Source organism: Rhizobium sp. TRM96647, assembly GCF_025780115.1.
Classification (GTDB): domain Bacteria; phylum Pseudomonadota; class Alphaproteobacteria; order Rhizobiales; family Rhizobiaceae; genus Mycoplana.
In genome coordinates this window covers 1-57,474 of record NZ_JAOXHF010000018.1, presented here as the reverse complement: position 1 = coordinate 57,474, position 57,474 = coordinate 1, and the positions used below count along the sequence as shown (strand labels likewise).

At 63.6% G+C, this 57,474-nt stretch carries 52 protein-coding genes and 1 pseudogene (1 of these 53 only partly in view); 16 read left to right on the top strand and 37 right to left on the bottom strand.

Annotated features, from left to right (window positions below):
- The 11 genes from OCK02_RS23695 to OCK02_RS23645 all read right to left on the bottom strand — a co-directional run.
- Positions 1–280 carry the 5' end (the start) of a nitrous oxide reductase accessory protein NosL gene (locus tag OCK02_RS23695; protein WP_263815157.1) on the bottom strand. Its footprint begins 302 nt before the window's first position, so only the first 280 of its 582 coding nucleotides appear in the window; it begins with the start codon at positions 278–280; its stop codon lies off the left edge, out of view.
- The gene (locus tag OCK02_RS23690; protein WP_263815156.1) at positions 277–1,098 is read right to left on the bottom strand and encodes an ABC transporter permease; all 822 of its coding nucleotides are present in this window, start codon (positions 1,096–1,098) and stop codon (positions 277–279) included. Before OCK02_RS23690 ends, OCK02_RS23695 begins: the two co-directional genes overlap by 4 nt.
- Positions 1,095–2,048, bottom strand: coding sequence for an ABC transporter ATP-binding protein (locus OCK02_RS23685; protein WP_263815155.1), 954 nt, complete (start codon positions 2,046–2,048; stop codon positions 1,095–1,097). Before OCK02_RS23685 ends, OCK02_RS23690 begins: the two co-directional genes overlap by 4 nt.
- The gene (locus OCK02_RS23680; protein ID WP_263815154.1) at positions 2,014–3,342 is read right to left on the bottom strand and encodes a nitrous oxide reductase family maturation protein NosD; all 1,329 of its coding nucleotides are present in this window, start codon (positions 3,340–3,342) and stop codon (positions 2,014–2,016) included. The genes OCK02_RS23685 and OCK02_RS23680 overlap by 35 nt, the downstream gene beginning before the upstream one ends.
- A gap of 3 nt (positions 3,343–3,345) precedes the next feature.
- Complete coding sequence (gene nosZ, locus OCK02_RS23675; RefSeq protein ID WP_263815153.1) at positions 3,346–5,271, bottom strand: TAT-dependent nitrous-oxide reductase; 1,926 nt, start codon at positions 5,269–5,271, stop codon at positions 3,346–3,348.
- A 20-nt stretch (positions 5,272–5,291) separates the two neighbouring features.
- A complete protein-coding gene (locus OCK02_RS23670; RefSeq protein ID WP_263815152.1) occupies positions 5,292–7,448 on the bottom strand; it encodes a NosR/NirI family protein in 2,157 nt (718 codons plus the stop codon).
- A 478-nt stretch (positions 7,449–7,926) separates the two neighbouring features.
- Positions 7,927–9,537, bottom strand: coding sequence for a copper resistance CopC/CopD family protein (locus OCK02_RS23665; protein ID WP_263815151.1), 1,611 nt, complete (start codon positions 9,535–9,537; stop codon positions 7,927–7,929).
- 58 nt (positions 9,538–9,595) lie between these two features.
- Entirely contained in the window at positions 9,596–10,126 is a 531-nt protein-coding gene (locus tag OCK02_RS23660) for a YcnI family protein (RefSeq protein WP_263815150.1), read from the bottom strand.
- Between the two features lie 219 nt (positions 10,127–10,345).
- Positions 10,346–10,696, bottom strand: coding sequence for a hypothetical protein (locus OCK02_RS23655; protein WP_263815149.1), 351 nt, complete (start codon positions 10,694–10,696; stop codon positions 10,346–10,348).
- A 313-nt stretch (positions 10,697–11,009) separates the two neighbouring features.
- Positions 11,010–11,768, bottom strand: coding sequence for an SDR family oxidoreductase (locus OCK02_RS23650; protein WP_263815148.1), 759 nt, complete (start codon positions 11,766–11,768; stop codon positions 11,010–11,012).
- 100 nt (positions 11,769–11,868) lie between these two features.
- A complete protein-coding gene (locus OCK02_RS23645; protein ID WP_263815147.1) occupies positions 11,869–12,279 on the bottom strand; it encodes a cupin domain-containing protein in 411 nt (136 codons plus the stop codon).
- A 321-nt stretch (positions 12,280–12,600) separates the two neighbouring features.
- On the opposite strand from OCK02_RS23645, the gene OCK02_RS23640 reads away from it, so the two are divergent.
- A complete protein-coding gene (locus OCK02_RS23640; RefSeq protein WP_263815146.1) occupies positions 12,601–12,960 on the top strand; it encodes a response regulator transcription factor in 360 nt (119 codons plus the stop codon).
- A 71-nt stretch (positions 12,961–13,031) separates the two neighbouring features.
- Here the strand turns inward: OCK02_RS23640 and OCK02_RS23635 are convergent, their stop codons facing one another.
- The 8 genes from OCK02_RS23635 to hlyD form a co-directional block, all read right to left on the bottom strand.
- Positions 13,032–13,670, bottom strand: coding sequence for a response regulator transcription factor (locus OCK02_RS23635; RefSeq protein WP_263815145.1), 639 nt, complete (start codon positions 13,668–13,670; stop codon positions 13,032–13,034).
- Between the two features lie 208 nt (positions 13,671–13,878).
- On the bottom strand, positions 13,879–14,517 hold the full coding sequence (locus OCK02_RS23630) for a response regulator transcription factor (RefSeq protein ID WP_263815144.1): 639 nt from the start codon (positions 14,515–14,517) through the stop codon (positions 13,879–13,881).
- A gap of 88 nt (positions 14,518–14,605) precedes the next feature.
- Positions 14,606–16,141 (bottom strand): mechanosensitive ion channel family protein, encoded by a 1,536-nt coding sequence (locus OCK02_RS23625; RefSeq protein ID WP_412178908.1) that lies wholly within the window; start codon positions 16,139–16,141, stop codon positions 14,606–14,608.
- Positions 16,142–16,295: 154 nt separating this feature from the next.
- A complete protein-coding gene (locus OCK02_RS23620) occupies positions 16,296–17,585 on the bottom strand; it encodes a sensor histidine kinase (RefSeq protein ID WP_263815143.1) in 1,290 nt (429 codons plus the stop codon).
- 84 nt (positions 17,586–17,669) lie between these two features.
- The gene (locus OCK02_RS23615) at positions 17,670–18,782 is read right to left on the bottom strand and encodes an ABC transporter permease (protein WP_263815142.1); all 1,113 of its coding nucleotides are present in this window, start codon (positions 18,780–18,782) and stop codon (positions 17,670–17,672) included.
- Position 18,783: 1 nt separating this feature from the next.
- Entirely contained in the window at positions 18,784–19,929 is a 1,146-nt protein-coding gene (locus tag OCK02_RS23610) for an ABC transporter permease (protein ID WP_263815141.1), read from the bottom strand.
- Positions 19,926–21,668: an ATP-binding cassette domain-containing protein gene (locus OCK02_RS23605; protein ID WP_263815140.1), complete on the bottom strand. Its 1,743-nt coding sequence runs from the start codon at positions 21,666–21,668 to the stop codon at positions 19,926–19,928. Before OCK02_RS23605 ends, OCK02_RS23610 begins: the two co-directional genes overlap by 4 nt.
- Complete coding sequence (gene hlyD, locus OCK02_RS23600) at positions 21,665–22,675, bottom strand: secretion protein HlyD (RefSeq protein WP_263815139.1); 1,011 nt, start codon at positions 22,673–22,675, stop codon at positions 21,665–21,667. Before hlyD ends, OCK02_RS23605 begins: the two co-directional genes overlap by 4 nt.
- Before the next feature lie 320 nt (positions 22,676–22,995).
- On the opposite strand from hlyD, the gene OCK02_RS23595 reads away from it, so the two are divergent.
- The gene (locus OCK02_RS23595; protein WP_263815138.1) at positions 22,996–23,430 is read left to right on the top strand and encodes an EF-hand domain-containing protein; all 435 of its coding nucleotides are present in this window, start codon (positions 22,996–22,998) and stop codon (positions 23,428–23,430) included.
- A gap of 91 nt (positions 23,431–23,521) precedes the next feature.
- On the opposite strand, the gene OCK02_RS23590 is transcribed toward OCK02_RS23595, so the two are convergent.
- From OCK02_RS23590 to OCK02_RS23580, 4 genes are all read right to left on the bottom strand, one after another.
- Entirely contained in the window at positions 23,522–25,141 is a 1,620-nt protein-coding gene (locus OCK02_RS23590; protein WP_263815173.1) for an MDR family MFS transporter, read from the bottom strand.
- Positions 25,142–25,219: 78 nt separating this feature from the next.
- Complete coding sequence (locus OCK02_RS23585; protein ID WP_263815172.1) at positions 25,220–26,377, bottom strand: HlyD family secretion protein; 1,158 nt, start codon at positions 26,375–26,377, stop codon at positions 25,220–25,222.
- 351 nt (positions 26,378–26,728) lie between these two features.
- Entirely contained in the window at positions 26,729–26,917 is a 189-nt protein-coding gene (locus OCK02_RS26280; RefSeq protein WP_412178911.1) for a hypothetical protein, read from the bottom strand.
- 216 nt (positions 26,918–27,133) lie between these two features.
- Entirely contained in the window at positions 27,134–27,709 is a 576-nt protein-coding gene (locus OCK02_RS23580) for a hypothetical protein (RefSeq protein WP_263815137.1), read from the bottom strand.
- A 197-nt stretch (positions 27,710–27,906) separates the two neighbouring features.
- Between OCK02_RS23580 and OCK02_RS23575 the strand changes: the two genes are divergently transcribed.
- A complete protein-coding gene (locus OCK02_RS23575) occupies positions 27,907–28,809 on the top strand; it encodes an MBL fold metallo-hydrolase (RefSeq protein WP_263815171.1) in 903 nt (300 codons plus the stop codon).
- 120 nt (positions 28,810–28,929) lie between these two features.
- On the opposite strand, the gene OCK02_RS23570 is transcribed toward OCK02_RS23575, so the two are convergent.
- From OCK02_RS23570 to OCK02_RS23525, 11 genes and pseudogenes are all read right to left on the bottom strand, one after another.
- The gene (locus OCK02_RS23570) at positions 28,930–31,350 is read right to left on the bottom strand and encodes an MASE1 domain-containing protein (RefSeq protein ID WP_263815136.1); all 2,421 of its coding nucleotides are present in this window, start codon (positions 31,348–31,350) and stop codon (positions 28,930–28,932) included.
- Between the two features lie 329 nt (positions 31,351–31,679).
- Positions 31,680–32,999: a glucoamylase family protein gene (locus OCK02_RS23565; protein WP_263815135.1), complete on the bottom strand. Its 1,320-nt coding sequence runs from the start codon at positions 32,997–32,999 to the stop codon at positions 31,680–31,682.
- Positions 33,000–33,001: 2 nt separating this feature from the next.
- The gene (locus OCK02_RS23560; protein ID WP_263815134.1) at positions 33,002–35,464 is read right to left on the bottom strand and encodes a phosphoketolase; all 2,463 of its coding nucleotides are present in this window, start codon (positions 35,462–35,464) and stop codon (positions 33,002–33,004) included.
- A gap of 61 nt (positions 35,465–35,525) precedes the next feature.
- A pseudogene (locus OCK02_RS26275) lies at positions 35,526–35,643 on the bottom strand (zinc-dependent alcohol dehydrogenase); the annotation flags it as partial.
- 156 nt (positions 35,644–35,799) lie between these two features.
- Entirely contained in the window at positions 35,800–36,471 is a 672-nt protein-coding gene (locus OCK02_RS23555; protein ID WP_263815133.1) for a CBS domain-containing protein, read from the bottom strand.
- A gap of 50 nt (positions 36,472–36,521) precedes the next feature.
- On the bottom strand, positions 36,522–36,659 hold the full coding sequence (locus tag OCK02_RS23550) for a hypothetical protein (RefSeq protein ID WP_263815132.1): 138 nt from the start codon (positions 36,657–36,659) through the stop codon (positions 36,522–36,524).
- Between the two features lie 171 nt (positions 36,660–36,830).
- Positions 36,831–37,961: a substrate-binding domain-containing protein gene (locus OCK02_RS23545; protein ID WP_263815131.1), complete on the bottom strand. Its 1,131-nt coding sequence runs from the start codon at positions 37,959–37,961 to the stop codon at positions 36,831–36,833.
- 54 nt (positions 37,962–38,015) lie between these two features.
- A complete protein-coding gene (locus tag OCK02_RS23540) occupies positions 38,016–38,999 on the bottom strand; it encodes an ABC transporter permease (RefSeq protein WP_263815130.1) in 984 nt (327 codons plus the stop codon).
- A complete protein-coding gene (locus OCK02_RS23535) occupies positions 38,996–39,964 on the bottom strand; it encodes an ABC transporter permease (RefSeq protein WP_263815129.1) in 969 nt (322 codons plus the stop codon). The genes OCK02_RS23540 and OCK02_RS23535 overlap by 4 nt, the downstream gene beginning before the upstream one ends.
- Positions 39,961–41,478: a sugar ABC transporter ATP-binding protein gene (locus tag OCK02_RS23530; RefSeq protein WP_263815128.1), complete on the bottom strand. Its 1,518-nt coding sequence runs from the start codon at positions 41,476–41,478 to the stop codon at positions 39,961–39,963. The genes OCK02_RS23535 and OCK02_RS23530 overlap by 4 nt, the downstream gene beginning before the upstream one ends.
- Entirely contained in the window at positions 41,475–42,335 is an 861-nt protein-coding gene (locus OCK02_RS23525) for a sugar phosphate isomerase/epimerase family protein (RefSeq protein ID WP_263815127.1), read from the bottom strand. Before OCK02_RS23525 ends, OCK02_RS23530 begins: the two co-directional genes overlap by 4 nt.
- Before the next feature lie 139 nt (positions 42,336–42,474).
- Here OCK02_RS23525 and OCK02_RS23520 point away from each other — a divergent pair, with 139 nt between their 5' ends.
- The 5 genes from OCK02_RS23520 to OCK02_RS23500 all read left to right on the top strand — a co-directional run bounded on the left by OCK02_RS23520 (position 42,475) and on the right by OCK02_RS23500 (position 47,604).
- Complete coding sequence (locus tag OCK02_RS23520) at positions 42,475–43,491, top strand: AraC family transcriptional regulator (protein WP_263815126.1); 1,017 nt, start codon at positions 42,475–42,477, stop codon at positions 43,489–43,491.
- A 386-nt stretch (positions 43,492–43,877) separates the two neighbouring features.
- On the top strand, positions 43,878–44,873 hold the full coding sequence (locus tag OCK02_RS23515) for a quinoprotein relay system zinc metallohydrolase 2 (RefSeq protein WP_263815125.1): 996 nt from the start codon (positions 43,878–43,880) through the stop codon (positions 44,871–44,873).
- Complete coding sequence (locus OCK02_RS23510) at positions 44,864–45,721, top strand: quinoprotein dehydrogenase-associated SoxYZ-like carrier (RefSeq protein WP_263815124.1); 858 nt, start codon at positions 44,864–44,866, stop codon at positions 45,719–45,721. The genes OCK02_RS23515 and OCK02_RS23510 overlap by 10 nt, the downstream gene beginning before the upstream one ends.
- A gap of 23 nt (positions 45,722–45,744) precedes the next feature.
- Positions 45,745–46,317, top strand: coding sequence for a rhodanese-like domain-containing protein (locus OCK02_RS23505; RefSeq protein ID WP_412178910.1), 573 nt, complete (start codon positions 45,745–45,747; stop codon positions 46,315–46,317).
- A 279-nt stretch (positions 46,318–46,596) separates the two neighbouring features.
- Complete coding sequence (locus OCK02_RS23500; protein ID WP_263815123.1) at positions 46,597–47,604, top strand: GGDEF domain-containing protein; 1,008 nt, start codon at positions 46,597–46,599, stop codon at positions 47,602–47,604.
- A 65-nt stretch (positions 47,605–47,669) separates the two neighbouring features.
- On the opposite strand, the gene OCK02_RS23495 is transcribed toward OCK02_RS23500, so the two are convergent.
- The gene (locus OCK02_RS23495) at positions 47,670–47,918 is read right to left on the bottom strand and encodes a hypothetical protein (RefSeq protein ID WP_263815122.1); all 249 of its coding nucleotides are present in this window, start codon (positions 47,916–47,918) and stop codon (positions 47,670–47,672) included.
- A 226-nt stretch (positions 47,919–48,144) separates the two neighbouring features.
- Between OCK02_RS23495 and OCK02_RS23490 the strand changes: the two genes are divergently transcribed.
- Positions 48,145–49,359, top strand: a complete 1,215-nt coding sequence (locus OCK02_RS23490; RefSeq protein WP_263815121.1) for a M24 family metallopeptidase — start codon at positions 48,145–48,147, stop codon at positions 49,357–49,359.
- Positions 49,360–49,445: 86 nt separating this feature from the next.
- Here the strand turns inward: OCK02_RS23490 and OCK02_RS23485 are convergent, their stop codons facing one another.
- Complete coding sequence (locus OCK02_RS23485; RefSeq protein WP_263815120.1) at positions 49,446–50,225, bottom strand: creatininase; 780 nt, start codon at positions 50,223–50,225, stop codon at positions 49,446–49,448.
- Positions 50,226–50,322: 97 nt separating this feature from the next.
- Here OCK02_RS23485 and OCK02_RS23480 point away from each other — a divergent pair, with 97 nt between their 5' ends.
- The 7 genes from OCK02_RS23480 to OCK02_RS23450 all read left to right on the top strand — a co-directional run bounded on the left by OCK02_RS23480 (position 50,323) and on the right by OCK02_RS23450 (position 56,922).
- The gene (locus OCK02_RS23480; protein WP_230808400.1) at positions 50,323–51,237 is read left to right on the top strand and encodes a LysR substrate-binding domain-containing protein; all 915 of its coding nucleotides are present in this window, start codon (positions 50,323–50,325) and stop codon (positions 51,235–51,237) included.
- Positions 51,238–51,328: 91 nt separating this feature from the next.
- Positions 51,329–52,465, top strand: coding sequence for a spermidine/putrescine ABC transporter substrate-binding protein (locus OCK02_RS23475; protein ID WP_263815119.1), 1,137 nt, complete (start codon positions 51,329–51,331; stop codon positions 52,463–52,465).
- Positions 52,466–52,593: 128 nt separating this feature from the next.
- Positions 52,594–53,439 carry an ABC transporter permease gene (locus OCK02_RS23470; protein ID WP_263815118.1) on the top strand — a complete coding sequence of 282 codons (846 nt, stop codon included), beginning with the start codon at positions 52,594–52,596 and terminating at the stop codon, positions 53,437–53,439.
- The gene (locus OCK02_RS23465; protein ID WP_263815117.1) at positions 53,436–54,266 is read left to right on the top strand and encodes an ABC transporter permease; all 831 of its coding nucleotides are present in this window, start codon (positions 53,436–53,438) and stop codon (positions 54,264–54,266) included. The genes OCK02_RS23470 and OCK02_RS23465 overlap by 4 nt, the downstream gene beginning before the upstream one ends.
- Position 54,267: 1 nt before the next feature.
- Entirely contained in the window at positions 54,268–55,371 is a 1,104-nt protein-coding gene (locus OCK02_RS23460; RefSeq protein WP_263815116.1) for an ABC transporter ATP-binding protein, read from the top strand.
- Between the two features lie 23 nt (positions 55,372–55,394).
- Positions 55,395–56,594: a GlxA family transcriptional regulator gene (locus OCK02_RS23455; protein ID WP_412178909.1), complete on the top strand. Its 1,200-nt coding sequence runs from the start codon at positions 55,395–55,397 to the stop codon at positions 56,592–56,594.
- A gap of 121 nt (positions 56,595–56,715) precedes the next feature.
- Positions 56,716–56,922, top strand: a complete 207-nt coding sequence (locus OCK02_RS23450) for a hypothetical protein (RefSeq protein WP_263815114.1) — start codon at positions 56,716–56,718, stop codon at positions 56,920–56,922.
- Positions 56,923–57,092: 170 nt separating this feature from the next.
- Here OCK02_RS23450 and OCK02_RS23445 read toward each other — a convergent pair.
- On the bottom strand, positions 57,093–57,474 hold a 382-nt coding region (locus tag OCK02_RS23445; RefSeq protein WP_263815113.1), incomplete at its 5' end, for a M10 family metallopeptidase C-terminal domain-containing protein.

Here is a 57,474-nt window from a genome sequence, read left to right as displayed (position 1 = left end):
TGTCGTTGACGTAGACGGCAAGGATCGGCGCGACCTGTTCGGGTGCGCGGGCATAGGCGATGACGTCGCGCACCTGGCTGAAGAACAGCGGGGCGGGATAGCCATCCAGAAAGACCTGGGCCTTGGGGCCGGGATGCTCCAGAAGGTTCATCTGGCAGTAGTGGCCAAGCGTGTCGGGCGTCATGTCCTGCGGCGTGAGGTTGCGGCTCACCTCCTCCTTGCAGGCGGAGATCAGCGCGAGCGCAGCTAGGAGCAGGGCGTGGCGAAGGCGTTTCCTCATGGCGTGACCCTCCGGAAGGCGGCGACGGCGAGCGCGATGGCGGCGAGCGGCCAGACGAGAAGCGAGGCGGCCGATTGCCAGAGCGGGATCGCCCCGGCCGCCCCGCCGATGCCGCCGGCCGCAGCGACCGCCTCGGCCGCAGAGAGATTGAAGACGCGGAAGGCATCGGCCGGATTGGCAAGCAGGGCCAGGGGCAGCGCCTGCGTGGTGAAGGCCCCGCCGCCATCGGAGACGATCAGCGCCAACAGGGCGAGATCGTAGAGAACCACCGCCACCAGCCAGAGGGCTATGGCGAGCCCCGCCGCCCCGGAGGGCCGCCGCGCCAGCGAGGAGAGCGCATAGCCGGCACCGAGGAAGGTCGCGCCCAGCAGGACCGAGGACCAGATCAGGCGCCAGAGCGAGCCCAGGCCCTGAAGCGCACCGGGATCGGACCAGACAGCGACGAGCGCTGCCGCGCCATAGCCGAGGGCCGCCGCAAGGCCGAGGATGGCGAGATGCGCAACGAGCTTGCCGAGCAGGATCTGCAGCCGCGAGACCGGATAGGTGAGCAGCAACGGCAGCGTGCCGCGCTCCACCTCGCCGGCCACCGCGTCGAAGCTCATCAGGAGTGCCAGGAGCGGCACCAGATAGACCGCGAGCGAGGTGAGCGAGGCGACGGTCACCGACAGCCGGTCCACGCCGACATCGCCGGTCGGCGCGGACCCGGCGGCGGCCAGCACCAGCGCGAAGAGCACCATCATGCCCGTGGCGATGGAGACCCAGCGGTTGCGGAGCGCGATGCGGAACTCGCAGATCGCCGTGGCGAGAACGCCGCTCATTGCCCATCCCTCCGGCTGAAATGGCTGTAGATGTCCTCGAGGCTCGGCGGGATCACGTCGAGGTCGGCGACCGCGGTCCCGAGCGTGGCGATGCGGGCGAGGAGCGGCAGCTTTTCCGCCTGCGTGCAGGCAAGGCGCAGGAGACCGTCCCCGTCCTGCGAGCTTTCGGGAAGGGCCATCGCCAGCCGTGCCGCATGCCCGGGCGCGGGGCGGACGAGAAGGCTGACGGGGAGTGCCGCGCGGGCGCGAAGCTCGGCGAGCGTGCCTTCCGCCACCAGTTCGCCGCCGGAAAGGATGAGGATGCGATCGGTTCGCGCCTCCACCTCGGTCAGCACGTGGGAGGAGAGCAGGATGGCGGTTCCCTCGGCGGCAAGCCCGTCGAGCAGGTCGTAGAAGTCGCGCCGCGACACCGGATCGAGGCCGGAGGTCGGCTCGTCCAGCACCAGGAGGCGGGGGCGGCCGATCAGCGTCTGGGCGAGACCCACCCGCTGGCGCATGCCCTTGGAATAGGTGCCGATCCGCCGCCGCGCGGCAGACGCAAGACCCACGCGCGCCAGGATCTCCATCGCCTGGCGCGGATCTTCGCCCCGCAGCGAAAGATAGTGGCGGACCTGCTCCTCGCCGGTGAGCGCCGGGTGGAAGGCGACGTTTTCCGGCAGGTAGGCGACGCTCGTCCGGGCGGCGGGCGAGCCGGGGCGCGCGCCGCAGACCGAAACCTCGCCGCTGTCGAACGGGATGAGCCCGAGGACGATCTTCATCATCGTCGATTTGCCCGCGCCGTTATGGCCGAGCAGGGCTGCGCGCTTTCCCGCCTCCAGCGTCAGCGAGACCTGCTTCAGCGCCTCGACGGCCTGAATGCGCTGCCTTCGTGCCTTTCCGAACGGAAAGCCGGCTTCGGCCCTCCCCGGAAAGGCTTTAGTGAGCCGAGAGATCGTCAGGGTCGGTGTCATCGTCATTTCCTTCGGTCCAGCGGCCGGCGGCCTCTGCCTCATGGGCGAGGATTTCGGGCGGGACGGATGTGGTCAGGGGGCGCATCAGCGGCGCGCTGTCGCGCACGCCTCCGGGCAGCGTGGCGGGAAAGTCCCGCTGGCTCCAGCGTACGAGTTGCACGGCGGGCGAGCCGATGAGCAGGCTCGCGGCCGGCTGCGACCAGAGGATCTGGTCCATCAGGTCGTTGGGTCGGTAGAAGCTGTCGGCGATACCGTCGCCGTTGAGGTCGAAGGCCGGGTGGTCGGACCAGAAATTGCCCTTGCCCTCATGGCTCCACTCCATGTTGCGGGTGCCGACATATCTCACCTGCTCGCGATTGGCGATGAAGGCGTTGCCGGTCAGCACGTTCTTCTCCGAGCCGGCGGTGAAATGAATGCCGATGCCGCAACCCTCGAAACGGTTGTCCCAGATGAGGTTCTTGTGGGCGTTGTAGATGAACAGGCATTTCTTCGTGCCCCCGCGCACCAGATTGCCGGTGACGTCGGCGTTGTTGGCATAGTTCAGCATCAGCCCGTGCTCGCGGTCGCCGAGGCTGAGATTGTTGAGGATCTTCGCCCGGTTGGAGAACATGATGGCGAAGCCGAGATGATTCCCGACCGAGACATTGCCGGAGACCTCGGTGTTGCGGGTGTACATGAAGTGCACGCCGAAACGCAGGTCGCGCATGACGTTGCCGCGATAGACGCTGTCGGCGCTGGCGTTGGAGAAGATGCCGTCGCGGCCGTAGCGGATGACGTTGCCCTCCAGCAGCGTGCCGGGGCTGTTCCAGACATAGATGCCGTTGCCGCGTTCGTTCATGTGCCGGCTGTTCAGGCCGACGATCTCGTTTTCCCGGACGACGGCGTCACGGCCGCCATGCACGTCGATGCCGTGCATGTTGCCGGTGACGAGCAGCCTCTCGATGCGGGCGCGGTCGGCGCCCTGGAGGATCTTCACCCCTGCGTCGAGGTCCTGGTTCACACGGCCCGACCCTGTGACGGCAAAGCCCGTCAAGGTCACGTCCGGCGCGGAGATCGTCACCACGCTGCCCTGGCCCTGCCCGTCCACCACCGCCCCGCGCGGGCCGGTGATGGTGAGCGGCCGGTCGATGGTGACGGGGCCGGAATAGGTCCCGTCCCCCAGTTTCAGCACATCGCCGGGCAGAGCCCCGGCGATGGCAGCCGCGAGGCTGCCCTCTCCCGGCACGACCTCGCGCTCCGCCGCGGCAAGCGGCGAGGCGAGAAGAAGGCCGACCAAGAGGGCGAGCAGGCGCATCGATCAGGCTTCCTTCGGTTCCACGAACATGCGGCCGCGCATTTCCATGTGCAGGGCATGGCAGAACCACTGGCAATAGTACCAGTAGACGCCGGGATTGGCCGCAACGAAGGTGACCGAACTCGTCTGCTGCGGCCCGATCTCCATCGCCACGCCATGGTTGCCCATGGTGAAGCCGTGCGTCAGGTCGTCGATCTCGTCGAGGTTGGTGACGATCACCGTGACCTCGTCGCCTTCCTTCACCGTGAAGCTCTCAAGGCTGAAGCTCGGTGCGACCGAGGTCATGTAGACGCGCACCTTGTTGCCGTCGCGGATCACGGCATCGGCCCATTCGTCGATATTGACGCCATCGGCGTCCGCCTGCTTGCGGGTTTCGGCCCAGAGCGGGTCGTTCCGGTCCCAGACCGAGCGGATGTTCGGCAGGATCGAAGGCGCGACGGCGATCGCGTCATGCGGCTCGGCGAAATTCGGGCCGTCATGCACCAGCACCATCTTGTCGCCCGAGATGTCGATAAGCTGATCGTTCTCCGGCTTCAGCGGACCGACGTTCAGGAACCGGTCCTTGGAGAACTTGCAAAGGCACACCAGCCAATCATTGGCGGCATCCAGCGTCTCGCCCATGACCGTCTTCAGGTGGCCCGGCTGGTACTGGACGTCGAGCTTGTCCTTGATCGGATCGATCTTCTCTCCGGCATAGGCGCGGATGGCCTCGTCAATATTCCACTTCACCACCTGGCTGTCGAGGAAGAGCGACGTATAGGCGTTGCCGCGCCCGTCGAAGGCGGTGTGCAACGGGCCGAGACCCAGTTCCGGCTCCGCTACCACGGCGCTGCGCGGTTCGGCATTGTCGTAGAACAGCGCGTCGAACTTCGTCACGTCCAGCACGGTGACGGTGGGCGAGAGCTTGCCGGCAACGCACAGGTGCTTCTTGTCCGGCGCCATGTTGCAACCGTGCGGGTTGTTCGCGATCGGGATATAGCGGGTGAAGAGCGACTTGGCTTCCTTGCGGCCGTCCAGCACCTTGACGCCGTTGATCTCCTCGTACTGGCCCGCTGCGATGGCCTTTTCGATCTCGGCGAGGTTGAAGACGACGACATGGTCCATCTCGGACTTCGTCATCTCCTCCAGCGTCATCCCCATTTCCGAGTTGTAGCTGGTCGAAAACGCCCACTTGCCCTCGTAGTCGGCTTCGCAATTGTCGAGGTTGCCCGAGACCTTCACCTGCCAGGCCACATCCCATTTGTCGGCGTCGACGGCGGTGAAGATATTCACGTAGGTCGAGACGTCCGTCATGGTCGAGCCGTCATTGACAAGCGGCGCCTCGTCCTCGCCGTTGCAGAACACGTAGTTCGAACGCGGCCATTTCTGCGGGCGCATGCCGTGGATCCCCTTGGCATTGGGAATTTCCAGGATGGCGTCGGTCTTCATCACGTCGCAGCGCACGCGCGCCACGCGGGTGTTGGCCTTGTCGTTCATGAACAGGAAGCGACCGTCGTACTTGCCCTCGGTGAAGGACATGTGGACATGGTGCAGGTCGCCGTTGTCGTGGATCTGCTTGCCGTTGGCGGCGAGCTGCTTCTTCGTCTTCTCCGACATCGTGCGCTGGTGGATGCGGATCGATTCGTTGGTCTGCCCCCAGCCGGTAGCCGAGCAACGGTTGAACACCGGCACCCGCATCAGCTCACGCATCGAGGGGATGCCGAGAATGCGCATCTCGCCGGTCTGGCCCGAGGACCAGAAGCCGTAGTAGTCGTCCAGCTTGCCGGGCGCGACCGAACCGTCGGCCCCGGCGGCACGGGCAGGCGTGGCCAGGCCCGCAGCTCCGAGGCCGAGCGCCGCCGGGCCCATCGTGCCCGCCAGAACGGCAGTGCCTGCCGTGGCGCTGAAGAGAGCACGGCGGCTCAGCCCCTTGTTGTCCTTCGATTCCATGATCGGCTTTCCTTCCTTTGTTAAACCTTGGCTGCAGGTTGGTGGATCGGGGCGCCACCAGGGCTCGCCGCCAGCTTGGCCCGCGATTTCATCTTCTTGATCACGACGGGGCAGACGGTTTCGGACTGGTAGAGCACCTGGCAGTGCAGACAGTTGATGCACTCGTTCGGGTTGATCTCGCCGGTGCGGTGGATCGCCTGCACCGGGCACTGGTTGGAGCAGGTCTGGCAGGGGTTTCCGCATTCGTGGTAGCGCTTGAGCCAGTCGAACATGCGGATCCGTGCGGGGATCGCGAGCGCGGCACCCAGCGGGCAGAGGTAGCGGCAATAGAACCGCTCGACGAAGAGCCCGGCCACCAGCAGGGCTGCGGCATAGGCGACGAACGGCCAGGCGCGGATGAACTTCAGGATGATCGCCGTCTTGAACGGCTCGATCTCGGCCAGATGCTCGGCCTGCTCGACGCTGATCAGGGACACCCCGAAGAGGCCGAGGAAGATCATGTACTTGATCGGCCAGAGGCGCTCGTGCAGCCCCCAGGGCAGCGTCCATTGCGGGATGCGCAGCTTGCGCGCGATCTGGTTGGTCAGTTCCTGCAGGGCACCGAACGGGCAGAGCCAGCCGCAATAGGCGCCCCGCCCCCAGAACAGCAGCGCGGCGGCGACGGCGAACCACAGGATGAAGGTCAGCGGGTCGAGCAGGAAGGCCTGCCAGCTGAAGCCGTTCACGAGGCTGCCGAACAACGCCATCAGGTTGACGACGGAGAGCTGCGCATTGGCGTACCAGCCGAGGAAGACCAGCGTCGCCGCCAGGAAAGTCATGCGGAAGATGTAGAAGCCGCGGGCGCTTCGGACCGCATAGGTCTGGAAGAAGAACACGCCCGTGAGCACGACGAGCATCGACGCCAGAACCCCAATCTTCAGCTTCGAATCCTGCCAGATGCGCTTCCACAGGTCTGTCTGCGCACTCCCCTCGTCGCGATCGGCGACGGCAGCGACTTCCTTTACCGGCGGGGCGACGGCGCGCAGGTATTTCTGCGGCAGTTGGTAGGCGAGATCGAACGTATGGAAGACCTTCTCGATCGGCCCGACCTCGCGATGCGCCAGGAGCTGGATGCGGAAGGGCTTTGCCGGATCGAAGCCGACATTGGCGGGGATGCGGAACAGGTCCATCTCGGAGAATTCCGGCGCGCCGGCAAGGGCGATGCCTCCGAGGCGGCGATGGTCGCGGTCGCGGAAGCGCACGGAGATATCGTCCTGGATCAGCACGATGCGGTCGAAGATGCCGCCGCGCACGTAGCCGGACCCCTTGAAGGAATAGAGCCCGCGTCCGAACAGGGCGACGGCGTTCTCTCCCTCGCCCAGCCAGCCGCGCAGGTTGGTTTCCTCGGCCTTGCCGAGCAGGGCCGCACCGATGGAGGGCACCGAGACCAGCGCCGCCTGCATGTCGATGAAGGTGGTTTGCGGTGCTTCCGCAATCGCCCGCTCGCGGCTGCGCTCGTCGGGATGGTCGGCGAAAGCGGCATTGACCTGCGCCACGTCCAGCGACAGCCGGCGCAGCGTCCCGTCACCTTCGGCCTCGACCCAGTCGGTCGGCGGGGCGGCTTCGGGATCGATCTCGAAGCGCGGGCCGGCATTGGCCGTTTCCGGGGCGAGCCCGCCAAGGCCGAGCGCCCGCGCGACCTTCAGCCCGGACCGAACGATCGAATCGTCGATCACCATCACCGTCACCGTCGCGCCCGAGATGATGTCCACCTCGTGCGCCGTGCCGCCGGATTTCGCCTCGGCGAGGAGATCGAGGCCGGCATAGCCTTCGACCAGCGCCTTGACCTTCGCCTCCGGGATGCCGATCAGGACGATGGGCTCGGAGTGCTTGACCAGACGGACGCCGACGATCTTCGCATCCTGGCCCACGGCCACGAGCGTATGGATCGGCTTGCCGGAATAGCCCGTCGTTCCCACGAAATCCGAGGTGACGAAGACCCAGGCCGCCGTCTTTCCGTCCTTCAGCACCGGCGCCACCGCCAGGTCTTCGCGCACCGGCCCGAAGCCTTCGGCGCCCGGCACGATATCGGCAGCCGTCACGGTGGGCAGATACTCCTGCAGCACGGATCGCGCGCTGGCGGAGGCCGTGAAGCACAGGCTTGCGCAGAGCAGAAGAAGGAGACGGACGAGCTTCATTGCAGGACGTTCCTGCAAATCGCGGTCGCACTGTCGGCGCGCTTGCGCGACGGGCAGGGTGCCAACAGGAGAGGATGCCCGGTCCTGAACGGCATCGCTGCGCCGCGAACGGAATAGGCGCCGCGCAACGGCTCCGGTCCGCTGTCCCTTCCAGGATGCCGAGAGAATTCCCTACCGTTCATAGCCCCGCTGGCCCTTTCCAATGTCCCGACCAATTCGTGGCCGGAACTTAGCGGGGCGAAGCCGGAAGGGTTTGCGCGAGATCAAGGACCGGGACAGTTCATGGCGCGCATCGCCGACGCAAGGAACGATTGCGGACCTGTTCTGGACCGCAACGTGGCTGCATCGGCCGGGCATTGAGCGTTGTTCTCGATCTCAATTGACGTTTGACAAGACCTGCGACATTTGCGCCCAGGCCGCGCTTGCGGAACCGGGCGTGGCCACGGGAACGTCGATCTCGATCATCCTAGCCGTCAGGTCATGGCTGCACCTCGATGGCTTCGTGCAGCCGCAGGAGTTCGAAGTCGCCGACCAGAACGTCGATCCGCACCTGCCATTGACCGGCCAGGGGGATGACGACATCCCGGGCCTTCCACGTACCGTCCGTCTGCAACTGGGCTTTCCTGCGCATCGGCTCGACGCCTGCCTGCGCGTTCGAAAGAACGAAGGTGACCTCCTTGGCATTGAGCGGCTTGAAGTCGGCGCCAAGGAGCACAGCCGAAATCTCGACCGGCCCGGCACGCCCCGGAGCGACCGTCACCTCCACCATCGCCTTGTCGGAATGGATATGGACGGTGGCCGGTTGGGCGGCCGCGACGGCAAGCGCGCGCGGCGGCGGCGTGAACCGCCAGGTCGCGGCGACCGCGAAGATCGCAACGACGATCAGGGTCTCGACGACGACGGCCCGGAAAAGCCGGCGCACGGCCTTGCGCTCCCCCCGCGCCGCAGGCCCGGTGAGCATCCAGCGATTGACGGCGACGAGGCCGAACAGAACCGCCAGCAATCCGGTCTTCGCCAGGAGCACGTTGCCATAGGCTGTGGAAAGGAGTGCGGCGGGCTCGCGGACCTGGATCACGGCCAGCAGCAGGCCGGCCAGAATGAGAAGGGCGACGCAGAGCGGGATCAGCCGGGAGAACCGGTCGAGCGCCCGCCGGCCGGCATCCTTGTCGCATCGCAGCGCGGACGCCAGCGGCAGAAGCGCGCCGACCCAGATCGCGATCGTCAACGCATGGACGAGCACCGCCGGTCGCGTCAGCCATTGTGGAGCGGCCGCACTCGCATGCCCGCTCAAGGCCAGCGCAACGCACCCGGCAACGAGCGCGGCAAGGGACGTCGTCCGGTTCAGCACCGCCGATCCGGATCGCCCCGCCACGACGGCGAGGCAGAAGGCCAGCGTCAGGACCGCGACGGTCGGACCGAAGCTCGTCGCGAAGCCAGCCTTCCACACGGCCGCATCAAAGAAGCCGGCGAGCGGCGCACCGAGGGCATCGAGGCCCTGCAGACCGAGGGAGAGGACGGTCGTGCCGAGACCGGTCCACGTCGCCGCTCCGACAAGCCGGGAGCCACCGCCCACGCCGGAGATCAACCAGCGCGCGGCGAAGACGCCGCCGATGCCGAAGCAAAGGCCGGCATACGTCACGACCTTGGCCAGCCACAGCGCGGAGCGCACCGGCCAGTCGATCGCTTCTGCTGCCGCCTGCGGCGCGCTTCCCGGCGCACCGATCGAAAAGAGCGTCGACCCCGCGACCGGATGCCCATCCTCCGACACGACGCGCCAGGTCAGCACATGGGTTCCCGGCCCGAGACCGTCGGGCGCGGTGATCTCCAGCGTTGTGTCGCGAAGGACGAACCCGTCGAGCGCCCTCGCCTGCCCGTCGGGCAGGATGAGCTTCAGCACCAGCGGCGAAACCGGCTCGCTGAAGGACAGGGAGAGCGTTTTCGGCGGTGCAGCCACGACCGCCCCGTCCGGCGGGACCGCCGCCGTCAGCGACGCATGCGCCAGCGCCATGCCGGCCAGGCAACACCAGAGGATGCCGGCCAGGAATGCCACGATGCCGGGGCGACCAAGGCTGCGGTTGCGAACGAACACGAACAATCTCCGAGTGACGGGAATGGCCGGCGCCCGAGAGGCGCCGGCCGACTGGTTGTCAGTGGCCGCCGGCGGCCTCGAGCAGCTTTACGCCCGGCGCGGGAAGCTCGAGATCGTCCGCCGACTGGCCTTCGGCCGGAATCTCGATCCAGCGTTCGGCCATGCCGTCCGGGCACTCCTGCACGACCGGGAAGTAGAGCGTCTCACCGGCCTTCAGATCCTTCGTCAGATAGGCCCGGATGACGAACTCGTCATATTCGTCGTCGGCGAGGTTACCGCCGCTCCAGACGACCTCCTTCACCCCTTCGCTGGTCGGCGTGCCGTAGTAGTCATAGGAATTCGCATAGGCGCCCTTGACCTTCTCCAGCGTCCAGCCGGCCTTCGGCTGCGGCTTGACCGCGATCACGCCCTCGGGGATCTGCACGCGGACCGTGAGCGTCGGCTTGCCTTCGCAGCCGTGCGGCACCTGGAAGATCGCCCGGTAGGTCGAGCCGACCGGCGCTTCCTTCAGTTGCAGCGAGACATGGGCGAAGGCAGTTCCCGCGCCGAGCGCGAGGACGGCAACGGTGGCAAGTGTTCTCTTGAACATGGTCAGTCTCCAATAGAGCCGGTCATCCTGCCGGCAAGGTTCGAAAGGGAAAAAGGAAACGATAGCGGGATCGCGGGGGGCGCCGGATGGCGCGACCGATGACAGGACAGATGGCGGCTGCGACCGGAGGAAGCCCTGCGGCGTCCCCCTCCCCGACCGCAGGCGCGGTCAAGCGGGTTCATCGTGTCATGTCGGTCTTGTCAGGTGCCGGCCCGGCGATCAGGCAGCCGCAGGGGGGCCGCGAGGATGGCCGGGAAGATCGTCATAGGCCGGACCGATGGGCTCGGAAGTGCCATAGAACATCCGCTGCGAAGGCTGCGCGAGCGGATTGAAGAGGACCGCGACGGCGCGGTCGGTCGGAACGAAGCCTGTCGCCACGCCACAGGCAAGCGTGCAGCAGTCCGGCGCAAGCGGCCGGTCCGTGCCCGGCGCGGACGCCGGCTGCTGTTCTTCCGTGTGGGTGATGCAGAGCGGGTTGCCGAACGCATCGACCATCGACGGGCCGGCGCCGGCTCCAAAGGCGAACGTGCCGAGAAGGGCCTGCAACGCAAACAGCACGACGGCGGCCAAGGCCACCATTCCGCTCCTGCGCTGTTGCATCCGTTTCTTCATCGATCCCTCTCGCGGCGAGCCTTACCAAGCAGGCCCCGCCATGACCAGCCTCCCCGCCACGCCTAATTGTCGCATGTTTGCGATTCAGCAATCAGGAAAGCAAGGAACGGCCAGGCACCGTAAATGGCTCGAATCGTCGTACGGAGGCCATCAGGCAATGTACGGAGGCCGCCATTGGCCCATTCGTCACACGAACGTCAACGACAAGGGGCCGCTCGAAAGCGAAATCGGCCGGGGGCAAGAGCGTCCCCGGCCGCCAGCGTTCTTGAAGTCAGGCTGCGGTTTGGGTGCGTTGCCTGAACCAGGTCTTGACGTCCAGCTTGCCGAGTTTTGCCGGCCCGAGCGGAACCAGGGACTGGTCGTCGACGAGGGAGCCGAAATACCGGGCGTCCTTGTCGATGACGACGGTGCGCGCATCATGGGTGGCGGCAAGATAGCCCGCGAGGAACTCGTTCATCGGCTTCTTCTCGGGACCGGCGATTTCGATGGTCCGGTTCAAGGGTGCCGAGACTGCAGCTTCGGCCACGAAGGCCGCGACATCATCGGCGGCGATCGGCTGGAACGCGCCGGGCGAAGCGTGAACGGTCTGGCCGGTCGTCGCGCCATCGACGATACCGCTCATGAATTCCATGAACTGGGTCGAACGGATGATGGTGTAGGGAACGCCGCCCCTCTTCACCACAGCTTCCTGCGCAATCTTGCCCGGAAAATAGCCGTTGTCGGGCGACCGCTCGATGCCGACGATGGAGAGGGCCACGTGATGGGGAACGGCAGCAGCCTTTTCCGCCTCGATCAGGTTCGACGTCGCCTGCTCGAAGAACGAGAGAACGGCACTCGGCTCGAACGATGGCGAGTTGGCGAGATCAACGACCACCTCGGCGCCCTTGAGCGCGCCGGCCAGCCCTTCGCCCGTCAGCGTGTTCACGCCGGTCGCAGGCGACGCCTGCAGGACGTCGTGCCCTTCCCGCCTCAGAAGTGCGGCAACCTTGGTTCCGATCAGGCCGGTGCCTCCGATGATGACGACGCGCATGGCTAAGCTCCTTCTTTGAGAGAATTCTACCGGCAGGACTGTCCTGCCCTGGGGAAAGGGGATGACGGCGATCATTCCGCCGTCGGTCGCATCGACTTTCTCAATCGTCGAAAGTCGTCAGTTCCGTTTCGTCCGTGTCGACGACGAACACCGCCAGCAGCTTTGCCGGCTCCGTTTCGCTGGCGTTTGCGCTCACCCGGTGATGATCGCCGGGCACCTCGATCCAGTTCTCGCCGGTCTCGTAGACCTTAACCGGTCCATCGTTGATCTGGCTCTTGATACTGCCTTCGATCACCGTCGCGCTGATGAACGCGCTCTTCGGATGGGTATGCGACGGGTTGTGGCCACCCGGTCCGTATTCGACCAGGACGCCGCGTACGCTCTTGCCGGGCACATTCGGAAGCGCGTGGTCGAATACCAGCGTGACCTTGGCATTATAGGGCTTTTCTGCCGCCGCCGCGGGAAGCGCGAGCATCGTCAGCCCGAGCAAGCCATTCGCCAGCAATCGCATGGCATCTCTCCTTCTTCACCTGTTGGATGAGGCCTCGATGCTATACGGCGCCTGCGGGACGGGCATAGGTATACGTAGGTTTCGCGACCGCACCGCGCCTCGGTTGCGAAGCGGCAGGCGACGCGTACCCCTGCCGCTGGCAAACCTTAGTTTGCATTGACGCCAGCACCACCGAAGGCCGACAATTGCGTTGTCTTCAACATGCGGGGAAAGGTATCTCTGCCGGAAGTCCAGCCTTTCGCCTCACCACCGTGTCGCCGATGGGCACCGGTGCAACCGGGAAGAGAAGCGCATCACCGACCTCACATGGAAATGCATCCGATGCTGATTGCCATAATTGATGACGACGAGGCGGTTCGGGTGTCACTGCTCGATCTGGTGGAGATGTTCGGATACGCCGTCGAGACCTTTGCATCCGCACCGGAATTTCTGAGTTCGCCGCGGATCGCGGAGATGCGATGTCTCCTCCTGGACATCTCGATGCCGGGAATGACCGGGATCGATCTCTACAGGGAGCTGACACGCCGGGACGTCAGAATACCTGTCGTGTTCATGACGGGTCACGCCCAGGATGCGCTGGTTCGCGAAGCGAAGCAGGCCGGCACTTGCCTGTTCAAGCCATTTGCCGGCGGCGAGTTGCGTACGGCCATCGAGAAGGCGATCCGAACGGCCCCTGGCTGAGCCTCGGGCGGCGGCATCGCCCGGCAGCCTGCGCAGGGGCCTCGACGCAGAGGCGCCTGAACCCTGCATGCTCAGTTCTTTCGGAGCTTTTCGACCTTTCGCACGAGGTCGGCAAGGGACCGGCTGTGCATCTTGCGCATGACGCTCATCCGATGCAGCTTCACCGTCATCTCGCTGATCCCGAGTTCATAGGCGACCTGCTTGTTCATCAACCCGCTGACCACGCCGAACATCACCTGCTGTTCTCTCGGCGTCAACGTGTGTGCGAGGGCTTCGATGTGATCGCGCTCGGCTTCCAGCTTGCGCCTCTCTTCGTCGATCCTGATTGCGTTGTCGACGGCGGCCAGCAAGTCGTGGGTGACAAACGGCTTGGTGAGGAAATCGCACGCGCCGGCCTTCATCGCCCTGACACTGGCTGCAACATCGGCATGCGCGGTCAGGAAGATGACGGGCATGCGGCTTCCGGTCGAGATCAGCCGGCTCTGCACGTCCAGGCCGGTTTCGCCCGGCATCCGGAGATCGATCACGATGCAGCCGGGGCCCGTCGTGTCGACGGCGGCGAGGAACTCGGATCCGCTCGCATAGGCCGAAGCCTGCCGATGCGTGACCAGGAAAAGATCAAGCAAGGCGTCCCGCATGTGCTTGTCGTCATCGATGACGTAGACCACCGGCTCCGCCACTCGATCAGTCTCCGTCTCAAGGCTTTCCATGGCTGATCCTCCACGCGATCCGGCCCTGCGCGCAGTCCGGGGAATGTGGCGGGCGAACCTCGCGGAGGGACTGCGGCGGCAGCGGAAGAAATCTATCACGGGTCCCCGGCGCTGGGACGGTAGACCTTGGTTTACACCGCAGCGCCGCCAGACCTGGAAAGGCTCCGGCGCACTGATCGACCTGGCAAGCCGAGGCAGCCGGTAGACCTTACAGCACGCCGCGGTGGACCTCGTCGAAGATGCGCACGACATCGGCGACCGATCGGGCGTCCAGCTTCTTCATCATACGGCCCCTGTGGAGCTTGACCATGATCTCGCTGATCTTCATCTCATGCGCGATCTGCTTGTTCATCAAGCCCTTGGAGACGTATCCGAACACCTCCCTTTCGCGCGGAGTGAGCCTCTCCACCAGGGTCTTTACCTGCAGGATCGCCGCATCCCTGGCGCGAAGTTCGGCATTGCGTTCGAGCGCCTGCTTCGTCGCCTGCATCAGGTTTTCCGGGCTGAACGGCTTCACCAGATAGTCAAGCGCGCCCGCTTTCATCGCCGAAACGCTGCTCGCCACGCTGGCGTTTCCCGTCATGAAAATGATCGGCAGCGGATATCCGAGCCCGATCAGCTTCGCCTGCAGTTCGAGCCCGGTCATGCCCGGCATCCTGATGTCGAGGAGGATGCAGCCGGGCTGCGAGAGATCGGCATGCTCAAGGAAGGCTCCGGCACTTTCGAAGCCTGCCGCCTGCATCCCGGCGGATTCGAAGAAATCGACAAGCGAAGTCCGCAGGTCGGTATCATCGTCGATGATATGAATCGTCGGGACGGACTGCTGTGGGTCTGCGGCCTCAGACATTCGGCGCTCTCGGTTCTACAGGGAAACATTACCACGAGGTGATCGACCGGTCGTCGTCACGAGACGGGTACCTGCCGGTCGCGTGCGATCAGTGTCGCGATCGTGCCGCCTCCCCATGGCTTCGATTCAGTCGAAACATCGATCGTATCCGCTTCAGAAGGTCCGACGCCCTGCCATCTTCCATGTTGGCCCGATCCGGGCGCCTCTCGCCGAGACGGTTCCGTGAGGCCAGATTCGCCGCCAGATCTTCGGCAAGCTCGGGACGCTCGATGAGCAACGGCGCGAACGCGTCCTTGTCGATCTCGCAGACGACGACACGCGTGACGGCCTGCAGCGTGTGCGTTTCCTCTACGCCGGCCAGCAGACCCTGCTCGCCGAAGAAGTCCCCCGGAGCCAGTCTCGCGAGCTCGTCATTGTCCGTCCTGATGGCGACGATACCTGACCGGACGATCATGAGGCTCGCCAGCGCTTCGCCGGCGCGAACGATTTCCGCCCCGGCTGGGAACGTCCGCCGCGTTGCAAGGCTCGCGAGAGAGATGCGCTCTTCCCTGCTGAGGATGGCAAACGTCGATACCGCCTCGACAAGCCCCAGCGCCTCCGGCGTCGCGCGCTCGGCGATCTGGACGTTATCCTTGGAAACGAGCACGGCGCCCGGCGGCATCGCCAGCTCCAGACCGCTGGCCTTGCAGTGACGATAGACAAGATCGATGACCTCGTTGCGCGCCTCGCCCCGCTGTGCGGGACTGGTGACGCGGAACTGCAGTTCCACGGTGACCGCGCTCGCGTCGATGCCTGTCAGGACGACATAGGGGCTCGGTTGCTTGACGATGACGTTGCTGCTGTCGAGCACGTCGCGCATGACGTCGACGATCGCGCGGGGCATGCGAGTGGGAGCCACCCGGACAGGGAGCGTGAGCTGATGGTTCTCGTCCGGCTGGCTCACGTTCGTCAACCCGAGCTTTGCCAGGACGCTGTTGGGCAGGACCACGACGTTGTGGGCGGCGGTCAGAAGATGTGTCGAGCGCCAGTTGCTCGCCACGACCCTTCCCTCCGTGCCGTCCGACAAGGAGATCCAGTCCCCGATGACGTAGGGACGCCCCAGGGTCAGCGCGATGCCGGAGAACATGTCGCTCAGCGTGTTCTGGAGCGCCAGGCCAAGGATGATCGCAATGACACCGGATGTGGCCATCAGCGTGCCGATGGGAACGCCGAAAACGAAGGCCATGATCGACAGCGCCACGCCCAGATAGACCGTCGCGACGATCAGGTCCTGGATCAGCCTTGCCTCTCTCGGCCGATGGTCGAGAACGATATAGATGCGAACGAAGCCGATCAGGGCCCAGGCCAGATGGGTCCACCAGAGGACCTTCGCCAGAAGGAGCAACGCGCTCGCGCCGTCGAGGCTGCTCGGATCGTAGCGGATGGGCGAGGCCCGGGCATAGCCGAGCACCGCCGTCATTGCCGCGAAGAACGCAATCTGGACAATCAGCCGGACGGTGGGCCGCGACCGGCCTTGCAGGTGCCATACGACGATTCCGGCGATCCCGAGCAGGCTGATGGTCAGCGGCAGAAGGGGGACGTCATGGCCCATGTCAAACCTCACGGGGAGCAGGAGCTCGCGCATTTGAGCCGGATGGCGGCGGGAAGATACGGCGCTGCCGTTTCGCTCCGGCAACCCAGTCCGACGGTTGCAGGCTCCGGTGCGGCCGCGCATGGACGAAGGATAGTCAACAAGAGCGTCGCAAACCATCATACGAAGGTTTGCCCTTCCCTGCCGATCAGGTACCCGGGCGGATGGGAAGTGACACGACGAAGCGAGCCCCCTCGCCTTCCGTATTATAGACTCGGATGGTTCCTTCATGCTCGGCCACGATCGACCGGCATATGGCCAGGCCGATCCCGATGCCGTCCACCTTCGTCGAGAAGAATCCGTCGAAGATCCGTTCCAGGTGTTCGGGTGCGATCCCTCCTCCCGTGTCGTGCACACTGAGCGAGATCGTGTCGCCGGCGCCGTCGGATGTCCCGACCACGATTTCCCGCCTCTCCGCGCCGGCGGCCGCAATGGCCTGGATGCTGTTCAGCAACAGGTTCACGACGACCTGCTGAAGCTGGATGCGGTCACCCATGACGGCTGGCAAGCCCTCCTGCAACTGCTGGGAAAGGACGACTGCATGGAGGCGGGCTTCGGTCGAAATGAAGGCGATCGTCTCTTCGACGATTGCATTGAGATCCGCCGGCACTCGCACCGGATCACGTTTGGCCGTCATGTCCTGGATGCGGCCGATCACTCTGCTGGCACGGTGCGCGTTCTCCGCAAGCCTGGTCATGAGCTCTCTCGCCTTGGGCAGGTTTGGCTCTGCCCGGTCCAGCCATCGCGTTGCGGTGTCCGCATCGGTCGCGATCACCGAGAGCGGCTGCCGCACCTCGTGTGCGATGGTGGCGACGAGCTCGCCAAGGGCCGAGACGCGCGACGCATGGGCAAGGTCTGCCTGGACCTTCTGAAGCTGCTGCTCGGTCTTCCGTTGCGCCGTCACGTCGACCATCATGATCAGGGCGAGATCGGCGCAGTCGGGCGTTTGCGGAAATGTCGCAAAGAGCAGGACATCGAGAAGCTGGCCATCGAAGGCGCGGAGCTTCATTTCCTCGACGTGATTGCGCCGCTCGGCAAAGCGGGCCTCCACGATGCGCGCGGCAGTATCCGGACTGGCGGCGAACAGGTACCCGACAGGTCCCAGAAGGTCTTCACTGTCCGCCGCGCGCAGGAGTTCGGTAGCACTCTCATTGACGCCGGTCACGACCACCGAATTGTTGACGAGTGCGAGAAGGTCCGATGTGCGCCCGCAGTCGCTCCTGGGGCCGCCGGCGAAAAGCCCCTGTTCGTCGACAAGCCTTGTCATGCTTCGGGCATCGACCTGCCAGAGCGGCAACGGCACGTTGTCGATGAGGTTGCGATAGCGTGCTTCGCTCGCCTTCAATTCCCGGTAAACCCGGGGGGCGACCGGGGCACCGGCACTGCTTTCGCGGTCCGCTGCTGGCGTTTGGCTGTTGCGGCGACGAGCGTTCTTCATGATAGTTCTCGAACTGACTGTTTAGAACAACGCCCAGGCTGGGTATTGGCGTTCTTCGGTCCGTCGTTGCGGCCAGGGCCGGGCTCACTCGAGGCGACGCCGGAAGAGCCAGGAGGCGGCCGAAAGCGTGACGATCGCGATGATCAACAGCGGTATCGTCTGCCTCAGCACCTCGGATGCAGGAATATCCTTGAGGAAGATGCCTTTCACGACGACGAGAAAATACCGCAGCGGATTGACGGCGGTGATCGGCTGCAGCCACGACGGCATATTCTCGATCGGCGTCGCGAAGCCGGACAGGAGCGTCGCGGGGACAAGAAAGAGAAACGCGCCGAGGATCGCCTGCTGCTGCGTCATAGACATCGCCGAGATGAAGAGCCCCACCCCCGCAATCGAGGCGAGATAGAAGAGCGCACTCGCGTAAAGCAGGACGAGAGACCCGCGCAGGGGAACCTCGAAGACGAAGACCGCCGCAAGCACGTAGACGGTCATGTGGAACAGGCCGATCAGCATCGGTGGCGTGAGCTTGCCGATCACGATCTCATGCGTGCGGAGCGGCGACACCATCAACTGGTCGAACGTGCCGAGCTCGCGCTCCCGGGCGATCGACAGCGCGGTCACGATGAGCCCGATCAGAAGCGCGATGTTCGCGATCAGGTTCGGCACCATGAACCACTGGTAGATCAGGTTGGGGTTGAACCAGTAGCGCGGGACGACTTCGATCGCCGTCGTCACCTTCCGCCTGCCCGCCGGCGTCTCGACGCCCAATCCCCTGACGATCTGGGAGATATAGCCGGAGACGATCTGGGCCGCGTTCGACCGACGCCCATCCAGCAGGATCTGCAGGTCCGCCGGCCTGCCGGCCTCGATATTACGGGAGAAGTCCGGGCCGATCGTGATCGCGGCGGTCACCCGCTGGCGGTCGATCGCGGCCCGTGCCTCCTGCGGATTGTCCGTGAGGCTGACATGCCGGAACCGAGGCGAGCCATCGATGCGTGCGACGAGTTCCTCGCCCCAATGTCCCGCATCCCGGTTGAGCAGCATGACGTCGACGTTGCGGACTTCGAGCGTTGCGGCATACGAGAAGACCACAAGCTGCACGATCGGCGGACCGATCAGGATGGTCCGGCCCTTCGGGTCGCGAAGCACCGTCAGCAGTTCCTTCAGTACGAGGGCCAGCAATCTCGACCACCACATCTCAGGCAATCCTTTTGCGCGTGCTGCGGGCGGCGAGCATGAAGAAGACGAAGCCGATCAGGAACATCGCTGCGATGGAGCGCAGGAACATCGGCCAGATGTCGCCGGCGAGGAAGACGCTCTGCAGGCAGGGGATCAGGTAGCGCGTCGGCACCACGAAGGTGATCCACTGGATGACCTGCGGCATCGAATTGATCTCGAACAGAAATCCGGACAGCAGAAAAGACGGGAGAAAAGCCGTGATCAGCGCCATCTGCGAAGCCAGGAACTGGTTCTTGGTCGCCGCCGAGATCAGCAGCCCCTGCCCGAGCGCCGGAACGAGGAAGACGGCGGAGAGCACGTAGAGCGCTGCCACTGAACCGCGGAACGGGACGCCGAACACGAAGACGGCGAGCAGCACGCAAAGCGTCATCGAGGCGAGCGCGAGGATGAAATAGGGAAGGACCTTGCCGGCGAGAAGCTCGATGGCCGTGACCGGCGTCGCCATGATCGCCTCCATCGTGCCGCGCTCCCACTCGCGGGCGACGACCAGCGACGTCAGCAGCGTCCCGACGAGCGTCATGATGATGGCGATCGACCCGGGAACGAGGAAGGAACGGCTCGTCAGCTCCGGATTGAACCAAAAGCGCTGTTCGACCCAGATCGGCGCTCCCGTCGCAGCCGTCTCCGACTGCCGGAGCTGCTGCCACGTCGCCACCGCGCCCTGGACATAGCTCTGCACGAAGTTCGCCGTGTTGGGATCGGACCCGTCGACGATCACCTGCACCTGGGGATGGTTTCCGGACGTGTATCTGTCCATGAAATCCGCGGGGATAACGATGATGCCGCGAATATTCGCAAGGACTAGGTCCTCCTCGAACTCGCGGCGGTCACGTCCGGTCGTGACCGAGAAATAGCGCGAGGCCTGAAAGCTCGCCGCGAGGTCGCTGGTGACGGGGGTCACATCCTCGATGACGACGCCGACGCGGGTTTCCTTCGTGTCCAGCGAAATGCCGTAGCCGAACAGGAAAAGCAGGATCAGCGGCAGCACGAAGGCGATCAGGATGCTGCTGGGATCGCGGGCGACCTGAAGGCTCTCCTTGCGAACGAGCGCCAGAAACCGAACGCCGCGGCCGCCAATTCTTGAGCTGTTCCCGGGATCCGTCATCTGACCCCCTCCTGGTCCGAGCCCTGGACGAGCGCGATGAAGGCGTCCTCCATCGTCGGATCGGGGTTCTCCTCCGTGACGACGCTGGCCTTGAGCTCGTCGGGAGAGCCGAGCGCGATCGATTTGCCGCGATAGATCAGCGAGATGCGATCGCAGTATTCGGCCTCGTCCATGAAATGCGTCGTGACGAGCACGGTCACGCCCTTTTCCACCAGGCCGTTGATATGCGTCCAGAATTCGCGCCTCGTGATCGGATCGACGCCGGAGGTAGGCTCGTCGAGAAACAGCGCCTGCGGTTCGTGCATCACCGCACAGGCGAGCGCCAGCCGCTGCTTCAGGCCGAGCGGGAGATCCTTGGCCGACATCGACAGCCGCGGCCCGAAATCGAAGATCGACGTCATCAGCTCGATGCGCTCGCGCTTCCTGCTGCCCGTGAGGCCGTAGACGCCAGCGAAGAATTGCAGGTTCTGCCGGACGCTCAGGTCGCCGTAGAGCGAGAACTTCTGCGCCATGTAGCCGAGCCGGTTGCGTGCCTCGGCGGCATCACGGCGGAGATCGAAGCCCGCCACACGCCCCTCGCCTTCCGTCGGCTTCAACAGGCCGCAGAGCATCTTGAACGTCGTCGACTTGCCGGCGCCGTTCGGCCCGAGCAGCCCAAAGATCTCGCCGCCGGGAATGTCGAAGGTGATGTTGTCGGCAGCGGTGAAATCGCCGAAGCGCTTGACCAGCCCTTTCGCCTCGATGACGGGGCCTTCCTGTCTGGACGCCATGGACGCCTGCGCCTCCGCGAGCCTGGAGCGTCCGCCCGGCCCTCCGCCCAGCATGTCCACGAAGGCATCCTCGAAGCGCGGATCGGTGGCACTGACGTTCGCTTCGCCGCTCGCCGCAAACCGGGCCTCGCGACCCGGCGTCGTCACCAGCCTGATCGCCTCCCCCTGGATCCCGCCGTCGACGATGCCGTCCTCATCGAGAAGCTTCGCCAATGTCGAGCGTCTTCGCCCGGCGACACCGGTCACCCGGTAGACCCGCTCCTTCACCCGGTCGGTCAGCTCCTGCGGCCTGCCCGAGAACATGAGCTTGCCCTCGTTCAGCAGGAGAACGCGATCGCAGGCCTCGGCCTCGTCGAGATAGGCAGTCGACCAGACGACGCCGACGCCCTCCTTGATCAGCACTTCGACCATCTTCCAGAGATCGCGCCGGGAGATGGGATCGACGCCGACGCCGGGTTCGTCGAGAAGCAGCAACCGCGGCTTCTTCAGAAGCGCGCAGGCAAGACCAAGCTTCTGCTTCATGCCTCCGGACAGCTTTCCGGATAGGCGGGCCGAAAAGCGCTTCAGGTCGGTGAAGGTGAGGAGCTCGTCGAAGATCCCAGCCCGGTCGGGCTTCGGAAGTCCCCGCAGGTCCGCATAGAGCTCGAGGTTCTCCAATACGGAAAGGTCTTCGTAGAGACCGAAGCGCTGCGGCATGTAGCCGATGGCTGCCTGGATATCGGCTGCCCGGTCGCGGGTGCTGAAGCCGAGGACATCGACCGTGCCCCCATCGGGGGACATCAGCCCGGTCATCAGGCGGATCAGCGTCGTCTTGCCGGCGCCGTCGGGGCCGACAAGTCCCGTGATCTCGCCGCCACGGATGATGCCCGAGACCTGGTCCAGCGCCGGCTTTCCCGGCCCGAAGCGCTTGGTCACATCGTCCAGGCGGACGAATTCGGCTGTCGCGACGTGTTCGGCTGCGACGTTCATTTCCCTGCCGCCTCCATGTCCGGGAAGCGCAATGTCACTGGCATTCCCTGGCGGAGATCCTGGCCCGGAGCACCGATGACGACACGAATCCGATAGACGAGATCGGTGCGAAGCTCGGGCGTTTCGACGGATTTCGGCGTGAACTCCGCAACCGGTGATATGAAGCCGATCGTTCCGTCGTAGCTTTTGCCGGGGTGCGTATCGGATGCGACCTTGACCCTCATCCCGGGATAAATCCGTCCGAGATCGACCTCGCCGATATAGCTGCGAACCCATACGGGAGCCGTCAGCGACAGGACGTAAACAGGGTCGGATGACGACACGATCGCGCCGGGCTCCTTGATCCGGGAAAGGATCACGCCGTCGTTCGGCGCACGCAGTTCGGTGTCGGACAGCGAAGTGCGTGCGGTCAGCAGCGCCGCCTCTGCCACCTTCACCTGTGCAGCCGCCGTCGCGATGTCCTCCGAACGGCTTCCCTCCACCAGGAAGGCAAGCGCCTCCTTCGTCATGTCCGAGCGTGCTGCGGCCATGGCCCTCGCTGCGATCGCCTCATCCACCCCGGCCTCGGAAATCGTTCCGCGCTCCCGCAGCAGATGCGCTCGGTCATAGGCAAGCCGGGCCTTCTCGAGGTCGGCGACGCTGGCCTCATGCGTGGCCCGCGCCTGCGCGATCTCGGTCTGCCGTGGACCGGCGACCAGCTTCTCGTGCGTTGCCCGCAGTGCCGCGACATTCGCCTCCCCTGAAATCACCGCGTGCTCGTAGGTATCCTTGTCGAGCCGGGCCAGAAGGTCGCCTCGCTTGATCACATCACCCTCGTCGACCATGGCTTCCATAATGCGACCGTCGACGCGGAACGCGAGCGAGACCTGGCGGATGTCGATATTGCCGTAGAGGACCATCTCCTCGTCAACGTTGCGCGCAATGCCCAGGCTCGCGAGCACGTCGTATTTCCAGCCGGCAACGCCCAGTGCCGCCAACGCGATCACGATTGGTATTGCTTTGTTCATGTTCGTCTCCTGTGCAGGACCTCGCTGCGGTAAGGGAGAAAGCGCCTATCTCTGTTGGCAATCCGGCTTTCCGCCGCATTCAGGTCGAGAACCCGCTGTGCTCTGTCGCGCAACGCGACATATCCAGCCTTTGCGTCGCAAGGCCCAAAGCCCACTAAGCAACCGAACCGGCGCTGTCTGCTAGGCCAACGTTGGTATGCGTTGACGCGATCGGTGGCGAAGGACACGGATCGGTTGTCGACAAGGGAGAGATTCTCCCGAGTGACAATATTCTGAGTTGCAGAAAAGCTGATCCATCCACGCAAAGCCGAGGAGATTTCATGAAGATCGAGAGTTCCATTCTTAGCCTGATGACCCCGCGGACACGAAAGGCTCCATCGACCGCCGAAGAAGGACTTGGCGTCTTGTCGCCGCCGCCTGCGAAGACGCCCTCGGTTCGCTCTGACACTCAACGGATCGACGACTTCTACGTCCGGATGAGCAAGCAGCAGCTTGATTGGTCGGATGCCAACAAGGACGGCAAGGTGACGAAAGACGAGTACATGGACGGCCAGAAGCGGCTGGCCGAAATGAATGATCAGGAATTCGACAGCGCGCGCAGCAACGCGCACTGGGCGAAGCTCGATCCTGACGGTAAAGGCGCGCTTGACGCAAACGAGCTTCAAGACGGTCTGGAAAAGCTCCTGCCTGTCGGGGTGGGCCATCTGGATGCGAACTTCGCCGAACGCCTTCGCAGGCGTCAGACGTCGGATTGAGACCCCGCGATTGTTCGAATTCTTGAGCGCCGCAGGCCCTGGCGACAGGCAGGCTTGCGGCGCCATGCTGTTGCGTCCTCGAGCAGGCCGATCAATGTGCACCGCCACCCGCCATCTGGCCGTCAGGCTTCTTCAGGAGGAGCGTTGCGAACAAGGCGACGACGAGACCGGCCCCGAGCAGAAAGAACGCATCGCTGAATGCCATGATGTCCGCCTGCTTGCGGACGCCGGACGCGATGGCCACGACGGCCTTGTGCGCAGCGACGGCCGGATCGCTCACACCCTGTTCCATGAAGTACGACGTCAGCCTGGCGATGCGATCTCGCGTTGCCTCGTCGAAAAGGCTGATCGAATTGGTCAGGATGTTCGAATGGAACTGCTCCCGTTTCGTCAGCAGCGTCTGGAGCAGGGCAATTCCGACCGCGCCGCCGAGGTTGCGCATCATGTTGAAGAGCGCGGACGCGGAGCCTGCGTTCTCCTGTTCGATCCCCGCCGTCGCGACAACCGAAAGCGGGGCGAAGACAAGGGCCTGCCCGATGGCGCGGATGACGTTGGGCCAGAAAAGCTGGTCAGCCGCATAGTCGCCGGTGATGTTGACGTTCATGAAGTTCGAGGCGGCGAACAAGGCGAAGCCCAGGGCGATGATGATGCGAACATCGACAAGTTTCATGAGCTTCGGAACAAGCGGGATGAGGACCAGTTGCGGGATGCCGGTCCAGGCAAGCACCATGCCGATCTGCTCGGAATTGTAGCCCTGGATGCGTGCCAGATAGATGGGCAGCACGAACGCCGATCCGTATAGGGCGATCCCGAGCAATGTGTTGGCCAGAATGCCGAAGGCGAAGTTGCGTCGGGCGAGAAGCCTGAGATTCAACAGCGGGTTCTCTATTCTGAACTCGATGACCAGGAACAGCGTCAGGGAAATCACGGCGACGATGAAAAGGTGAAGGATGTGTTCCGATCCGAACCAGTCCTCCTTGTTCCCCTCCTCCAGCACCGTCTGCAGGCACGCAAGGCCGATCGCCAGGGTGGCGATCCCGGCCCAGTCGCCTTTTGCAAGCAAGGCCAGGTTCATCGGAGCCTTGTCGAGCGAAATCCAGAGCAGCCCGACCATCAACAGGCCGGGGATCAGGTTCACGTAGAAGATGAATTCCCAGCCGTAATTCTCTGTCAGATAGCCACCGATGGTCGGTCCGATGGCGGGAGCGAACGTCGCCGAGAGCGCGAAGAGTGCCAGTCCGATCGGCTGTTTCGATTTTGGCAGCAGGGTGATGATGATCGTGAAGGCCATGGGTATGAGAACCCCGCCGGCAAAGCCCTGGATCGCACGCAGAACGATCATCTGTTCCAGGTTTGTCGCAAAGGCGCAGGCGATCGAGAACACCAGAAACAGGATGGCGTTCGCCAGCAGGTATTTCCGGACCGAGAACACCTGCGAGAGCCAGCCGCTAAGCGGAATGACCACGATTTCCGCGATGAGATAGGAGGTCGAAATCCAGCCGCCGTCGTCCTTGCCGGCACCGATCGCCCCCTGAATATCGGCGAGAGACGCGTTGACGATCTGAATGTTGAGGACCGCCATGAACGCGCCCAGGGTCGATCCGACGACGGCGCACCACATCCGGGCGGCACTCATGCCGTTTCCCGACGCGAGCGCCTCGGCACGAGGCGGATGCTGTCCGTTGGCGGCAACGAGTTTATGAGTAATCATCATGCGTCTTCCGCAGGCGCGGAACCTTTGCTGTGCTGTCCAGGTGGTCGGGGGAAGGCGCAGATCCGCCAGATGCCGTCATTCCTGTTCCGAAATCCGGGCGATCCTCGTGTTGATTTTCGGTACGACGGACATTCCGGATCGAAGCTGGGCTGCCCGGGCTTCGTCATCGATAATGATCTTCACGGGAATGCGCTGGACGATCTTCGTGAAGTTGCCCGTCGCGTTGTCGGGAGGCAGCAGCGAGAACTCAAGGCCGCTCGCGGGCGACACGCTGTCCACGTGCCCCTTCACTTCCAGCTCCGGAAAACCGTCGACCTCGATGTTCACGGGCTGCCCCGGCCGGACGTAGGTCAGTTGCGTTTCCTTGAAATTGGCGACGACATAGACCGAATGGAGGGGCACGACCGCCATCAACTGCGTGCCGGCGGTGACATACTGCCCGACGCGGATCGAACGTGCGCCGAGTGTGCCGTCGACGGCCGCGACGATATTCGTGTAGGAAAGGTTCAGTTCGGCCTGTTGAACGGCTGCGGCGGCCCTGTCCCGTTGAGCGGCCGCATGATCACGCTGGCTCCTGAGCACGGGCACCTTGTCTTGCGCAGCGATCAGAGCAGCCTGGTCGCGTTGAACTGCGGCGATCGCCTGATCCATGAGGGACCGGCTTTGTTCGGCACGTGACTGTGTGCCCGCCCCGGTGCTGCTCAGCTGTGTGTCCCGTTTCGCCTCGGACTTCGCAAAGACGAGCGAGGCGTTCGAGGCATCCACCGAAGCCTCCGCCTGCCCGATGACCGACTGTTGCAGCGCGATCTGTGCGTCGATGTTTGTGATCGCGGCTTCCGAAGCCTTCAATTCGGCCAGCGCCTGGCTCAGGACAACCTGGAAGTCGCGATCGTCGATCCGCGCAAGCACCTGCCCCGCCTTTACCACCTCGTTGTCGTCGACGAGCACGTCCTTGACGTAACCCGCAACCTTGGGCGCGACGGTCGTGTAGTCCGCCTTCACGTAGGCATTGTCGGTCGTCTCGATGAACCGACCGACTGTCCAGTAGTGATGGCCGAAGTGAAAGCCATACCCCGCACCGGCAACCAGCGCCAAGGACAGGACGCCCTTCCTGAGGGCGGATTTCCGTCGGGGAGCGGGAGCGGTCGCGGGAGCCGTCGGCTCGTCGACCGCCTCCGCATCGTCTCTGTCGCCGAGGGGTTCGAATGCTTCCTTGCGCGGTAGTCCAACCATTACGATCTCCAACGGCCGTCGCATGCGGGCGTTCCTGACGCCCGAACGGCCTTACGTCGCAACCACAGAAAATTCACATCTCGCCTTGGGAGTGACCGCTCGGGCGGACATCGGCGAGAGACGCTCCTGCCCGTAGAAATCGCCACCGGCAGTGAACGCATGGTTGTTCTGGATTTTTCCCCGGCCTCAGGACAGCTATACGAAGGTTAGAGGCGGTGAGCTCGGGAAGCGGTTCAAGATCGGATGCCTGACCGGTCGACGCATCCCAGCCAAAGCAAGGGGCCGGGCCGCCCGCGCAAGGAGCCAGCCTGCTTCAACCGACAGAATGATTTCATTTGGCAATGACGGCGGCTAGCGAGCCCGCGACGGTCCGCGGACGATGTTCATCTGCAGCTCGTGCCTTGATGCGTATCTTCCGAGTATCCGGATCAGGCGCTCTTCCTCGGCCCGGCATATGCCCGCCTGCCGGCAATAGTCGGCAATATCCCATACCTGCTCCGATTTGGCATCCTCGAGCAATCTGGTGTCGCTGCAAGTCATCTTGCGCCCTTCGTGCACATATGCGCAGCCGCCGCCTCGCATGGACAAAAGCTCATCCCCCGCGAACGAATTCCGATGAAAGACTTGAAAGCGTACAGACTTGCCGCAAACGCGGAACCTATACGGGAGTTTACCTTTTGCAGCGGAGGCAGGCGAAGTCGGGCGGCTGCCCCGGCTGGCGGTGATCCGGCGCTTGCCGTTCACCGCACTTAGCACCTACGCCGGCAGTTCTTCCGCTTCCCGGCGGGTCGGCACCTGCACCGCCTGCCTGTATGCCCAGATGGTCGCGGTGATCCCGAAGATCGCCGGAAGGCTCACGGCCGGGAAGTCGCGCATGATCACGGATGGCGAGCAGATGCCGACCGCGACTTCCCACAGATGGAAGGCACCATGCGCAATCAGCCAGAGGGTCGCCGCTCCCCACAGTTCCAATCGGCGATGCGGCTTCCAAAGTCCGATCGCAAAGGCAAGCGCGACGAACCCCTGGATGATGCCGATGTCTCGAACGAAATGCTGATTGAACATGCCGGTGTCCGTGACGCCCGGAACGAAATAGTACCAGCCTTCCGGGTCATAGAGCATGTGGAGCGAGAGCCAGGCCGCAAGCAGCACATTGAACCCGACCATTCCATAAACGATGTGTCTTGACGTCTGCATTTCGACCTCCTTCAAACAGGGCGTTCGGAAATTACCATCGTGGATGGGCGGTTGCTCCCCAAACGAAGGTTTAGAGACGTGCAGGCCGATGGCCGGCCCTTGGCCGGTCAAGGCTTCGCTGGATGCGCGGGACATGGTCTCGCCAGCGGCGAAAGCAGGGCAATCAAGCCCAACGACCGTTTAGGTTCAACGCAGGTACGCTTGCCCATACAGTCCCGGCGTGGCTCGTGACCACACGTCTCTACCAAGCGAAACAGGAGAGCAACATGCCACAGGCAGAAATGAGGAAGTCGTCGCCGACCAGCCAGCAGACAGACATCAGTCCCCGGAGCATGCCAGGCTCGGGGAAACCGGGACGCGACGAGCTCGTTCCGTCGCGCTATGCGTTGCAGGTGGGCGAGATCGATGTGCTTGTCATCAGCGACGGAGTGCTGCCGCTCCCGACCGAGATGTTGGCACACAATGCCGAGCCGGCCGTACGCGCAGCATGGCTGGACGACATGTTCCTGCCGCCGGACGCCCTCGACTGGCCGCTGAATGCCGTGGTGGTTCGCAGCGGCGAACAGACCATCCTTCTCGACGCCGGCCTGGGGCTGGACCCGGACTTGAACCTGCCGCGTGCCGGGCAACTGGTCAGGCGACTGGAGGCCGCCGGCATCGACCTTGCGACCGTCACCGACGTGGTGCTGACGCACTTGCATATGGACCACATCGGCGGGCTGCTCGTCGACGGGGTGAAGGACCGGATTCGCCCGGACTTGCGGATCCACGTGGCGGCCGCCGAAGTGAAATTCTGGGAGGCTCCCGATTTCTCCCACACCGCCATGCCGCCGGGGTTCCCGGACGCGCTGCGCGCCACCGCCAAGCGCTTCACCAATGAATACCGTAGCCACCTTCGCCTGTTCGGGGAGGAGCAGGAAGTAGCATCAGGCGTCGTCGCCCGAAGGACCGGCGGCCACACCCCCGGGCACAGCGTGGTCCGCGTGTCGTCCGGCGGAGAAGGCCTGACATTCGCCGGCGACGCCGTGTTCGCGGTCGGGTTCGACCAGCCCGACTGGCACAACGGCTTCGAACACGACCCCGAGGAAGCGGCGCGAGTCCGGATCCGCCTTCTGCGGGAATTGGCGGCAAGCGGCGATCTGTTGATTGCCACCCACCTGCCGTTCCCGTCCGTCGGTCGGGTGGCCGTCGAGGGCAATGCCTTTCGCTGGGTGCCGGTGTTCTGGGACTACTGACCGCTGGTCAGCCCGATCCGATGATGCCACCGCGCGCGACGGCACGTTGAGCCGTCGCCGCGTATTCTTGTCCTTTCGCATTTGGCCAGGCGTTGTGCATACCCGAGATCCGGGATCTCATCATCCCGTCTCCGCCCCGACAGGCAGCGTGAAGGTGAATGTCGCCCCCTCCTGCTCGTTGTTCTCAAGCCACAATCGCCCGCCATGCGATTCCACGATCGACCGGCATATCGCGAGCCCCATGCCCATGCCGTGTTCCTTCGTGGTGAAGAATGGCTCGAAGATCTTCTCGGAAAACTCGACCCCTCTGCCACGATCGCTGATCTCGATCCGGATCGCGTCCCCCGGGTAGTGGGCGCGCACCCCCAGGACCCTGTCATCCGTGACGGAATCCATCGCATCCATGCCGTTGCGGATGAGATTGACGAGAACCTGCTGGATCTGGACGCGATCGAGCGAGACCGGCGGAAGGTCGCTTTCCACGTCGATCTTCATGCGGATGCGTCGCCGTGCGGCTTCCTCGGCCATGAGGTTCCGCGCACCGCCGATGACGCTCTCGATCGTCGTGCTCGTCCTCGTCTCCACCGAAGGCTTGAACAAGGCACGGATGTGGCGCACGACGTCGCTCGCCGAGTTCGCGTTCTCGATGATGCGCTCCACCGTTTTCCGGGCGCGTTCGAGATTTGGAGGCGCCGCTGCTAGCCAACCCTGGCACGCGCTGGAATTGGCGACGATCGCGGCAAGCGGTTGGTTCACTTCATGGGCGATCGCCGCGGAAAGCTCGGCAAGGCTCGCGGCCTGGGTCGCTCTTGCAAGGCTCTCCCGCGCCAGATGCAGCTCTTCCTCGACACGAACCTGGTCATCGATGTCGTGCGAGAGCCCAAACCACTGAATGATGTCTCCGCCGTCATCCCTCAGCGGCTCGGCGCGGCCGGACATCCAGCGATAGACACCATCCGCCCGGCGCATGCGGTAAAGGAGATTGAAGCCTTCGCCGGTGACAAGCGAGTGTTTGAGCGTCTCCTCCAGCCTGCCGATGTCTTCCGGATGGAACAGGGTCTCTATGGCGGCCGACAGCCGACCGGTACCCGCACCGTCGAAGTCGCCGACGTCCCGGCCGCAGAACGCGACCAGCCGCTTGCTGAAGAAGGTCGGCTCCCCCTTCGGAGACAGTCGCCAGAGCAGGCTCGGGACCATGTCGACAAGCTGCGACAGTTCGCGCTCCCGGTTGCGCAGTGCTTCCTGTGCGCGCATCTCGTCATCGATGTCGATGGATATCACGTACCATTGCACGATCGCGCCGTTTTGATCCCGCAACGGCTCGCCCCGGCCATCGACCCATCGGTACGCGCCATCGGCACGGCGCATGCGGTACCGCCAGGCGAAAGGCTCGCCGGTGGCAAAGGAATGGCGGGCCGTTGCGAGCAGTCCGGCAGCGTCGTCGGCGTGAACGAACGTCTGGATGGCCACCGCGAGCCGGCTTTCTCCCTGCTGGTCCAATTGGTTCAGGCCATCCACGCCAAAGAAGTCCAGCAGGCGCTTGTTGAAGAAGATCGGCTCCCCTTCAGCCGTCATGCGCCGGATATGGACAGGAACCATGTCCACGAGTTGTGAGAGTTCCCGCTCGCGCTCGCCCAGCGCGAGCAGCGCTTGCTGGTTCTGTCGGGATATGGCGGCCACGATAAGGGAGGAGAAGGCCGAGATCGCCAGAAAGAGCTGCAACATGACCTGCTTTTCCCGCTGGGTCGCGGGATCGCCGACAAAATGGCTGCCGCCGGAGATCGTGAGCGCCATCGTGATCAGGGCAAGGAGGGTCAGGGCGACGGCCACGCCCTTGAACTCGAAGCGCACGGCAGCCCAGAGAAGCGGCGGCATGATGATATAGGCGGAGGCCAGGTAGTCCGTACTCAGGGACAGCGCGGCAACGGCGAGAAAGACAAGCCCCAGGAGTCCGGCTTCCGTCCACCCCGCGGCAGAGAGCCTGATCCCGCCGCGCCATTGCTGGATCACCATCAGCGACACCGGGCCGACGAGAAGGATGCCGGTGGCGTCTCCGATCCAGAAGAGCGGCCATACTTCCGTAAACGTCTGGTCCGCGACCCCGAACCACGCAAGCGCAGCACTTCCCACCGTCGCGCTGGCCAATGGCGCGACGCCCGCGCCAAGTCCAACGAAGGCCAGAACGTCCCGCAGGGTCTCCATCCGGAGCGGCCGGCGGCAGGCCAGGTTCACGAGCGTCGCCCCGACTGCGGCACAGAGCGCATTGCCAACGTAGATGAGAAGACCCACGAGCGGCGGGCTATGGAACCATACGATCTGCGCGAACATCTCTGCAAGGCAGCCGGACAGCATCCACCACGGCCAGGTGTAGGGCGAAGTGAGGATCAGCGTCGCGACGAACACCCCTGCCGGCGGCCAGATGGACACCGTTATTCCGGGAACGATTGCAAGCGCATCGGCGAATCCGCAGCCGAGGACATAGGCTGCAAAAAACAGCCCGAGGTGCGAGAACCCGGGACGGTGAGACCATACGGACATCATCGGCTGCTCCTGCCGGACACGAAGGGCCTACGGCCGCCCTGCATCTGATATAACACATGTCCTCACGGCTTGGGCAGGCGGGCCCGTGGTTACACATCGGACGGGGCACGGTAGCGTCGCATTCCGTCTGGTACGGGATCGGGACGATAGTCTACCGGGAGGAATGAAGCCACGTCTTCCGCCCGCGACAAACTCCACCGCTTTCCTGCCGGGATCATCGCCCATGCGGTGAGGGTGAGATTGCGACGCCAGATGCGGCGACTTGGCCAACTGAGGACGGGTCGTGGACAATTTCGAGGGGCTGTATTCAGCCGGGCGGCACCGTCCGGCTATAGCCATCCGCCCTCGAACCCGGCGCGCCTGAGCCCCACCACGATCGGCTCGCAGCGGCGCATGATCTCCCACAGGAGACCTGTCCGGTAGTTCTCGATCATCAGGACGACCGGGCCCTGGTCGATGCCGAAGTGGCACGGACTGACCCACCAGCCTGTCTCGGTGCCCTCAAGCGGAAACGACCGGTTGAAGGACGGCTTGAAGCCGTAGAGCCGCGACATGCCGAGGTTCATGCGGGCAAAGTTCCAGACGGTCGGAATGACGATCTCCGGCGCGAACGGCAGCGAGGCGATGACCACCCAGGGCGACACGGTCCCGTCGTCCGGCCCGAAGGGAGCGCCGCGGGCAATGTAGTCGAAGAACTCCCGTTCCGTGCCGTCGATGGTTCGCTTGATCCAGCCCGGTCCGTCGCTGGCGGTGAACCCCCAGCAGTGCTCGCCATAGCCGGCAAAGCCGAGCGGGTTGCGGATCGCATATTCCTGCTGGACGAAGGTCGCGTGCCGGCTGTTCCTGAAATAGTCGCTGTTGTGCTCGCGCATGAAGTCGTCGCGAATGCCGCGGAAGTCGATCCACATGTGCGAAAGCTGGTGGGTGAACAGCGGCCCCGAATAGAGCAGTTCGCGGCCATAGATGTTTCGCCAGTCGTAGCTCTCGGTATAGGCGGCATAGGATTCGGCCGGCAGCGGATGGGTGGGCGAGCCGAGACCGAGAATGTAGAGCAGCAGCCCCTCGTCATAGCCGCGCCAGCGATAGGGAATGAAGCCGTTCTCCGGCCGCCAGCCATGGGTCAGCGTCAGGCCGTTGTCGCAGGCCCAATTCCAGTCCGCCCGCTCGTAGAGCGCGTTGGCGAGACGGCGGATCTCCGCCTCTTCCGCATCGTCGCCGTCGAAATAGGCGGCGACCGTCAACGCGCCGGCGAAGAGGAAGGCGGAATCGATCGTCGACAACTCGCAGTTCCAGACCCGTCGGCCCGTCTCGATATCGAGGAAATGGTAGAAGAACCCCTTGTAGCCGGACGTATCCGGTTCCGGCCCCTGCGGGCACTCCAGCAGGAATTTCAGGCGCCGGCGCGCAATCTTCGCGGCGAACTTGCGGATGATGATCCCCCGCTCGACCAGCACCGGGATCGTGGCGAGCGCCATGCCGACCGCGGCAATGCTTGCGGGCGCGTCGGAGGCCGTCTTGTCGCGCACGAGGCCGTTGTCGGGGTTGGTACAATGCAGGTAGTAGAGCAGCGTGGTGAACTGCAGCCGTGCCAGATCCTCATCGGTCGGCATCCGGTTCAGTTCGGGATCGGTCGAGAGCATCTCTTCCATGGCTAGGTGTTGTCACCCTCCGTGGACGTCGCTGCCCTCGTTTTGTCTCCGCCCTTGGCGCCCCATTTCCACCCGCTGATCGCCGGCATGTCGTCGCCGTGCTTCTCGATATACTCGCGATGCTCGATCAGCTTGGCCTGTATCGCCTGCTTGAAATAGGCGGCGCGGGCGCCGAGTTGCGGCAACCGGTCGATGACGTCGCCGACGAGATGGAAGCGATCCAGCTCGTTCAGCACCACCATGTCGAACGGCGTCGTCGTGGTGCCTTCCTCCTTGTAGCCGCGGACGTGCAGGTTCCTGTGGTTCGTCCTGCGATAGGTCAGCCGGTGGATCAGCCAGGGATACCCGTGAAAGGCGAAGATGATCGGTTTGTCCGTCGTGAAAAGCCCGTCGAAATCGCGATCCGAAAGCCCGTGCGGATGCTCCCTTTCCGGCTGCAGCTTCATCAGGTTGACGACGTTGATGACGCGAACCTTGATTTCCGGGAGGTGCTCCCGCAGCAACTGGACAGCGGCCAGCGTCTCGAGGGTGGGGACGTCACCGCAGCAAGCCATGACGACATCAGGCTCGCTGCCCCGGTCGTTGCTCGCCCATTCCCAGATGCCGATGCCCATGGCGCAATGACGGACCGCCTCCGGCATGGTCAGCCACTGCGGCGCCGGCTGCTTTCCGGCGACCACAACGTTCACATAGTTGCGGCTGCGCAGGCAATGGTCGGTGACCGAGAGCAGCGTGTTGGCATCCGGCGGCAGGTAGACGCGGACGACTTCGGCCTTCTTGTTGACCACGTGGTCGATGAAGCCGGGATCCTGGTGGCTGAAGCCGTTATGGTCCTGTCGCCAGACATGCGAGGAGAGGAAGTAGTTGAGCGAGGCGACAGGCCTGCGCCAAGGGATCTCGTTGCACACCTTCAGCCACTTGGCATGCTGGTTGAACATGGAATCGATGATGTGGATGAAGGCTTCGTAGCAAGAGAAGAAGCCGTGCCGGCCCGTCAGGAGATAGCCCTCGAGCCATCCCTGGCACTGATGTTCACTCAAGACCTCCATGATGCGCCCATCCGGCGAGAGGTGGTCGTCCTCGGGATAGATCTCGGCCATGTAGCAGCGGTCGGTGACTTCGAGCACGTCCTGCCAGCGATTGGAATTGTTTTCGTCCGGGCTGAACAGGCGGAAGTTCCTGTCGCCCATGTTCTCCTTCATCACGTCGCGCAGGAAGGCTCCCATCACCCGCGCCGACTCCGCCGTGGTCGCGCCGGGGCTTGGAACGTTGACCCCATATTTGCGGAAGTCGGGGAGCTTGAGATCGCGCAGCAGCAGACCGCCGTTGGCATGCGGATTGTCGCTCATGCGCCGTCGCCCGGCGGGGGCAAGGGCTGCCAGCTCCGGCCTGAGCGCGCCGCCCTCGTCGAAGAGTTCCTCGGGGCGATAGCTCTTCATCCAGCCTTCGAGGATGCGGATGTGCCCGGGCTTGTCCATCTCGCCCATCGGCACCTGGTGCGCGCGCCAGTAGCCCTCGCATTTCTTGCCGTCGATCTCTTCCGGGCAGGTCCAGCCCTTCGGTGTGCGGAAGACGATCATCGGCCAGGCGGGGCGCTTGAGGTTGCCGTTCTCGCGGGCGTCCTTCCAGATGTCCCTGATCTCGGCCGTCGCCGCGTCCATTGCCGCGGCCAGTTGCCGGTGGACGTCTTCCGGTTCGTGCCCCTCGACGAAATGGGGCCTGTAGCCCATGCCCTCGAAGAATTTCTGCAGCTCGTCCTTCGGGATGCGGGCGAGGAAACAGGGATTTGCGATCTTGTAGCCGTTCAGGTGCAGGATCGGCAGCACGGCGCCGTCGCGGGCGGGGTTGAGGAACTTGTTGCCCTGCCATCCCGTCGCAAGCGGCCCGGTCTCCGCCTCGCCGTCGCCGACGACGCAGGCGACGATGAGATCGGGATTGTCGAAGGCGGCGCCATAGGCGTGGCTCAAGGCATAGCCAAGTTCTCCACCCTCATGAATGCTGCCGGGCGTCTCGGGCGCCACGTGGCTCGGGATACCGCCGGGAAAGCTGAACTGCTTGAACAGTCGCTGCATGCCCTCCGTATCCTGGCTGATGTTGGGATAGAACTCGCTGTAGGTGCCCTCCAGATAGGCGTGTGCGACCAGCGAAGGTCCGCCGTGCCCCGGGCCGATCACGTAGATCATGTCGAGATCGTCGCGCCTGATGACGCGGTTGAGGTGCACGTACAGCATGTTCAGGCCCGGCGACGTGCCCCAGTGGCCGAGCAGCCGGGGCTTGACGTGCTCCCGCTTCAAGGGCTCGCGCAGCAGCGGATTGTCGAGCAGGTAGATCTGCCCGACCGACAGGTAATTCGACGCCCGCCAATAGGCGTCCATCAATCGAAGCTCATCCGTCGGCAGCGGCTCCGGTGCACGCGTGTTACCGGTTCCCGCGTCCCCTGCCGCTGGCGTTTCGCGCGATGCCATCCGATCCTCCCGAACAAAATGATTGGAATGATAAGGTCGTTACGATTGTCCGCTCCGCAGGCTACTGCAGCCTCATGACGATACGGCCGTCGACCTGGCCTGCTGCCCTCCGCGGCGAACTGCAGCGATCGCTCCAGGTCCTGCCGCGTGCCCACGATCGACCCGTGCACCATGATGCGCGTCCGGTCCAGGAGCGGGTACGGATAGTCCTTAACGACGAGCGGCATGCGGAACTGTCGAACGACGGCGACCCTCATGGTTTGTGCCATTCTCGGTTCCTCTCTCATGCATCAACTGCGAGCCGGCATCACCACGGGAGTGCCGATCTTCGAATGCTACTGCGGAGACGGATCCGGAAAATGCTCCACGACGCCTCTGACACCGTGCACGTTCTCGGCAAGGATGCGCGCGGCACGCCGGCAATCGGCCGTCTCCACGACGCCCCACAAATGCACGACCCCGCCTGTGACCGCGACGGTGATGTCCAGGCTCTCAAGACCCGTGTTTTCCCCAAGGCGCGCGACGATGCTTCGCCGGATCGCTTCATCGTCCGCCAGCGTCTCATCCGGCTTTGCAGCCAGGATGACCTGCAGAAGGTCGGCACGGCTGACGATGCCGACGAGCTCTCCGTTACGCACGACCGGAATCCGCTTGATGCCGTGTTCCTGCATGAGCCTTGCGGCACGCGAGACAGACGCATCCTCGTCGATCGTGACCGGATCCGCCGTCATGGCATCGCCGACCCGCCACGAGGACCTCTGGACAAACGCGCTCGCTCGCGCATCCGGCGCAAGCGTCAGGTCCCCCGGCGACGCGACCATACCGCTGCACAGCTCCGTCCGCCGGATCAGATCGCCTTCGCTGAGAACGCCAACGAGTTTCCCCTCGTCATCGACGACCGGAAGCCCGCTGACATGATGGTCGAGCATGATCCTGGCGGCCTGCCTGACACTGTTGTCAGGGGACAGTCGGACAACCTGCACTGTCATGACATCCTTGGCGCGCATGGGAATCCCACTCAGGCAATGGCCTCGCTAACGTCATCAGAAGATACAGACTAAACCTGCTGGAGTTCTTCGACAACAGCACGCCGCTTTCCTATCTCATCGGCTGCGGTAACGGCGTCGTCGTTGACCACGAATATCAATTGTCTTGCGCCGCCCACCCCATGCCGACAGGCCAGGGCAACCGACATTGCGGCCGGCTCCTACCGCGCGGCTGACGGCCGTGGGGACGTCAATACCAGGGTATGGCCGGAAAAGCTGCTTGTGTTCCCAAAGGTCAACATGGCGCTACGGGGCGCGCCGCATGGCGACTGTCACTTGTGATGGAGGGGGCAAACATGGCCCCCTTCAATGTAACAAAGCTATTTCTTGCCACCCCAAAGTTCGGGGTATCCGGGCAGCTCCTGGCAACCGCAGAGGCTGTAATGCAGCGGTGGCATGCGATCATCGATATATTCGGCGAGTACGTCCTCGGTTATCGCCGGTTGCGGCAGCACCCATTCAGGACCGGGAACTTGCTTGCCCTCGAGCACGTCGAGCGCAGCGATGACGGCCGTGCGCCACTGGTAGGTCGGATAGGACGGGCCGATCGCCGTCAGCTTTTCCGATTGCCACTTGCGCAGGAAGTCCTGCTGGTCCTCGCCACTGATGACCGGATAGGGCAGGCCTGCATCCTCGAAGGCTTCGAGCGCGGCTGTCGCCGTATCGCCGGCGTCCATCCAGACCGCATCGATCTTCTCGCCGCGGTTGATGTAGTCCTCGACGACGGACTTGGTCTTCGCCCGGTCGCTTCCGGTGAATTCCGAGCCGACAACGTTGATGCCGGCCTCGTCGAAGATGTTCTTGGCGGCCGAGTAGCGGGTTTCCAACACGTCGACGCCGGGCATGATGCGCAGCGCAAGCACGTTGTCGCCCTTCTTCAGCTTGCTGGCGATGAACTCGCCCGAGGTGATGCCGAAGCCGTAGCCGCCGACCGGGTGAATGTAGGTGACCGGGCAGGACGTGTTGACGCCGCGGTCGAAGACGATGACCGGAAGCTTGTCGCAGGCCGCCTCGACGGCCGGCGTCAGCGCCGCCGTCGTGTTCGGCGAGACGATCAGTGCATCGCACTTGCCGCCGCTGACCAGCGCCTCGATGTCGGAGATCTGCTTGTCGTCCTTGCCCTCCGCGTCGACGACGACCAGCTCCTTGAGGCGGTCCTTGTGCAGCTCGGCCTCGGCGTTGAGGTTGTTGAGGCCGACCACGCGCCAGGGGTTGAAGACGCCGGCGTTGGAGAAGCAGAGCGTTACCTGCCCGTCCTTCTTGTACTTGGCCGTATCGACCATGCCGTCGCCAAGATGCTGCGCCCAGGGCTGGCCTTCCGGCCCCTGCGGCGTCATGGAAAGCTGCTCGCGCTGCTTCTTGAATTCGGCCGGATCGTTAAAATCCTGCGCCAGCGCCTGACCGGCGAATGTGAGCGCCACCGTCGTCGCCAGTAGTCCCCTCAGTGTCATGTCTTCCTCCTCCAGAAAGCCGGCTGCGCCGGCGGTTGATATCGAATACCGGGTTCAGGTCCGCCGGCGGATGCGCCACGTGCTGGCGCCGACGGCAGCGATCAGGATCAGCCCCTGAATGCTGTCGCGCAGCGCCTGCGGCAGGCCCAATAGATTGAGCAAGGTGAAGAGCGCGAAGAGGCTGAGCGCCCCGAAGACCGCGCTCCAGATGGAGCCGCGCCCGCCGAGGAGTTGCGCGCCACCGATGACGCAGGCAGCGATCGCCTGCAGTTCCAGCCCCTCGCCCGCATTGACGGAAACACCGGAGAAGCCGCCGATCAGGATGCCGGCTGTCACGGCCGAGACCGCCGAGACCACGAAGGCGAGAATCCGTGTCGCCGCGACCGGCGTTCCGGCGAGTTCGGCCGCGCGCGGATTGTCGCCGACGGCGAGCGCCCGCTTGCCATAGACCGTGCCGTTCAGGCCGAACCAGACGAGCGCCACGAAGCCGGCGAGTACGACCGCTGCAAGCGGAAGCGTACCGATCACCGGCACGTCGCGCCAGACGAGCCGCCCGAGATTGCGGAAATTGTCCGGTAGGTCACCGCGCGCCGCCCCGCCGGACCAGGCGAGCGCCAGCCCGTTGACGAGAAGCATGGTGCCGAGGGTTGTAATGATCGAAGGCACCTTGAGGAAGGTGACGACGAGACCATTCACCAGGCCGACGGCAATACCCATGGCATAGAGCGCGCCGATGACCGCCCAGGTGGTATCGGGATCCCCGTTGATGAGGATCGAAGCGGCCAGCACCACGAGCGTCGCGACCGCGCCCATGGAGAGATCGAAGCCGCCCGTCAGGATGACATAGAGCTGTCCGCAGGCGAGAATGACGAGCGGTGCCGCTCGTCGCAGGAAGTTCATGAACAGGCCGAGCTCCAGATAGTTCGGCTGGAGAAAGGCAATGGCTGCGTAGAGGGCAACGAAGATCACGAGGCCGGCATTGAGGGCGAGGCGCGCCGGGCGGCGAAGGGACAAAGAGGTCTGCGGAACGGTGGTCATGCGACATGCCCCCTTGCGCGAACGGCATGGACGGCGACGGCGGCGATCACAATGGCCCCACGCAGCACCTGTTTGAGGAAGGCGTCGATGCCGAGCATGTTGAAACCCGCATCGAGGCTGGCGAACAGCAGGACACCAGCGAGCGTACCCGCAACGCCACCCTTGCCGCCAGCAAGTATCGTGCCGCCGATGACGGTGACGGCGATCGATTCGAGATCGTAGATGCCGTCGCGGCCGATCCATGGCGTGCCGGATTGTAGCCGCGCGGCGAGATAAAGCCCTGCGGCGCCGGCAAAGAGGCTGGCGACCAAATGGGCGAACAGAATGACCCGCTCCGTGCGGATGCCGGCAAGCCGCGCACCATCGGGGTTGCCGCCGACCGCATAGATGCGCGCGCCGAAGAGCGTGCGGTCGAGCACAAAGCCGGCAACAAGCGACAGGCTAGCGAGAAGCAGCAGCGAATAGGGCACGCCCAGAACGCTGCCATAGGCGACGACCTGAAACTCCCGCGCCACGGAACCCTGAAGCGCGCCGAACGATGCAGCGAGGACGCCCTGGATGACAAGGCCGGTTCCAAGCGTCGCGATCAATGGATTGATGCCGCCATAGGCGACCAGCGCGCCGTTGACGAAGCCCACCGCGATGCAAAGACCGAGACACAGGAGAACCGCTGGCAGCATCATCGCCGGATCGCCCTGCATGATGTGCGAGGCGAGGACGGCGACGGCGCTGATCAGCGCGGCGACGGAGAGATCGATCGAACCGACGAGGATCACGAAAGTCTGGCCGATCGCGACGAGTCCGAGCGCAACCATACGCTGAAGCAGGCCGGCAATGCCCTGCCCGCTCAACTGCGCGGTTTCGCCGGTCGCAAGCGCCACGACGACGAAAAATCCTATGGAAAGTCCCGCAAGCAGGACGGCGACGGACAGGCCCGGCTTCGGCTTCACAACATCCGTCGTCATGCGCCGGACTCCTCGTGTCGCGCCTCTGCAAGGCCGAGCGCAAGATGCATGATGTCCTCTTCACTCGCGCCTCGCGGCACGGCACCGGACAGGCGGCCCTGGTGCATGACGAGCACGCGGTCGGCAATGCCGATGAGTTCCGGCATGTCGGAGGAGATGACGACGATGCCGCGGCCGGCATCGGCGAAGCGCCGCATCGTGTCGTAGATGGCCGCCTTGGCCGCGATGTCGATGCCGCGCGTCGGCTCGACGAAGACGAGAATGTCCGACGCCTGGGCCAGCCAGCGCACGATGATCGCCTTTTGCTGGTTGCCGCCCGAGAGCGTGCCGATCTCCTGGCCGAAATTCGCCGCACGCACGTCCATCGCGCGCAGCCTTTCGTCGATGACAGCGGACGCAAGCGCGCCACTCTGCGGGCGCGTGAAAAAGCCGGCCATGGAACGCAGCGTCAGGAGCGCATTGTCGCGTACGGACTGGCGCAGCGCCAGCCCCTCGCGCTTGCGGTCGCCCGGCAGGTAGCCGATACCGGCGGCCGTGGCCTGCCGCGGCGTGCGAAGAGCGATCGTCTCGCCGCGAAGCGCAACCGTGCCGTCTATAAAGGGAACATCCCCGACGAGCGCCTGCGCGAGCGCACCCTTGCCGGAATCCTCCAGCCCCGCCACGCCGACGATCTCGCCGGCCCGCACATCGAAGGTAATATCGCGCAAACCGGAATTCGTCCCACCCGTGATGGCAACGAGGACCTCGCCCGGCGCGGAAGCGGGCGGGGACGGATAGAAATCCTTGAGGTCGCGGCCGACCATGGCGCGCACGATCTCGCTGATGGGCGCGGCATCGCGCGGCCGTGTCCAGATCTTCTGGCCGTCCTTGAGGATGGTGATGCGGTCGGCGATGGCCGTGACCTCGGGCATGCGGTGGGAGATATAAATGATCGAAACGCCCTCCCCGCGAAGCCCATCGACCAGATTGAGAAGCGTGCGGCTGTCGCGCTCGTCGAGCGCGGCCGTGGGTTCGTCCATGACGAGGATGCGCGCATCGAGCAGGAGCGCCTTGGCGATTTCGACCAGTTGCTGCAGGGCGATGGAAAGCGAAGAGACCAGCGCCTGCGGGTCGATCTGCGCACCGATGCGATCAAGAAGCGCTGCGGCCCTCTCCCGCATCGCCGCCTTGTCCAGGATGCCGTGCCGCGCGATCTCGCGTCCCATGAAGATGTTGTCCGCCACCGTGCGGTGCGGCAGAAGGCTGAGTTCCTGGTGGATGATCGCGATACCCGCTTCCGCCGCCTGCCGGGGATGTGTGAATTGCACCGTCTTTCCAGCGAGATGAATGGTCCCGGCATCAGGCCTGTAGCTGCCGCCGAGGATTTTCATCAGCGTCGATTTTCCGGCACCGTTTTCGCCGCAGATCGCGTGGACCTCGCCCGGCAGGCACTCGAAATCCACGCCGTCGAGCGCGCGAACACCCGGAAAGGCCTTACTGATACCGGTCATGCTGAGAGAGGGGACGGCCGTCATGCCAGCCGCTCTCCCGCCGCCGCCCATTCCCGGCGGATGAAGGCGACGCTTTCGGCAAAGAGGCTGTCGAGATCGTCGAACAGGTCGCGCCAGACGCGCGTCGCGCCGGCAAGTTCCGGCAGGGCACGGCCGAAGGATTCGACGGTCAGCCAGCCGTCATAGCCGCAGCGGCGCAGCGCGTCGAAATGCGCCGCGAACGGCACATGGCCGGAACCGGGTACGCCACGGTCGTTTTCGGAGACGTGGAAATGGTTGATCTCGCCGTGATAGCGCTCATAGGTCGCCGGCGGATCCTTTTCCTCGATATTGGCGTGGAACGTGTCGAACATGTAGCCATAATTGGGGTGGTTGATGGCGTGGTGGATCGCCGATGCCTGGGCGATGGTCGACATCATGTAGCATTCGAAACGGTTGACGGCCTCCGCCGAAATGCGAATTCCGGCAGGCGCTGCATAGTCTGCCAGCGCGCGCATCGCCTCGACGCAGCGGTCGAATTCCTCGGGCGTCGGCCCGAAACCGGTGAAGACGCCGACGGGCGAATGCAGCGGACCTGCAATGATCTCGCCACCCATCGCCGCCGTGCAGTCGACGATCCAGCGATGATGATCACGTGCTTTTGCGCGTATGGATGCATCCGCACTCACCGGATTGGCTTGCGGCGTGGCGACGGCGGCAGCCCCGGCCACAAGGCCGATATCGGCAAGCAGCCGGCCGAGCGCCGCATAGTGCTGCTCGCTGCCGGAGAAGACGGGGATTTCCACTGCGTCATACCCCAGCGCCTTCAGCCGTTCGAGCTGGCGCGCGTGCTGCATGCCAATGTCTGTGCCGATCACGAGCAGGTTGAATGCGACTTTCACTGGTGTCCTCCCCTTCCCGCGCCAACCCGTCCCCGTCAGGCATCCGCGACGAAGGCACAATGGCAGGCTTGACTCGGCAATTCTTGCGGATGACAACAGTGGTAAATTTCTTAAGTCATTTTGTGTTGGGAGGCGCGAAGTGAACAGACATGCCGTCATATCCGCGGCCGATTGCCGGCCTTCGGTCTTCCGCCAGCCCGGCTCGACCATGTATGCGGACAATTGCAAGGAATTACAGGCCGCCGCCCGTCAGGGCGAGGTCGAGCTTCACGCCTGGACGCGCGGCAGCTACCCCGGCATTTCGCTCGGCGAACGCCTGCCGGGCATCCGTACCGTCGGTTTCTGGGATGCGCGGCATAGCCAGTCCTGGGGGCTCGGCCGACATTGCAACGAGGGCTTCAAGATCGCCTATCTTGCCCGCGGCAGCCTCGATCTGGTGGTGGACGACCGGACCTACGCGTTCAAGCAGGGCCAGTTCATCGTTATCCGCCCGTGGCAACTGCACGCCATCGGCAATCCGAATGTCGGCCCGAGCCGGCTTCTCTGGATCATTCTCGACGCGGGCCTTCGCCGGCCAAGCGAGACGCCCGACTGGCCGGACTGGCTGGTTTTCTCCACAGACGAGGCCGAACGACTAGGCGAGATCCTGACTCAGAACAATCAGCCAGTCTGGGACGGCGGCGCGGAACTCTGCCGCGCCTTCGAGGCGATCCCGTCGATCCTGCTCGACCGTAGTCCGCAGGACGGGGAAACGCGCCTGAAAGTGGCGATCAACGCCATGATGCTGAGCCTGATCGACCGGATGAGCGAGCAGGTCCCGACACTCGACCCGGATCTCTCGACTTCGCAGCACACAGTCGCGATCTTCCTGCGGCGGCTCGCCCATGCGCTGGAGGAGGACTGGTCGCTTGAAGGAATGGCGGAGGAATGTGGGCTCTCACGCACCCGTTTTTCCGATTATTGCAAGAAGCTCACCAACATGGCGCCGCGCCAGTACCTACAGCATCTGCGCCTGGAACAGGCCTCGCGCCTCCTCCAGGAACGGTGCAACACGAGCGTTACAGAAATCGCGCTGAGCTGCGGCTTCAATTCGAGCCAGTATTTCTCCAACGCCTTCAAGAAACGATATGGGCATGCACCAAGGAACTACAGATAGACAATAAGCTCCTGAGGAAAAACGGCTTCACACGGTAGATCAACCACACGACAAGCGTCTGTCATCGCGGGATGATTCCGACGGACCAGGATTGAAAGAGAGTCCTGATGCGAGCTTTCTTTTGGCGCTCCGATCAATCCAGCAGGGCACCGTTAAGTTGTCGAACGATTGGCGCAGGGTCGCTAGCGTGTTGGTCGTCACGCTGCCGATTTCGCGCCAGATCTGCGTGGCGACGTTGCGTAAGGTCACGGTGCTCGGCCGAGCTCGCAGCAGCATGTGAGTGAATCGCCGTCACGTCGCCACTTTGCTCGGCCGCGACCGATCTATCGACCGGCCAATGCCGCAAACAAGAGCTTCATGCGGCCACTACCGGACCAGAGCGAGCGGTGGTAGGCTTTGGCATGTCAGGATTTGAGCTCACAGGCGCCGGCAGGATCCGGCAGGCGATCGGCGAGGTCCGTTTCACGCGGCGCGGAGCCCTTTCGCTCGGTTTCTGCCTATGCTGTCTGCCGGCGACCGGCCTTGCCGCCCAGACCTTTGCATTGAAGGATCTCGGCAATGGTCTCTTCATCCGCGAGGCACCGCACGAGGAGACGACAGCGACCAACAAGGGTGCCATTGCCAATATCGGCTTCATTGTCGGACGTGACAGCGTGCTCGTCATCGATCCGGGAGGCAGTGCGGCAGATGGCCGGTGGCTGCACTCGGAAATCAGAAAGCGGACGAGCAAGCCGATCCGGCACGTCGTGATGACCCACGTCCACCCCGATCATTGCTTCGGTGCTGCAGCCTTTGTCGCGGAGCAACCGGAATTCATAGGCCACCACGCCCTGCGGCCAGCGCTCGACGCACGAGGAGGCTACTATCATCAACGCCTCGTCGAGGTGCTCGGGCAAGAGAATGCAGGCAGCCTCGTCTATCCCACCCGAGAGATAGACGATGTCGCCGAAATCGATCTCGGCGACCGTCTGGTCCGGATCATCGCGCACCGGACCGCGCATACGGATTGCGACCTGTCGATGCTCGATACATCCACGGGAACGCTTTTTCCTGCGGATCTGCTTTTCGTCGGCCGCATTCCCTCCCTGGATGGAAGCTTGCCGGGATGGCTCGCCGAAGCCGAACGGCTTGCAAAGCTTGGTGCTGCCCGTGCCGTGCCGGGACATGGGCCGGCAATGGTGGAGTTCGAGCCGGCCATGGCCATACAGCGGCGCTACCTGACGACCCTCCAGGACGAGACGCGCACGGCGATAGCGGAGGGCATTCCAATCGACGAAGCCAGCCGGACGGTCGCCGCGAGTGCAGCCGAAGGCTGGGCGCTGTCCGAGGACTATCACAGCCGTAACGTCATTCAGGCCTACAAGGAGCTTGAATGGGAATAGCGATCCCATTCAGGCGGGAGGAGGAGAATATGATACAGATAGTTCGACATGCCCTCGCGGCGGCTCTGGTCACGGTGTTCTGTGCAACATCGGCAACCGTTGTGGATGCCTCCGAGGCCGATGCCAGGCGGGAGGAGCGCTGGCAGCTGATTGCCGACTACCTTTTCGATGACCGCGAGGTTCTGCCGACGGATACCCTGATCAGGATCGAAGCGCCGAAGCGCGCCCAGGATGCCGCGCTCGTACCGATCACCCTGACAATGCCGGAGAAGGACAAGATCAAGTCGGTCTATCTCGTGATCGACGACAACCCTGCCCCGCTCGCCGCTCATGTCACCTTCGGGCCGGCCGCCGATCCGGGCACGCTGCACCTGCGCGTCCGGATCGACACCTATACCAATGTTCACGCTGTCGCCGAGACGAAGGACGGAAAGCTGTATTCCACTGTGGCCTTCGTGAAGGCTTCGGGTGGCTGCTCGGCGCCGTCCGGACCGAGTGACGCAGAAGCGATGAAGGGGATGGGAGACATGAGGATGAAATTCGCGAAGGACATCCAGCAGGAAAAGCCCTCGGAGGCGACGCTGATGATCCGTCATCCGAACTTCAACGGAATGCAGATGAACCAGCTCACCCGGCTCTACACGCCCCCGCGCTACATCGACAAGGTGACCGTCTCATATGGGGACCAGGACGTACTGGACATCGTCGGCGATATTTCCCTGTCCACGAATCCCGCGCTCGGCTTCGGTTTCATTCCGCGCGGCGAAGGTCCGATGAAGGTCGTCGCATCCGACACCAAGGGAGGCCGTTGGGAACAGACTTTCGACGTGCCTTCCGTTACCCAGTAAGGGGGGCGGACATGTCGGGCCTGATGGGATACCTGGTGAAGCCAGCCGCTTCACTCGCGATTGCATTGTTTCTCGCCGCCACGGTCACGCAGGCGTCGTCGGCCGAGGTGAAGGAACCGGACGGCATGTGGACCGGCCCGATGCGGGGAGAAACCCCGGCGACGCTGAAGGGTGCCGTGGTCGTCGGCCTGCCGGCTCTCGAGGCGCTCCTTCCGGAAAAACCGGTCCTTCTGGATGTCGGCCCCGCCGACAAGAAGCCGGAAGACTTTCCAAAGGATCGGCTGTGGCTGCCGACCCATCGCTCCATTCCGGGCGCCGTGTGGTTTCCGGGAGGCGGTGCAGCGGCCTTCGATGCCGCGCAGGAGGAAGCATTTTTTCGTCGTCTGGAGGAACTGACGCAAGGCGACAGATCAAAGCCGGTCGTCACCTTCTGCCGTCCCCAGTGCTGGGGCAGCTGGAACGCCGGAAAGCGGCTGGTGATGAAGGGCTATACCGGCGTTCACTGGTTCCCGGATGGCATCGACAAGTGGCAGGAGGCCCACGAGGCGGTCGAAGTCGAGCCGGACAAGGTTTGGAACGCGGCGACAATGAAATAGGCGCAGGGCAACGCTCGATTTTACCGATCACCCGCAGCAGACGATCGAGACGTCCCTCGCCTCCAGGTCGACACAGCTGACCAGTTCGCCCATTCGTTTGTCATCGGGACCGGTTTCGGCGCTCTCCGGCGTCCGCATCATTTTGCGAGCATTCCCGTGCCAGATGCGCCCTTGGCCCCAATGTCGAAAACGAAACGCTTGCACACTTGGAAACAGTTCCTTCAAGGTTGCTCCCTAATTTTGGAAGCGTCGACTCCGAGATATGGGTAGAAACGGGCTATGGCTTTGGTATCCCCGAGAAGCTGGATCGCAGGTCTCAGCACCAGATTCGCGCAATGGCTGGGGGAACCGGCACTTGGAAACCCAAGCGCCAGCGCAGCCGAAATCGCCCATCTCAGGAAGATCTTCGAACGCTCATCGAAGGCTGCACGCATCGGCGTCTGGGAATGCGCCCTTCCCTCCGAGGCCCTGACCTGGACCGACATGGTCTACGAGCTGTTTGACCTGCTGCCCGGTTCCACCCTGGACCGACCGTCGATCGTAGACATGTACACAGAAGCCTCGCGCGCGGAACTGACCAGGCTTCGCAATCGTGCCATTGAAGAGCGCGGCGGTTTCTCGCTCGATGCGGAAATCATCACTGCCAAAGGCAACCACCGCTGGATACGGATCACGGCAATCGTTGAATGCGAGTCCGATGTCCCGGTCCGGATATTCGGGTTGAAGCAGGACATTACCTCCGAAAAGATCATGATCGACCAGATCCGCCGACTGGCGGAAACCGACGCCTTGTCCGGACTGGCCAATAGGAACCAGTTCGAAAAGGAATTCGAGCATGCCTGCGCCCGTCGCTCCTCCGGCGATCAGTCCGTGCTTTTCCTCGTCGACATGGACGGGTTCAAGCTCGTCAACGACTCGTTCGGTCATCAGGCCGGCGACGAATGTCTGAAGGAGACTGCGCGCCGGCTGATGAAGATCCTCGACCAGGCGGACGTCATTGCCCGCATTGGCGGCGACGAATTTGCCATCCTGCATCGATGCTCTTCCCTCGATATGGCGAACCGGATCGGCGGAGAGATCATCGCCGCCCTGGCGCAGGATTATTCAAGGGACGGCAAGCAGGTCCGCGTGGGCGTATCGATCGGCGCCGTGTTCGGGACCTCGGGGTTTCTGCCGAAGGATGTCTTCGCAGTAGCCGACAAGGCTCTCTATACTGCAAAGCGTGAAGGGGGCGGCAGCCTCATCACGAAAGAAATGGACAACAGCCAACGTGTCCGCGCAGCTTGAACGTGCATGCGCGTATTATTGTGGTGGCGTGATGGGGGACGGAGAGGGAATTTCTCCGTCGATGGTCAACGTCCCGTTACGGAGAAAATCTGCGACAAGCCCGGCCGGAGGCTTGACTGCACCCTGCCGTTCAATGGGTGTACGTATACCCCCCTGCCCATGCCGCAGATGAAGATCCCCACGGATGCATCGTCCCAGCGTATGTCCGGCTGCACATCGCGCGGCGAGGCTTGAGACGTCCGCCGCTCTTTGAAGAAGGCAGGGAGCGTCTTCCAGTCGCGGCGGCACAGCATCTCGAACGCATTGCGGATCATCGACATCCTCCCACCTTGCCGGCAGAGTACAGCCGATGAAGACCGGGCGGAAATTTGCATCCCAAATGCCCGTATTTCCAATACTTTGCTTAGGCGTGGCTCCCGAGTTTCCGGCCGACCAAAGAAATAAACTTTCCAAATGCACCTATCATATGAATAAATTTTTGTGATGGCAGTGTGACCTATAACGTCTGCTCATTCGACGTCCCACAGATGGAGGAGCCCAATGACGGACGACATGCTGCATGTGATGAAATGGCATAATGGCGAGAAGGAATATTCACCCTTTTCCGACGGAGAGATGCGCCGCCGCCAGAGCGACGTGCGGCGCTGGATGGCGGAGAACGACGTCGATGCGGCGCTGTTCACGTCCTACCACTGCATCAACTACTATTCCGGTTGGCTCTACTGCTATTTCGGCCGCAAATACGGAATGGTCATCGACCAAGACAATGCCACGACCATCTCGGCCGGCATCGACGGCGGCCAGCCGTGGCGTCGCAGCTTCGGTGACAACGTCACCTATACGGACTGGCGACGCGACAACTTCTATCAAGCCGTCCGACAGCTCACGTCAGGCGCCAAGCGCATCGGCATCGAGTTCGACCACGTCACGCTCGATTTCCGCCGCCAGCTCGAGGAGGCGCTGCCGGGCGTCGAGTTCGTCGATGTCGGACAGCCGTCGATGTGGATGCGCACGATCAAGTCACTGGAGGAGCAGAAGCTGATCCGCGAGGGCGCGCGCGTCTGCGACGTCGGCGGCGCGGCATGCGCGGCGGCCATCAAGGCGGGCGTGCCGGAACATGAGGTCGCGATCGCCACGACCAATGCGATGATCCGCGAAATCGCCAAGTCGCATCCCTTCGTCGAACTGATGGACACGTGGACGTGGTTCCAATCGGGCATCAACACGGACGGCGCGCACAATCCCGTGACCAATCGTATCGTCCAGTCGGGTGACATCCTTTCGCTCAACACGTTCCCGATGATCTTCGGCTACTATACGGCACTCGAGCGAACGCTGTTCTGCGATCATGTCGACGATGCGAGCCTCGACATCTGGGAGAAGAACGTCGCCGTGCACCGCCGCGGCCTCGAACTCATCAAGCCGGGTGCGCGCTGCAAGGATATCGCCATCGAGCTGAACGAGATGTACCGCGAATGGGACCTGCTGAAGTATCGTTCTTTCGGCTACGGTCACTCCTTCGGCGTGCTGTGCCACTATTATGGCCGGGAAGCGGGCGTGGAACTGCGCGAGGACATCGATACCGTGCTGAAACCGGGCATGGTGGTTTCCATGGAACCGATGGTCATGCTGCCCGAGGGCGTTCCCGGGGCCGGCGGATACCGGGAGCACGACATCCTGATCGTGACGGAAGACGGCGCCGAGAACATCACCGGCTTCCCCTTCGGGCCGGAGCACAACATCATCCGCAATTGAGCGGAAGGATGGGTGATCGATAGAAAACAGGCCGGCAAGGATGCTTGCCGGCCTGTTCTTCGTCCAGGACCGCCCGAGAGGCGGCGTCAGGCAAGGAACTCCGTCTTCAGCGCCGAGACGATACCCTTGACGCAGACATCGAGAAGGATGTGGCCCTTTTCTTCGGACGCATCCTTCGGCGAGGAGAGCGTGCCGCACGGCGGCGTCCATTCCGGTCTCAGTGGGTAGACATCGTAGGGTGGGAAGCTTGCCGGCGCGTGATCGACCGCCCGATCGAGCTCCACCAGATGCGGATAGAGGGCGAGCATCAGCGACGTCTCGAGCACGCCGCCATGCTCGAGGTCCCAGCCGGTGAACCCGTCCGGGTAGAGCCGGGCAATCGTCGCCTTGTCGACGAAGTCCCAATAGGAAAGCACGACGATCTTGATGTCTTCGATACCGCTCCACTTGAGTTCGCGCAGGGCAAGATCGATCCCCTCGATGATGAACCAGGAGTTCTCGAAGTGGCCGTTGACGAGGCATATCTTGCGCACGCCATGGCGAGCGAATTCCTTGATCACGTCGCGCAGCGCCGCGACCAGGGTGGCTCCGTCTAGGCTGGTCGTCCCGGGCAGGTGATTGCCGCCGCCGGATTTCTGATGGGACTTGTAGCCATAGGTAAAGGGGGGCGCGACCAGGCCACCCACCTCCCCGGCCACCCGCCGCGCGAATTCGGTGGGCAGGAGCACGTCGACATGCATCGGCATGTGGTGCCCGTGCTGTTCCATCGACCCTATGGGAATAAGGATCGGCACGGCGCCGTCGCGGACCCGGCTGTCATAATCCGGCCATGGCAGTTCGGCGGCAAATACGGAATCGGTCGGCATTGGCGTCTCCTCTTCAAAAACGGAGAGGAATAATTGCTGCCGGCCCGAAAATATGAGAAATTTATATTCATCATCCGTGTATGAGAAATTGAAATCCATGCGCCATATCGTCAACTTCCAGACCGACCTCCTGCGCACCTTCGTTTCCGTGATCGATCTCGGCGCCTTCACCAAGGCCGGCGAGGCCCTGGGGCGGACCCAGCCGGCCATCTCCCTGCAGATCCGGCGGCTGGAGGAACTGGTGGGCGCGCCGATCATCAAGCAGGTGGGCCGCACGCTCCTGCTGACAAGCGAAGGCGAGATGCTCCTGAGCTACGCCCGGGAAATCCTGCGGATGAACGACGAGGCGGCCTCCTATTTCAACCGGGCCAAGATCGCGGGCGTTATTCGCGTCGGGTTGCCCAACGACTATGCGGTGGCCTTTCTGCAAGGTGTGATCACCGAATATACCCGCCAGAATCCCGAAATCTCGCTCGAATTGCATTGCGGATGGAGCGCGGAAATCCTCGACCGGCTGCGTGCCGACGAACTGGATATCGCAATCGCCATGGTCAACGGCGAAAGCACGCAATACCTGTCTCGCTCCTGGGTCGAGCGGCCGGTCTGGGCGGCCGTGGAAGACATCCGGTTCGACCGGGCGCAGGGCATTCCCCTCGCCGCCCATCCCGAAGGATGCGCCTATCGGTCCCGCATGATCCAGGCGCTCGACGCCGCCAATATCCGCTGGCGTGTCGCCTATACGGGATCGGGCATAGCGGGGCTGCAGAACGCGGTCGTCAACGGCCTCGGCGTCAGCGCGCTCACCCGCTACACCATGCTGCCCGGCATGCGGATACTGGACGAGAAGGACGGCTTTCCGCCACTCGCCGAAATCCGGGTCGGCTTGTTCTACAAGCACCCTCGCCTGTCGGATGCCGGCATCCGGCTGGTCAATCATGCCATTGCGCGCCTCGACGAGGCAGGGGTCTCCGGTGACCCGACCCGGGCTCATGTCGAGCTGGTCCGGCAATAAGGCAGCCTAATGCAAAAATTATGAGAATTAATTTTGCAAATGGATAAGCGCTGCATACCCTCGCTTCCAATAACAAGCGAAGGGGAATGCAATGACCATCAAATCCATCTTGCCGGAGCGCCCGACCCGGCGCGATATCCTCAAGACAGCCACCCTTGCGGGCGGTGGAATTCTCGCCGCCCCGTATCTCAGCCGGATGGCCTTCGCGGCACCGGTCGAACTCACCATGCTTGCCTGGTACGGGCATGCCGAGCCCGACGTCGTCGCCGAGTTCGAGGCGGAGAACAACGTCAAGTTCAAGCCCAAATACTATACCGGCGGTGACAACATGCTCGGGCTGATCGCCCAGTCGCCTCCCGGCACGTTCGATATCATCCTGTCCGACGCGGAATATGTCCAGCAGCTCAACGCCGCGGGCTATATCGAGGAGCTTGATCCGAAGGACTACGCCTTCGACGACTATTTTCCCGAGTTCCAGCAGTTCCCGGGCCACTGGCAGGACGGAAAGCTCTTCTCCGTGCTTGCCCGCTTCGGCTTCCTGGGCGTTGCCTACAACACCGATGCGCTGACGGAGAAGGAAGCCTCGAGCTACAACGTCTTCTGGGACGAAAAGCTGAAGGGCAAGGTCGGGCATTTCGACTGGCACCTGCCCAATCTCGGCCAGATCAGCCTGCTGGAGGGGAATTCCTCGCCATACGACATCGACGAGAACGCCTGGGAGAAGCTGCAGGAGAAGACAAAAACGCTCCGTCCGCAGGTCGGCGGCTTCTTCGACTACGGCGGTACGTTCTCGTCCCTCCAAAACGGTCAGATGCTGGCCATGGCCGGCATCGGCGACTGGATCACCGGCACGCTCGAAAAGAGCGGCGCCAAGGTGCGCAGCGTCATCCCCGAGGAGGGCGGGCTGCAATGGACCGAATCCTTCTCCATCGGCAAGGGTTCGGCGAAGGCGGACCTCGCCAGGAAATGGATCCAGTACAGCACCTCGGCCAAAGGCCAGGTGAAATCGGCCAACATGGCCGCCTATCCGGCGCTCATCCCCAACCAGAAGGGCTGGGAACTGCTGCAGACAGAGACGCCTGAAGAGGCCCGGCGCCAGGGAATGCTGCTCAACGAGAGCAACGTGATGGACATGATCCGCAACGGGCGCATCAAGTACCGGCAATTGCCCATCCAGCAGAGCCTCGAGGACTGGAACGACTTCTGGTCCGAATACAAGGGCGCCTAGCCGGCGGTTACGGGGGCGGCAGCACCTCCCCTGCGCTCCCCTGGGGGCGGACTTCCGGTCCGCCCCTCCACTCCGGCAGCTCTGCGGGCGCCGGCCAGTTGCCGCATGTTGAGCCCGGAGCCAGCCAGATGCGCAAACCGATTACCCTATACGGATTGACCTTCTCCCTGCCGATGCTGATCTGGCAGGTCATGTTCTTTCTCGCACCGTTGCTGTTTCTGATCGCCCTGAGCTTCTGGACGGTCAAAAACTTCCGGATGGAGCCGGATTTCGACACGGTCAACTGGGTCAGGATCCTTGGGCGGAGCGTCTTCTGGGACGCCTATCTTCGCACCTTCGCCCTTGCGGCCGCCTGTGCCGCCATCGCAAGCGCGCTTGCCTTTCCCCTCGCCTATACGATCGCCTTCAAGCTGTCGGACACGGCGCGGCGGTGGGCCATCTTCCTGATGGTCATCCCCTTCTTCACGAGCTACCTCGTGCGCGTCTATTCCTGGCAGATATTCCTCTCCGACAACGGCATCTTCAACGCCCTGTTCGCCCGCGTGGGACTGGGGCCCTTCACCATGCTCAACACGAGTTTCGGGGTGATGATCGGCTACCTGACCCTGTGCCTGCCGCTGGTCGTCCTGCTGCAGCTCTTCAGCCTGATCTTCGTCGACAGAAACCTGATCGAAGCGGCGCACAATCTGGGCTGCGGGCGCTTCGGCACGGTCTTCGAGGTCATCGTTCCCTCGGCGAAGGTCGGCCTGGTCATCGCCGCTCTCTTCTGCTTCATCCTCACCTTCGGCGATTTCGTCAGCCCGCTCTATCTCGGTGGCGGCGATCCGCCGACGCTTTCCATCCTGATCACGGATACCACCAAGTCCGGCCAGCAATGGCCGCGGGCAGCAGTGATCGCACTGACCATGATCGCAACCTTGCTGATGGTCGCCTTTGCGGCGGTCCGCTACGCCTACAAGGAGCGCGGACGATGAACGCCTTCAATCGCAATCCGCTGATCGAGCTCCTTCTGAAGCTCTACCTGCTGCTGGCCTTCGCCTTCATCTTCGCCCCGATTGGCGCCAGCTTCGTCTTCTCGTTCAATGTCGACCGGTTTCCATCCTTGCCGCTCGGCGGCTTCTCGACCATATGGTACGAGACCGTGGCCGCCGATCCGCTGGTCTGGGAAGGCCTCCGGAACACCCTGGTGACGGGCCTCAGCGTATCGATCCTTGCCACGGCCATCGGCTTCGGCGCGGCCTACACCGACTTTCGCTACCGGTTCATCGGCAAGTCCCTCTATCTCGCGCTCGCGCTGCTGCCGCCGACCATCCCGGTGGTCATCCTGGGCCTTGCGATGCTCGCCTTCCTGTCGAACGTCCACCTTTCCGGCGCCACCCATTCGGTCATCATCGCGCATGTGGTGATGTGCGCGCCCTTCGCCATGGCGATCATCCGGTTGCGGCTGTCCCAGATGGACCCGTCGCTCGAGGCGGCCGCGTGGAACCTCGGTGCGTCGGAATGGATGGCGATGCGCCATGTCATCATTCCCTTCTGCAAGCCGGCAATCCTTGCCGCGCTGTTCATCACCATGGCCGTGTCCTTCGACGAGTTCGCCGTCGCCTGGTTCGTCTCCGGCCTCAACGAGACCCTGCCCGTCAAGGTACTCGGCTTCCTGCAGGGGCAGGTCAGTCCCCGCATCAACGTCATCGGTACCTTCGTCTTCGTCGTCTCCATGACGCTGGTGGTGCTGGCCCAGATCCTTCTCATGAAACGCGGAAGCGCGCCGAAGGCCGCAGCGGAAAACGCCGGAGTTCAATAGCATGACCGAAGAGGCTCTCGTTGTATTCGATGGCGTCGCCAAGCGCTTTGGCACCTATGTGGCCGTGGAGAGGACAGACCTGGAAATCCGCCAGGGGGAATTCCTCGCCATCATGGGATCCAGCGGCTGCGGCAAGACGACCACGCTGCGCATGCTGGCCGGTCTCGAAACACCGAGCGAGGGAGAGATCCGCCTTGCCGGAAAGCGTATCAACGACCTGCCGACCTGGAGCCGGGACACGCCCATGGTCTGGCAGAGCCTGGCGCTATTTCCGTTCCTGACCGTCCGCGAGAACGTCGAGTTCAGCCTGCGCATGCGCGGCGTGGAAAAATCCGCACGCCGAAAGCGGGTCGACACATGGCTGGAGCGCATGCAGATCACCGAGTTCGCCGACCGCAACGTCAACCATCTTTCCGGCGGCCAGCGCCAGCGCGTGGCACTGGCCCGCTCGCTCGTGACGGAACCGCAGATCCTCCTGCTCGACGAGCCGCTGTCGGCACTCGATGCCCATCTCAAGGTGAGGATGCAGACGGTGCTGTCCAATCTCCAGCGCGAGCTCGGCATCACCTTCGTCTATGTGACCCATAGCCAGTCCGAAGCCTTTTCGATGGCCGATCGCGTCGTGATCATGAGCCGGGGGCGGATCGAACAGATCGGCAATCCGCAGGAGATCTACCGGGCACCGCGCACCCGCTTCGTCGCCGAATTCCTGGGTTCGTCCAACATCTTCTCCGGCAGCGTCGTGGATACCGACGACCGGTCCATAAAGATCGCTACGCGGGCCGGGGAATTCATCGTCGCGCGCCACACGGCCACGCCATTGCGCAAAGGGGACCAGGCCACCTTCGTCGTCTCGGACGACCGTGTCCATCTGGGCAACGAGCCGCCAAGCGAAGGCTACAACGGCGTACAGGCGTCGGTCGTCGGCGAGGAATTCGTCGGCGCCACGGCGGTCATCCATCTGGAGAACACCGCCGCCGGGCTGGAATTGAAGGCACAGAAGAGCCACGACGAACTGGAAGGGCTCGACCTTTCTCCAGGGGCCGCGGCCTGGCTCTCCTGGCGCCCTGAAGCCGCCCATCTCCTGCCCGGCACGCCCGGCTGACACGCGGAGAAGGAGAAGCCGTGATGCACGAACGTGGGGTAGGATATGTCGTCGCCAACCGTCCGGAGCCGCCCAAAACGCGCCATCGCCCAGGCGTCGAACTGAAGGTCGGTTTCGTCCTGGCGCGACATTTCACCTTGAGCGCCTTTTCCCTGTTCGTCGATACGCTAAGGCTTGCCAGCGACGTCGACGACCGTTCCGGTCGGCTCCTGTGTGACTGGGACGTGATCAGCGCCACCCCACACATGATCCGGTCGAGCAGCGGGATTCAGGTCTCTCCGACAACCAGGCTGGGAAATCCGGAGCGCTTCGACTACATCGCCGTCATCGGCGGCCTTCTCGATGTCGAGGAACAACTCGACCGTGAAACCATCGCCTTCCTGCACGAGGCTTCGCGCCGGAAGACCAGAATCATCGGTGTCTGCACCGGCAGCTTCATCCTCGCCGGTCTGGGTCTTCTGCGCAACCGGCAGGCCTGTGTCAGCTGGCTGCACCATTCCGAGTTCAGAGCCTGTTTTCCGGATGTCCGGCTGACGTCGCAGCGGCTCTTCGTCGAGGACGGCGGTATCATCACCTGCGCCGGCGGCAGCGCGGTAGCCGATCTCGCGGCACTGCTGGTGCGAAGGCATGTGGGCGAAAGCGCGGAGAAGAACGCCCTTGAGATCCTTCAACTGGAACGCCGGCGCGAAGGCAACGAAGTCCAGAGCCGCGCGCCGATCTCGCTTCCGGTCCACTTCGACGACCGTATCAAGGCAGCACTGCTCTGCATGGAGCAAAATCTCGACGAGCGGATCGGCATCGACGAGATTGCGCTGAACGTTGGACTTTCCCGCCGCCAGCTCGAACGCATCTTTCACAACAAGACCGGCATGTCTCCAGCGGCGGCCTACGAAAAAATCCGCTTGAAGAGGGCGATGCTCCTCATCGAACGCACGTCCAAATCGCTGATCGAGATCGCCCTCGACGTGGGTTTCGGGAGCAGTTCGCACTTCTGCCGAAGGTTTCGCGCAAATTTCGGAACAACACCGAACGCCCTTCGCGCAAAGTCACGGCCACCCCGATCGCTGAGGCTTGAAAAAGCAGACCATGCCACTCCATCTGCGGCCAGCGCTCCTGGCGGGCGTGGCGATCGTTGGGCATGCAGGGCCGGAAATGTTCCGAACGCTGACGGCGCAATCGGTCAGCCTGAACCTCAAATCCCGCTGCGCCAAGGCCCGGCTTGAGTGGCAAGGCGGCGCGGGTGATCGTCTGAAGAAGGATCGGTAGCACGAGCGCCAGACCTGAGCGCGTCGGCTCCACCCTGCCGTCAGGGTCTCAATCATACTGGAGCGTTTGAGATTATCCATGGAAACGACAACCATCGAATCCCGGGCCGACTTCGCCCAATGGGCGATCGAGCGGGCCAGTGCCATCGTCGCCGAACAAGGCGCCAATCTTGCGGTGGCAGCGCGCGATGGTGCCGATGAGAAGATCGCTCAAGCCGCCAATGCCCTGGGCCAGGCCGTGGTAGAGGCGATGTTGGAAGTCTTCGATGGCCTGATGTCGGACTAGACCAGGTTGCCCACCTCGGCATTCGCGCTCCAATCAGCGGCTACGAGCCAAGTGGCGTGCCGTGTCTTCGAAGCGGCAGGAGAGCGGGCTCGCGGAACCATGATCCGCGACGAATGGAGGCGGCCGATGTGGCCGCCTCCCGTTTTCGATCTCAACGACTGCCTGGCGCTTCACAGCAGGAAGTCTCCCTTGTCGAGGGTGACGAGCTTGTCGATATGGAGGGCGAAGTCGGCTTTGCCGTCGCCGTTGGTGTCGGCGGTGACGTAGGTGTCCTTGCCGCTCTTCGAATAGCGCAGCTCGCCGGCCTTGTCGGAGAAGGCGTCCGTGCCGATGAAAGTGAAGGCCTGGTTGCCGGACTTCGTCGTGTTGGCGTCGATCGCCTTCAGGTCGATGATGTCGCCCGAGCCGAAGTCGAAGATCGTGTCGCGGGCCGACTTGGTCGAATCCGACACCGCCTTGAACACGAACACATCCTTGCCGCCGCCGCCATAGAGGTCGTCGGCACCCTTGCCGCCGTAGAGCGTGTCCTTGCCGGTCCCGCCCTTGAGCACG

Excerpts from the sequence above, each read along its gene's own strand:
- OCK02_RS23690 (WP_263815156.1), bottom strand. The coding sequence starts at position 1,098 with ATGAGCGGCGTTCTCGCCACGGCGATCTGCGAGTTCCGCATCGCGCTC.
- OCK02_RS23685 (WP_263815155.1), bottom strand. The coding sequence starts at position 2,048 with ATGACACCGACCCTGACGATCTCTCGGCTCACTAAAGCCTTTCCGGGG.
- OCK02_RS23680 (WP_263815154.1), bottom strand. The coding sequence starts at position 3,342 with ATGCGCCTGCTCGCCCTCTTGGTCGGCCTTCTTCTCGCCTCGCCGCTT.
- nosZ (WP_263815153.1), bottom strand. The coding sequence starts at position 5,271 with ATGGAATCGAAGGACAACAAGGGGCTGAGCCGCCGTGCTCTCTTCAGC.
- OCK02_RS23670 (WP_263815152.1), bottom strand. The coding sequence starts at position 7,448 with ATGAAGCTCGTCCGTCTCCTTCTTCTGCTCTGCGCAAGCCTGTGCTTC.
- OCK02_RS23660 (WP_263815150.1), bottom strand. The coding sequence starts at position 10,126 with ATGTTCAAGAGAACACTTGCCACCGTTGCCGTCCTCGCGCTCGGCGCG.
- OCK02_RS23650 (WP_263815148.1), bottom strand. The coding sequence starts at position 11,768 with ATGCGCGTCGTCATCATCGGAGGCACCGGCCTGATCGGAACCAAGGTT.
- OCK02_RS23645 (WP_263815147.1), bottom strand. The coding sequence starts at position 12,279 with ATGCGATTGCTGGCGAATGGCTTGCTCGGGCTGACGATGCTCGCGCTT.
- OCK02_RS23640 (WP_263815146.1), top strand. The coding sequence starts at position 12,601 with ATGCTGATTGCCATAATTGATGACGACGAGGCGGTTCGGGTGTCACTG.
- OCK02_RS23635 (WP_263815145.1), bottom strand. The coding sequence starts at position 13,670 with ATGGAAAGCCTTGAGACGGAGACTGATCGAGTGGCGGAGCCGGTGGTC.
- OCK02_RS23630 (WP_263815144.1), bottom strand. The coding sequence starts at position 14,517 with ATGTCTGAGGCCGCAGACCCACAGCAGTCCGTCCCGACGATTCATATC.
- OCK02_RS23625 (WP_412178908.1), bottom strand. The coding sequence starts at position 16,141 with ATGCGCGAGCTCCTGCTCCCCGTGAGGTTTGACATGGGCCATGACGTC.
- OCK02_RS23620 (WP_263815143.1), bottom strand. The coding sequence starts at position 17,585 with ATGAAGAACGCTCGTCGCCGCAACAGCCAAACGCCAGCAGCGGACCGC.
- OCK02_RS23615 (WP_263815142.1), bottom strand. The coding sequence starts at position 18,782 with ATGTGGTGGTCGAGATTGCTGGCCCTCGTACTGAAGGAACTGCTGACG.
- OCK02_RS23610 (WP_263815141.1), bottom strand. The coding sequence starts at position 19,929 with ATGACGGATCCCGGGAACAGCTCAAGAATTGGCGGCCGCGGCGTTCGG.
- OCK02_RS23605 (WP_263815140.1), bottom strand. The coding sequence starts at position 21,668 with ATGAACGTCGCAGCCGAACACGTCGCGACAGCCGAATTCGTCCGCCTG.
- hlyD (WP_263815139.1), bottom strand. The coding sequence starts at position 22,675 with ATGAACAAAGCAATACCAATCGTGATCGCGTTGGCGGCACTGGGCGTT.
- OCK02_RS23595 (WP_263815138.1), top strand. The coding sequence starts at position 22,996 with ATGAAGATCGAGAGTTCCATTCTTAGCCTGATGACCCCGCGGACACGA.
- OCK02_RS23590 (WP_263815173.1), bottom strand. The coding sequence starts at position 25,141 with ATGATTACTCATAAACTCGTTGCCGCCAACGGACAGCATCCGCCTCGT.
- OCK02_RS23585 (WP_263815172.1), bottom strand. The coding sequence starts at position 26,377 with ATGGTTGGACTACCGCGCAAGGAAGCATTCGAACCCCTCGGCGACAGA.
- OCK02_RS26280 (WP_412178911.1), bottom strand. The coding sequence starts at position 26,917 with ATGACTTGCAGCGACACCAGATTGCTCGAGGATGCCAAATCGGAGCAG.
- OCK02_RS23580 (WP_263815137.1), bottom strand. The coding sequence starts at position 27,709 with ATGTCCCGCGCATCCAGCGAAGCCTTGACCGGCCAAGGGCCGGCCATC.
- OCK02_RS23575 (WP_263815171.1), top strand. The coding sequence starts at position 27,907 with ATGCCAGGCTCGGGGAAACCGGGACGCGACGAGCTCGTTCCGTCGCGC.
- OCK02_RS23570 (WP_263815136.1), bottom strand. The coding sequence starts at position 31,350 with ATGATGTCCGTATGGTCTCACCGTCCCGGGTTCTCGCACCTCGGGCTG.
- OCK02_RS23565 (WP_263815135.1), bottom strand. The coding sequence starts at position 32,999 with ATGGAAGAGATGCTCTCGACCGATCCCGAACTGAACCGGATGCCGACC.
- OCK02_RS23560 (WP_263815134.1), bottom strand. The coding sequence starts at position 35,464 with ATGGCATCGCGCGAAACGCCAGCGGCAGGGGACGCGGGAACCGGTAAC.
- OCK02_RS23555 (WP_263815133.1), bottom strand. The coding sequence starts at position 36,471 with ATGCGCGCCAAGGATGTCATGACAGTGCAGGTTGTCCGACTGTCCCCT.
- OCK02_RS23550 (WP_263815132.1), bottom strand. The coding sequence starts at position 36,659 with ATGTCGGTTGCCCTGGCCTGTCGGCATGGGGTGGGCGGCGCAAGACAA.
- OCK02_RS23545 (WP_263815131.1), bottom strand. The coding sequence starts at position 37,961 with ATGACACTGAGGGGACTACTGGCGACGACGGTGGCGCTCACATTCGCC.
- OCK02_RS23540 (WP_263815130.1), bottom strand. The coding sequence starts at position 38,999 with ATGACCACCGTTCCGCAGACCTCTTTGTCCCTTCGCCGCCCGGCGCGC.
- OCK02_RS23535 (WP_263815129.1), bottom strand. The coding sequence starts at position 39,964 with ATGACGACGGATGTTGTGAAGCCGAAGCCGGGCCTGTCCGTCGCCGTC.
- OCK02_RS23530 (WP_263815128.1), bottom strand. The coding sequence starts at position 41,478 with ATGACGGCCGTCCCCTCTCTCAGCATGACCGGTATCAGTAAGGCCTTT.
- OCK02_RS23510 (WP_263815124.1), top strand. The coding sequence starts at position 44,864 with ATGGGAATAGCGATCCCATTCAGGCGGGAGGAGGAGAATATGATACAG.
- OCK02_RS23505 (WP_412178910.1), top strand. The coding sequence starts at position 45,745 with ATGGGATACCTGGTGAAGCCAGCCGCTTCACTCGCGATTGCATTGTTT.
- OCK02_RS23500 (WP_263815123.1), top strand. The coding sequence starts at position 46,597 with ATGGCTTTGGTATCCCCGAGAAGCTGGATCGCAGGTCTCAGCACCAGA.
- OCK02_RS23495 (WP_263815122.1), bottom strand. The coding sequence starts at position 47,918 with ATGATCCGCAATGCGTTCGAGATGCTGTGCCGCCGCGACTGGAAGACG.
- OCK02_RS23490 (WP_263815121.1), top strand. The coding sequence starts at position 48,145 with ATGACGGACGACATGCTGCATGTGATGAAATGGCATAATGGCGAGAAG.
- OCK02_RS23485 (WP_263815120.1), bottom strand. The coding sequence starts at position 50,225 with ATGCCGACCGATTCCGTATTTGCCGCCGAACTGCCATGGCCGGATTAT.
- OCK02_RS23480 (WP_230808400.1), top strand. The coding sequence starts at position 50,323 with ATGCGCCATATCGTCAACTTCCAGACCGACCTCCTGCGCACCTTCGTT.
- OCK02_RS23475 (WP_263815119.1), top strand. The coding sequence starts at position 51,329 with ATGACCATCAAATCCATCTTGCCGGAGCGCCCGACCCGGCGCGATATC.
- OCK02_RS23470 (WP_263815118.1), top strand. The coding sequence starts at position 52,594 with ATGCGCAAACCGATTACCCTATACGGATTGACCTTCTCCCTGCCGATG.
- OCK02_RS23465 (WP_263815117.1), top strand. The coding sequence starts at position 53,436 with ATGAACGCCTTCAATCGCAATCCGCTGATCGAGCTCCTTCTGAAGCTC.
- OCK02_RS23460 (WP_263815116.1), top strand. The coding sequence starts at position 54,268 with ATGACCGAAGAGGCTCTCGTTGTATTCGATGGCGTCGCCAAGCGCTTT.
- OCK02_RS23455 (WP_412178909.1), top strand. The coding sequence starts at position 55,395 with ATGCACGAACGTGGGGTAGGATATGTCGTCGCCAACCGTCCGGAGCCG.
- OCK02_RS23450 (WP_263815114.1), top strand. The coding sequence starts at position 56,716 with ATGGAAACGACAACCATCGAATCCCGGGCCGACTTCGCCCAATGGGCG.